This window comes from Saccharothrix mutabilis subsp. mutabilis (assembly GCF_039521145.1).
Classification (GTDB): Bacteria; Actinomycetota; Actinomycetes; order Mycobacteriales; family Pseudonocardiaceae; genus Actinosynnema; species Actinosynnema mutabilis.
In genome coordinates this window covers 798,230-852,161 of the sequence record NZ_BAAABU010000001.1, presented here as the reverse complement: position 1 = coordinate 852,161, position 53,932 = coordinate 798,230, and the positions used below count along the sequence as shown (strand labels likewise).

Sequence of the window (53,932 nt, the reverse complement as noted above, 5' to 3'; positions counted from 1 at the left end):
GGCATGGACGGTGGTGCGGGCGTTACTGTGCACGCGAGGACCTCCGTGCGTCGGAACGGGTGCGTCAGACACACCCACTCCGCCCGGAGGTCCTCCCGTTCTCAACCCGACACGCCGTCAACAACCTGCGTGGTTACTACAGCTAGAGCAGCCCGGCGTCCTGCGCGAGGATCGCCGCCTGCACCCGTGAGCGCAGGTCCAGCTTGGTCAGCACCCGCGACACGTGCGTCTTCACCGTCGTCTCGCCGATGTGCAGCTTTCGCCCGATCTGGTGGTTCGACAGGCCTTCGCCGAGGCACCGCAGCACCTCGACCTCCCGCTCGGTCAACGCGTCCAGCGCCGCCGGCCGGGACTTGGGCGGCGCCGCCGCGAACTCGGCGATCAGCCGCCGCGTCACGCTCGGCGCGAGCACGCCGTCCCCGGCCGCGACCTGCCGCACCGCGTCCACCAGCGCCGCCGCCTCGACCGACTTGAGCAGGAACCCGGCCGCACCCGCCCGCAACGCCCCGTGCACGTACTCGTCCAGGTCGAACGTGGTCAGCACCAGCACGTGGCACACCCCGGCCAGCCGGCGGGTCGCCTCGATGCCGTCCGTGCCGGGCATCCGGATGTCCATCAGCACCACGTCCGGCCGCAGCTCGCGCGCCATCCGCACGGCCGCGCCGCCGTCCGCCGCCTCGCCGACCACCTCGACGTCGTCGGCCCCGTTCAGGATCAGCACCAGGCCCGCGCGGATCGCCGCGTGGTCGTCGGCCACCAGCACCCGGATCACAGCGGCAGCTCCGCCCGCACGACCCACTGCGCCCCGTCCCGGCCCGCCGCGAACGTCCCGCCCACCGCGTGCGCGCGTTCGGCCATGCTCACCAATCCCGTCCCCGATCCGTCCCCGGCGGTGCGCACCGCGTTGCGCACCACCAGCACCAACCGCCTGACCTGCCGTTCCACCCGCACGGACGCGTCGGCCCCGTGCTTCAACGCGTTCGTCAGCGCCTCCTGCAGGATGCGGTAGGCGGCCAGGTCCACCGCCACCGGCAGCCCGTCCACGTCGTCCGCCTCGAACTCCACCGCCAGCCCGCCCGCGCGCGCCGACTCCACCAGCCGCGACGCGTCCGCCAGCCGCACGGTGACCGGCTCGTCCACCGGGTCGTCGGCGCGCAGCACGTCGATCATGGTGCGCATCTCCGCCAGCGACCGGAGGCTGTTCTCCCGGACCGACTTGAGCACCGTGCGCACGGTCGCCGAGTCCGCGGGCATGGACAGCACCGCCTCGGACTGGATCGCGATGGCCGACAGGTGCCCGGCGACCACGTCGTGCAGGTCACGGGCCATGCGGGTGCGCTCGGCGTTCACCGCGGCCCGTCGGTCCAGCTCGGCGATGCGGGCCAGCTGCCGGGCGCTCTCCCGGTGCTGCCGGACGTTGGTCGCCCACCACACCGGCACCACGACCAGCGAGAACATCTGCAAGCCCGCGTAGAGCGACTCGCGCCAGTCGGTGCTGAGCACCCCCACGGTCAACGTCAGGCCCAGCGTCGCCACCGCCACGATGCCGATCAACGCCCGGTGCAGCCGCCGCGGACCGTCCAGCGACACCACGAACAGCACGTCGATGAACACCATGACCACCGGGATGCCCAGGCCCCGGGTCAGGTCGAGCAGCACCGCGCCCAACGCCAGGGCCAGCCCCAGGCCCGGCAGCGCGCGGCGGAACAGCGTCCCCAGGCAGCCGACGGCCAGGACGGCCAGGCGCGCCCACAGGGGGGTCGGCTGGTCGTCGCCGCCGAAGACCAGGTCGAGGTCGAGCAGGTAGATGACCGTCCCGAGGGCGAAGAACCCGAGCGCGACCAGCACTTCTCGGCGTTTCGGGCGGATCTGCACCCCCGCATCACAACACACGTCCGGCGCGGGGTGCGTCCTACGAAGTGATGACCCGCGGTCGATCCGGTCGCCGACGCGGCGGACCCGCTCCCACCAGCACGCTTGTCGTCGTGGTTGATCCGTTGGTCATGGTGATCGTGGCGTGTGAGGTCGGGTTCTGGGTCGTGCTCGGCCTGGGGCTGTTCGCCCGGTACGTGCTGCGCATGCGCAGGGTGGGGGGCGTGCTGCTGGTGTGCACGCCGTTGGTGGACGTGGTGCTGCTCGTGGCGACCGTCCTCGACCTGGGGAACGGGGGCGAGGCGAAGTCGGCGCACGGGCTCGCGGCGATCTACCTGGGCGTGAGCGTGGCGTTCGGGCACAGCATGCTGCGGTGGGCCGACCAGCGGTTCGCCCACCGGTTCGCCGGTGGGCCGCCGCCCTGGCGACCGCCGAAAAGGGGGCGCGCGAGGGTGCGCTACGAGTGGCGCGAATGGGGCAAGTTCGCTCTCGCGTGGGCGGTCACCGGGGCGGTGATCGGGCTGTTGGTGCTGGTCGCGGGGGACCCTGAGCGCACTCAGGCGCTGTGGGGGCAGATGGGTGGCATGACCGTGGTGGGGTTGGTCTGGCTGGTCGGCTGGCCGGTCTACCACTCGGTCAAGGAGAGGGGGGAGTAGCGCGGGCCCGCCGCGGTGGTGTTCGTGGTGGTCGGCGCGCTGCTCGCGGTGTCCGGCGGGCGGGCCGAACGACGAGGCCGCCGAGGGGGCGGCGCGGGGCTTCTGCGACCATCGTGCGCTGTTGTTCCGCATTTAAGCAGGAGGTTCGCCGCGGTGAGCACCGCCAGTGGTCCGTTCCAGCCCGGAGACCGGGTGCAGTTGACCGACCCGAAGGGACGGCACTACACGATCGTGCTCGAACCGGGCAAGGAGTACCACACCCACCGCGGCGCGCTGTCGCACGACAAGCTGATCGGGCAGCCCGAGGGGTCCGTGGTGACGTCCGTGGGCGGCACGTCGTTCCTGGCGCTGCGGCCCCTGCTGGCCGACTACGTGCTGTCCATGCCGCGTGGCGCGCAGGTGATCTACCCGAAGGACGCCGCGCAGATCGTCATGTACGGCGACGTCTTCCCCGGCGCGCGGGTGCTGGAGGCCGGGGCCGGGTCGGGTGCGCTGACCTGCTCGTTGCTGCGGGCGGTGGGGGAGAAGGGCAGCGTGACCTCGTACGAGGTGCGCCAGGACCACGCCGACCACGCGGTGCGCAACGTGGAGCAGTTCTTCGGGGAGCGGCCTGGTAACTGGTCGTTGACCGTTGGTGACGTGGCGTCGCACGAGGGCGAGGTGGACCGGGTCGTCCTGGACATGCTCGCGCCGTGGGACGTGCTGCCGGCGGTCTCGCGGGCCTTGATCCCCGGTGGTGTCCTGGTGGTGTACGTGGCGACGACCACGCAGCTGTCGAAGGTGACCGAGGCCATCCGGGAGCAGCAGCACTGGACCGAGCCGCACGCGTGGGAGACGTTGGCGCGGCCGTGGCACGTGGTGGGGCTGGCGGTGCGGCCGGAGCACCGGATGATCGGGCACACGGCGTTCCTGCTGACCACCCGGCGGCTGGCGGACGGCGTCACGCCGCCCCGGCCGCAGCGGCGTCCTTCGAAGGGCTGACCTGCGGAAACGGCCCGTGCGCCTGGTGTGCGCACGGGCCGTTCGGGGTCGGTGGGTCTGGCCTGCGGCCCCCGGTTCGATCATCGCACGGGGGACCGACAGGGCGGGCGGGTCAGCCGCCGATGCCCTCCAGCTCCTTGAACATGCCGCAGACCTTCCAGTCGCCGTCTTCCTTCACCAGGTCGATCGTGTAGTCCTTGTCCTTGATGAAGTCCTTGTAGTCGTCCGGCACGCCCGAGTACGCGACCCGCGCCTTGGCCGTCGCCTTGTCGCCGTTCTCGGTCACCTCGCCGAGCGTGTGCTGGGCCTTCATGTTCTCCAGCTCGCTGCTGCCCGGCGTGTCGCCCTCGGACTCCTTGGCCTTCTTGCGCAGTTCGTCGAACTTCGTCACGTCGCCCTTGCAGAGCAGGCCGCGGACCGACTCGGCGTCGGCGTCGGAGTCGGAGTTCTTGTTCAGCAGGGCGACGTAGGACTCGGCGGTGTCCTTGGGCGAGCCGCCGCCCACGAGCGTGACCAGCAACACCGCCACGACGGCGACCACCACCACGCCGACACCCCCGAGGATCCACGGCAGGGGGCTCTTCTTGCGCGGCGCGCCGTAAGGATCACCGAAACCACCCGGTTGGCCGTAACCGGGCTGGCCGAACTGGCCTTGCTGACCGTACGGCTGCGGCCCGGGGCCCGGCGCGCCCGGCTGCCTGGGCGGCGGGAAACCACCCGGCGGCGGTCCGTAGGGCGGCTGCTGCCCACCTTGTGGGAAACCCTGCGGCGGTGGCGGGAACCCTCCCGGTTGCCCGCCGAACCCCTGCTGCGGACCGGGCTGACCTGGTTGTTGACCGAATCCGCCAGGCTGCGGACCGTACGGTCCCGGCTGCTGAGGGGGGACGGACATCACGTTCTCCTAGAACTTTGCGCTGGTGACGGGCGAGGATGCCCGGAACACGAAAGGTGACTCGAACTAGGACGCACGGTAGCGGGCGAGGGGTTCCGTCAGACACCGGTATGGAGCAGTTCATCCGGCCGAGCGGGCGGAATGTGTGATCAACCGACCGCCGGGAACCCGGTCGATGGCCGCTTTTGTCGGTGATCGCCGGTACCGTTGTCGTACGAACACGGGAGGAGGGTGCCGACATGCAGCACGGTCATCCCGGCAGCCAGCCCGATGAGGGTGGCGAGCTGAACAAGGGCAACAACTCTGGTGAGCTGACAGCGCAGATCAGGTTCCTGGAGGACGAGATCGCGTTGTTGCGCCGCAAGCTGACCGAATCCCCCCGGCACGTCCGCTTGCTGGAGCAACGGCTCGCCGAGGCAACCGAGCGCGTCAGCCAACTGACCGAGCGCAACACCAAGCTCATCGACACCCTTCGAGAAGCACGGAGCCAACTGCTCGCCCTGCGCGAGGAAGTGGACCGCCTGGCGCAGCCGCCGAGCGGTTACGGCGTTTTCCTGGCGCGGTTCGAGGACGGCACGGTCGACGTGTTCACCTCCGGCCGGCGCATGCGGGTCTCGGTGTCGCCCGCGGTCGAGACGGCGTCGCTGGTGCTGGGCCAGTCGGTCCGGCTCAACGAGGCGCTGACCGTCGTCGAGGGCGGCGGCTTCGAGCGGACCGGCGAGGTCTGCACGTTGCGCGAGGTGCTCGAAGCCGAGGAGGAGGCCTCCATCGGGCGCGCGCTGGTCGTCGGCCACGCCGACGAGGAGCGCGTGGTGTGGCTCGCGCAGCCGCTGATGGACTCGCCGCTCAAGGCAGGCGACTCGCTGCTGGTCGACTCCAAGGCGGGCTTCGCCTACGAGCGGGTGCCCAAGGCCGAGGTCGAGGACCTGGTGCTGGAGGAGGTGCCCGACGTCAAGTACGAGGACATCGGCGGCCTGTTCCGGCAGATCGAGCAGATCCGCGACGCGGTGGAGCTGCCGTTCCTGCACGCCGACCTGTTCCGCGAGTACAAGCTGCGCCCGCCCAAGGGCGTGCTGCTCTACGGCCCTCCCGGGTGCGGCAAGACCCTCATCGCCAAGGCCGTGGCCAACTCGCTGGCCAAGCAGGTCGCGGCGGCCCGCGGCGACGACCGGCGCGAGGCCAAGAGCTACTTCCTCAACATCAAGGGCCCGGAGCTGCTCAACAAGTTCGTCGGCGAGACCGAGCGGCACATCCGGCTGATCTTCCAGCGGGCGCGCGAGAAGGCGTCCGAGGGCACCCCGGTGATCGTGTTCTTCGACGAGATGGACTCGATCTTCCGCACCCGCGGCTCCGGCGTGTCCTCCGACGTGGAGACCACGATCGTCCCCCAGCTGCTCTCGGAGATCGACGGCGTCGAGGGCCTGGAGAACGTGATCGTGATCGGCGCGTCCAACCGCGAGGACATGATCGACCCGGCGATCCTGCGGCCGGGCCGGCTCGACGTCAAGATCAAGATCGAGCGTCCGGACGCCGAGGGCGCCAAGGACATCTTCAACAAGTACCTCACGCCCGACCTGCCGATCCACGCCGACGACCTGGCGGAGTTCGGCGGCGACCCGGTGGCCTGCATCGAGGGCATGGTGCAGCACACCGTCGAGCGGATGTACGAGGAGTCGGAGGAGAACCGGTTCCTGGAGGTGACCTACGCCAACGGCGACAAGGAGGTCCTGTACTTCCGGGACTTCAACTCCGGCGCGATGATCCAGAACATCGTCGACCGGGCCAAGAAGGCGGCCATCAAGTCGCTGCTGGACACCAAGCAGCCGGGTCTGTCGGTGCGGCACCTGCTCGACGCGATCGTGGACGAGTTCGCGGAGAACGAGGACCTGCCCAACACCACCAACCCGGACGACTGGGCCCGGATCTCCGGCAAGAAGGGGGAGCGGATCGTCTACATCCGCACCCTCGTCACCGGCAAGAACCAGGAGTCCGGCCGGGCGATCGACACGGCCACCAACACCGGCCAGTACCTGTAAGAGGCGCCCTCCCCGGGAAGCCCGTCCACCTCGGGTGGGCGGGCTTCCCGCATGTGCGCGCCCGACCTGGGGTAGTCGTTGACCATGAACTGGTGGGCAGGGGCGCTCTTGGCCGTGTACGCGGCGGCCGTGTTCTTCGTGGCGCGCGACGCCGGGCACTTCTCCGCGTTGTCGATCGTGGTCGTCGTCGTGCTGGCGGCGGGCGCGGTGGGCACGTGGACCGGGCGGCGCGCCGGCCGGTGGGCCGGTTTCGGCGCGAGCGCGCTGGCCGGCGGGGCGTTGCTGGTCTCCGCCGTGCGCGACGCCGAGCCGTCGGGCTTCTGGCTGGCCGCGATGGCGTTGCTCCCGGCCGCGCTGCTGACGCGGGCGCTGTTCGGGCGGCCGGCGGTCGAGCGGCCGGAGCGCCCGGACCGGCTGTGGCTGTGGTTCCTGGTCTTCGGCGCGCTCGGCGTGGCGGCCGGTGTGGTGCTCGCGGTGACGGCCCCGGTGTGGGCGGGGGTCGGCACGGCGGCGTTCGGCGCGGGGTTCCTGCTGTTCGGGGCGGTGCTCAGGCCGGCGCGCGAGCGTGGTGACGGCCGGGACTTCCCCGCGTCGTCGGCGCGGGTGGCGGCCCTGGCGGGGTCGTTGGCGGCGCTGGCGTTCGGCGCGGGTGTCCTGGCGGCGGTGTTCGCCTCGGGCCGGCAGTGGGGTGGCGTGGGCGCGTTCGGGCTGGCGGCGGTCGCGCTGGTGTGCGGCCTGGTGGTCGTGCTGGTCCGCGGCGGCAGCGGTGTCCGCGTGGGCGAGGACGGTCTGGAGCTGCGGCTGGGGCGGCGGCACGTCCTGCTGGACTGGTCGCGGGTGGTCTCGGTGGGCCTGGCGAGCGTCTCCGGCCAGCACTACCTGCTCGTGGAGCCCGCCGACCCGGCGATCAGCGAGCGCTTCGACGGGCTGCACCGCAAGTGGTTCGACCGCCGGTTCGTGGCGTTGCCGCTGCTCACCAACTCCGCGGACCCGGAGGCGGTGCACGCGGCGGTCAGCTCCCGCCTGCCGACACCAGACCGGACTCGTACGCCGCGATGACCAGCTGAGCGCGGTCCCGGGCCTGGAGCTTGTGCAGCAACCGGCCGATGTGGGTCTTCACCGTGCCCACCGACAGGTGCAGGGTCTGGGTGATCTCGGTGTTCGACAGGCCGCGCGCGATCAGCGCCAGCACCTCGCGCTCGCGGTCGGTGATGCCGTCCAGCCGCACGGGGCGGGACTCCGGCAGGCGCGCGAACTCCGCGATCAGCCGCCTGGTCACCGACGGCGACAGCAGCCCGTCACCCTCGGCCACCACCCGGATCGCGGACAGCAGCTCCGCCGGCGGCGTGTCCTTGAGCAGGAACCCGCTGGCCCCCGCGCGCAGCGCCGCGTAGACGTACTCGTCCAGGTCGAACGTGGTCAGGATGAGCACCCGCGACTCCGGCGAGGACGCCGAGACCTCGCGGGTGGCCGCGATGCCGTCCATGCCCGGCATCCGGACGTCCATCAGCACCACGTGCGGCCGGGTGCGGGTCACCACCTTCACCGCCTGCGCCCCGTCCCCGGCCTCGCCGACCACCCGCAGGTCCGGCGCGGAGTCCACCAGCACCCGGAAGCTGCCGCGCAGCAGCGCCTGGTCGTCCACCACCACGACGTCGATCACGCGAACGGCACCTCCGCCCGCACCTGGAACCCGCCACCGCCGCGCGGCCCCGCCGCGAACGTGCCCCCGTACACCGCCACCCGCTCCCGCATCCCGATCAGCCCGTGCCCGCCACCGCCTGCGAGCACCCGTTCCCCCGGCCCGTCGTCGGTCACGCTGATCCGCACCGACGACCCGCCGACCGCCACCTCGACCCGGCACCGCGCCGGCGCGGCGTGCTTGACCACGTTGGTCACCGACTCCTGCACGATCCGGTACACGGTCAGCCCCAGCGCGTCCGGCAGCGGACCGCCGGAGACCTCCAGCTCCACCGGCACGCCCGCGAGCCCCGCCCGTTCGACCAGGCCGGGCAGGTCCTCCAGGCCCGGCATGGGCGCCAGTTCGACCGCGGAGTCCTCCGACCGCAGCACGCCCAGCAGCCGCCGCATCTCCACCAGCGTGCCCCGGCTGGTGGTCTCGATGACCGCCAACGCCTCCCGCGCCTGCTCCGGCTGCGTCTCGGCCACGTGGTTGGCGATGCCGGCCTTCACCGTGATCAGCGACAGGCTGTGCGCGACCACGTCGTGCAGCTCGCGCGCGATGCGCAGCCGTTCGTCGGTGACCGCCTTGGCCGCCTGGTCGGCCGCGGCGCGCTCGGCGTAGGCGCGGCGCACCCGGGTCGAGTGCCCCAACGCCCACGCGCCCACGAGCAGCACCGCCACCACTGTCGCCAGACCCAGGTCGTCCGGCGACGGCTCGGCGTAGAGGATCGCGGCGACGCCCGGCAGCAGCACGTAAAGGAGCACCGCCACCGACCGGTTGCGCGGCGCGGTCGCGGCGGCCATGTAGAGGGCGAAGGCGGCGGCCGAGTACGGCTCCCGCGTCATGTGCAGGAACGTGGCCACGTTCAGCGCCGTCCCCACGACCACCACCACGGTCAACGGCCACTTCCGGCGCACCGCCAGCGGCAGCCCGACCAGCCCGGCGATCGCGTAACCCAGCCACCGCGGCCCGGTGACGTGCTGGACGAACTCCAGGTAGACCAGCGTCACCAGCACGCCCGCCAGCACGTCCAGCAGGTACAGGTAGACCGTGGGCAGCCAGGCGGGCAGACGTGATCGCACGAGCCGAAGGTAATCACGCGCGGCCCGCCGGACATCGGACCACGGTCCGACCCCGATCGCAGACCGCCGTCCGATCCGCCGGACCCCTCCGCCGGCGACGCTTGTCCCGTGATCGAAGTACGCGAACTCACCAAGCGCTACGGCGCCCACCGGGCCGTCGACGGGCTGAGCTTCCAGGTCGAACCCGGGTACGTGGCGGGCTTCCTCGGGCCCAACGGCGCGGGCAAGTCCACGACCATGCGCACGATCCTCGGCCTGGACCGCCCCACCAGCGGCGAGGCCCTGGTCGACGGCAAGCGCTACGCCGACATCCCCCGGCCCCTGCACCACGTCGGCGCGCTGCTCGACGCGAGCGCCGTGCACGGTGGCCGCAGCGTCTACAACCACCTGCGGGTGCTGGCGCGCAGCAACGGCATCGGCGTCGCGCGGGTCGTGGCGACGTTGGAGCGGGTCGGGCTCGCGGGCGTCGCGGGCCGGCGGGTCGGGACGCTGTCGCTGGGCATGAAGCAGCGCCTGGGCGTCGCGGCGGCCCTGCTCGGCGACCCGGCGGTGCTGCTGTTCGACGAACCGGTCAACGGCCTGGACCCGGAGGGCATCCGGTGGATCCGCCACCTGATGCGCGGGTTGGCGGCGGAGGGCCGCACGGTGCTGGTGTCCAGCCACCTGATGAGCGAGATGGCGTTGACCGCCGACCGGGTCGTGGTGATCGGGCGCGGCCGGCTGATCCTCGAAGCCTCGATGCGGGAGCTGACCGAGCGCTTCCAGCGCGACGTGCTGGTCCGCACCGGCGCGCCGGGCGAACTCGGGGCGGTCGTGGAACGGCTCGGCGGGACCGTCCGGCAGGAGGACGGCGCGCTGCTGGTGCACGGCATGAGCGCCTACGACATCGGCGAGGCCGCCGCCCACCGGCGCATCGCGGTGCACGAACTGACCCCGCGCAGCGCGTCCCTGGAGGACGCCTACCTGGAACTGACCGACGACAGCGTGGAGTACCGGACGGTGAACCGATGAGTGACGTGCTGGCGTCGGAGTTCCTCAAGCTGCGGACCGTCCGTTCGACGTTCTACCTGCTGTTGGTGCTGGTCCTCGCGTGGTTGGCGGGCGTGCTGGTGTCGTACCTGATGACCGCCGACTACGACAGCCAGCCGCCCGAGGTGCAGGTGAACTTCGGCGCGGCGGACCCCGGCATGGTGGTGCTGCCGTTCGGGCAGTTCGTGCTGGGCGCGGTGGGCGCGTTCGCGGTGACCACGGAGTACGGCAGCGGCATGATCCGGACCGCGCTGACCAGCGTGCCGCGCCGGGGGTCGCTGCTGCTGGCGAAGACCGCCGTCGTCGGCGGGGTGTCGGCGGTCGTGGGCGGGGTGGCGACGCTGCTGGGGTTCCTGTCCGGCGAGTGGATCACCGGCGACCGGCCCAAGCCGATCTCGGCCTACGACTCGTTCGGCGAGGCGTTGCCGACGCTGCTGGCCAACACCGCGTCGTTGACCATGATGGGCCTGTTCGGGCTGGGGCTCGGGTTCCTGCTGCGGTCCACGGCGGGTGTGCTGGTGACGTTGTGCGGGCTGCTGTTCGTGCTGCCGGGCATCACTTTGCTGCTGCCCGCGCCGTGGAACGACCGGTTGTACTCGGTGATGCCGACGGTCCTGGCTCCGCAGTTGGCGGGGGAGTTGCCGGGCGCGCCGTTGAGCCCGTGGGCGGCCGGGGTGGCGATGGTGGCTTACCTGGTGGTGGCGCTGGGCGGTGGGGCGGTGGTGCTGCTGCGCCGGGACGCTTGACGGGTGCGGAGCGGGGTCGTTATGGTCCGGATAGTTAGGAAACTTTCCTCACTAATTCCGCCGCCACGACCGCGGAGGAGGAACCGCATGGCACGACTCGGGACCGTCCTGGCCCTGGCGGCCACGCTGCTGCTGCCCGGCGCTCTCGTGGCACCCCAGGCGTCGGCGATGCCCGCCGGCTCACCGGCCGAGGTGAACGGTCAGCTCAGGGTGTGCGGCGTGAAGCTGTGCAACAAGCACGGGAAGCCGATCCAGCTGCGGGGCATGAGCACGCACGGCATCCAGTGGTACTCGCAATGCGTCAAGACCCAGTCGCTCGACGCGCTCGCGAACGACTGGAAGGCCGACGTGCTGCGCATCTCGATATACATCCAGGAAGGCGGGTACGAGACCAACCCGCGCAAGTTCACCGACATGGTGCACGGCTACATCGAGGAGGCCACCAAACGCGGCATGTACGCGCTGGTGGACTGGCACCAACTGACACCCGGCGACCCGAACCACAACACGTCGCGCGCGAAGACGTTCTTCAAGGAGATCGCCGCCCGGCACAAGAACAAGACCAACATCATCTACGACATCGCCAACGAGCCCAACGGCGTGTCGTGGTCGCGGGTGAAGTCCTACGCGGAACAGGTCATCCCGGTGATCCGCGCGGAGGACCCGGACAGCCTGGTGCTGGTCGGGACGCACGGCTGGTCCACCTTCGGCCTGTCGGACGGCAAGAACCCGCAGGAGGTCGTGAACAACAAGGTCAACGCGTCGAACGTGATGTACACGTTCCACTTCTACGCGGCCTCGCACGGCTCGGAGTACCTGAACACGCTGTCGAGGGTGGCCGACCAGGTGCCGGTGTTCGTGACGGAGTTCGGCACGCAGGAGGCGTCGGGCGACGGCGGCAACGACTTCACCCAGGCGCAGAGGTACCTGGACCTTCTGTCCGCTAAAAAGATTAGTTGGGTGAACTGGAATTTTTCCGACGATGAAAGGTCTGGGGCGGTGTTCAAGCCGGGCGCCTGCTCGGGCACGTCGTTCACGGGCACGAGCAAGCTGAAGCCCGCCGGGGTGTGGATCCGCGACCGCATCCGCACGGCGGACAACTTCCCGACCGGCTGAGGGCGGGGGTGACCGGCGGCCCGGGTGGGCCGCCGGTCACGGTGTCACGCCCAGGCCAGCCGCAGTCGTGGTCTCGCACGCCCGCTTCCGCGCCGCCCCGGCTCGCTGGCCGCCCGCCCGCCTGCTCGCCGCCTCCGCCCGCTCGCCGCCTCCGCCCGCCGGCAGCTCGGCTCAACCGCCGCAGCCCGGCCGGACCACCCCCCAGGCCCGCCCGCTGCCGCCCCGGCCACCACCGCACGAGCCGCCGGCCCACCGAGTCAGCGAGCCCGCCCACCGTCCACACCGGCCGCGAGCCTCCGATCACCCCGCCACCAGGCGCGTGACCAGCGGCCGGCCGGGACCGCCGGTTACGGTGTCCGGCGTGCCCGACTTCGCGCTCGGCCTAGCCGCCCTCGGACGTCCCGCCTACATCAACCTCGGCCGCGAGCACGCGCTCCCCGCCGAACGCGACGTCGACGCCATGCGCGCCGCCTGCCACGCGGTGCTCGACGCGGCCTACGCGGCGGGCGTCCGGCGCGTCGACGCGGCCCGCTCCTACGGCCGCGCGGAAGAGTTCCTGGCCCAGTGGCTCACCACGCGCGGACACCGGGACGTCCGGGTCTCCAGCAAATGGGGCTACGAGTACGTCGCCGACTGGCGGCGCGACGCCGACACGCACGAGGTCAAAGAGCACTCGCTCGAACGGTTCACCCGGCAGTGGGGTGAAACCGAGGCGTTGCTCGGCGCGCACGTCGGCCTCTACAAGGTGCACTCGCTGACCGACGACAGCCCGCTGTACGGCAACCCAGAGCTGCTTGCCGCCCTGGGCCGCCTGCGTGACTCGGGCGTGCGCCTGGGCTTCTCCACCTCCGGCCCGAAGCAGGCGGCCACCGTGCGTCGCGCGCTGGAGCTGGAGGTCGAGGGGCGGCGGTTGTTCGAGGCCGTCCAGTCCACCTGGAACGTGTTGGAGCCCTCGGTCGGGTCCGCGCTGGCGTGGGCGCACGAGTCGGGCGCGGAGGTGTTCGTCAAGGAAGGCATGGCCAACGGGCGGCTCGCCGTGGAACCGCCCGCCCGGATCCGGGAACTGGCCGCCAAGCACGACGTGGGTCCGGACGCGGTCGCCCTGGCCGCCGTGCGCGCCCAACCGTGGGTGGACGTGGTGCTGTCCGGCGCGGCCAGTGCGGACCAGCTGCACTCCAACCTGCGGGCCGCCGAGATCGACCTGGACCCGGAGGAGTTGTCCGACCTCGCCGAACCGGCCGAGCGGTACTGGGCTACGCGGGCGTCCCTGGCCTGGGAGTGAGCCGCACCGCGCCGGAGTCGAGGTCGATCGGGCCGCGCGGGGGCGCGCCGTCCTCCTCGTCGGCGCGCTTCATCAGCTCGGTCTGCCGCTCGTCCAGCTCGATGCGCTTGCTGCCGTGCATGATCTGGGTGAACTCGTCGAACGCCGCCCGCGACACGACCGGGTGACCCTTCCTGCGGCGCACGAACCGCCACACGCGCTCACCGGCCGCCAACGCCACCAGCAGCACGGCGAGGCCGGGAATCGACATCGCGAAGATCATGCCCAGCACGAGAACCACCCCAGGATCAGCGCCCGACCGTCCGGCACCACCGGCCAGTCGGGGTCGTCGGCCTTCGCCCGCACGTCGGCGACGTCCATCCACCCGCCCCACGCCACTTCCTCGGCCTGGAGCGTGAACGGGCCGTCGCTGCGCACCTCGTAAACGTGCGCGATGTAGCGAATGGTTCCGTCCACGAACGGCGTCTTGAAACGAAATTCCGGGCGCTCGTGGACACCCAGCTCTTCGGCCAACTCCCGCACGGCGCACTCGTCGGGCGTCTCGCCCGCCGAAACCACACCGCCGCACGTCGGGTCGTACAGGCCGGGGTAGACGTCCTTGGTGTCGGTGCGGCGATGCACGAACAGCCGTTCACCGTCCAGCGACCGCACGACGATCGCCGCGCACGCGTGCCACAGGCCCTCGGCGCGCATCCGCTCGCGGGTCGCCGACCCGACCGGTTCGCCGTTCTCGTCCACCACAAGCACGTGTTCCACACGAAGATCCTCCCCAGGTCGTACCGGAAGGTGCTACCCCGGACCGACGCCCGCCGACCCGCACCGTTCCTACCTTCGTGACCGTCGCGTCACGCCGCGAGGCCGCCGTCGGCTTGTCGCGTCGCCTTTCCCGACGATCGCGCTTTTCGATCGGCGGGAAACGCGGCGCGACGAGCCGACTCCCGGGCGGCCGAGCCGCGCGCCGGAGGCGCGCCATTGAACACAGGAGGAGTTGTGCCCACATCCCTGCGGCTCGCTGTCGCCGAGTTCCGCGCTCGGCCGGGGCGCGCCGTGCTGCCGGGTATCGCGCTGGTCGTCGGCGTCGCCTGCCTGCTGGCGTCCCTGATGCTCAGCGACGCCATGAACCGCGCCGTCAACGACGGGTCGCCGGTAGTGCCGCCCGACGTGGACCTGGTGGTCCGCACGGTGCCCTACGAGCGCGCGGTGCTCGACCAGTCGGTGGCGGACAAGGTGGCGGCGGTGCCGGGGGTGCGGCAGGTCCTGCCGGCCCGCGTGCTGGAGACGGACCTGCTGCTCCAGGACGGTCGGGCGAGCGAGCGGCGGACCCGGGCGGACGTCGAGGTGGACCGCGACGGGTTGCGCCGGGTGCCGATCCTGGACGGCCGTTCGCCCGCCCGCGACGGCGAGATCGCGATCGACCGCGTCACCGCCTACCAGCGCGGACTGCGACCGGGCGCGTCGGTGAAGATGGCCGACGCCGCCGGCAAGCCCGTCGACGTGGTGGTCCGGGGCATCACCAAGCGCGGCGCGACCGGTGACGAACCCCGGATCGTGGTCGGCGAGGGCCTCGCGGCGCGGCTCGGCGGTACGCCGGACTTCCTGTCGCTGCACGTCGTCGGAGGTGACGCGGCGGCGATCGCGCAGGCGTTGGGCGAGGGGTACCGGGTGGACCCGGCGGCGTCCGTGCGGGTCGAACCGCTCGACGACGAGCTGGCCGTGGTGTTCCTGCCGTTCAGCATCCTGGCCCTGGCGACCTCGGTGTTCGTGGCGTCGGCGACGTTCCGCGCGGTCTACGCGCAGCGGCAGCGGCACACCGCCCTGCTGCGCTGCCTGGGCGCCCACCGGGGACCCCTGGTCTGGGCGAACCTGTTGGAAGCGCTGCTGACCGGGGCCGTGGCGGGCGCGCTGGGCGCGGTGCTGGGCGGCACGGTGGCGTGGCTGCTGGCGCGGCTGTTCGACGCCACGGGGCTGTCCGCGCTGCTGGGCGCGGTGGAGTTGAGCCCGCCGCTGCTGCCGACGGTGGGGCAGCTGGTGCTGGGCGTGTCGGTGGCGGCCGTGCTCAGCGCGTTCGCCGCGGTCCGGCCGTCGCTGGCCGCCGCGCGGATCTCGCCGCTGGCCGCGTTGCGCACGTCCGAGGGGCAGACGCCGGACCGGGCCGTGGTGCGCCGCCGCCGGGTGTTCGGCGTGGTCCTGGTCGGGGCGGCGGCCGTGATGGCCGTGCTCGGCGTGCTGGCCAAGGGGTCCATGGCGGCGATCTTCCTGATCCTGTTCTCCGGCATCGCCGCCGTCGCGGGGCTGTTCGGGGTGCTCGGGCCGGTCGTGGTGCCCGGTCTGGGGCGGATCTTCGGGTCGGTGGCGAGCCGGTTCGGCGGCGCGCAGTGGAAGCTCGCGGCGGCCGAGGTGCGGCGGGTGCCGCAGCGGTCGGCGTCGGTGGCGATGCCGTTGCTGCTGGCCGCCGCGATGGTCACCTACTTCGCCGTCACGGTCGGCTCCGCGCAGCGCCTGGAGGACGAGTTCAGCAACGAGCCCCGGCCGGACGCGGTGGTCGTGGACTCCGGCGGACGGGCCCTGGACGCGCGCGCGGCGGCGGCGGTGAACCGGCCCGAGGTGGCGGGCAGCGTCGTCCTGCACACCGCCCGGGGGAGCCAGGTGGACGAGGAGGGCGAGGCGTTCCCGACCACGGTCGCGGGAGCCGACCCCGAGCAGGTGCGGGCGTTCCTGGGCGGTCGGGCCGACGACTTCCGGCCCGGGACGGTGCTGCTGGACGAGTTCACCGCGCGCGAACTCGGCGCGGTGGTCGGGCAGCCGGTCACCCTCGACGGCCTGCCCGGTGGCGCGCGCACGGCCACGGTCGTGGGCACCGTGCCCGGCACGCTGGTCGACCACGTGGACGCGATCATCGCCGACACGACCCTCGCGCCCGCCTCGCGCGTCCTGGTGAAGCTGCGCCCCGGCGCCGACCCTGCCGCGTTCCAGAGCGCCGTGCGGGCCGGTCTGAAGGACGCCCCGACCGTTCTCGTGAACACCAAAGCCGAAGCGAACGCGCAGAACCAGCACTACATGGATCTGGGAATCCTGATGCTGATGGTGTTGCTGGGACTTTCTGTGGCGGTCGCCGTGACCGGCATCGGCACCGCGCTCACGATCTCCGTGCAGGAGCGGCGCAAGGAGATGGCGCTGCGGCGGGCGCTGGGCGTGACCAGGGGCGGCCTCCAGGGCGGCGTGCTGGCCGAGGCGGTGCTGTTGGCGCTGGTCGGAGTGCTCGGCGGGGGCATCTTCGGACTGGTGTACGCGGAGCTGACGCTGTTGGCGTTCGGGGTGTTCGCCTGGCCCACCGCCTCGCTGGTCCCGCTGCTGGTCGGCGGCCTGGGCGTGGTCGTGCTGGCCGTGCTCGCGGCCTTCGGCCCGGCCCGCGGCGCGTCCCGGATCCGGCCGGCGGCCGGTCTGGCCGCAGGGTGAAACGCGACGCCGGCACACACGCAATGTCGGTGGCACGTCGTAGGCTGCGGGGTATGCGGCGGATCATGGGAACCGAAGTCGAGTACGGCATCGCGGTGCCGGGTGACGCGACCGCCAACCCGGTCCTGACCTCGACACAGGTGGTGCTGGCCTACGCGGCCGCCGCCGACGTGCCGCGGGCGCGCCGGGCGCGCTGGGACTACGAGGTGGAGTCGCCGCTGCGCGACGCGCGCGGTTTCGACCTCGGCGCGCCCGGCGGCCACCCCGGCGACAGCGACGTGGAGGACCTCGGGGCCGCCAACGTCATCCTCACCAACGGCGCCCGGCTCTACGTCGACCACGCCCACCCCGAGTACTCCGCGCCCGAGGTCACCAACGCGCGCGACGCGGTGATCTGGGACAAGGCGGGGGAGCGGGTGATGGAGGAGGCCGCCATGCGCGCCGCCACCGTCCCCGGCCAGCCCCGCCTGCAGCTCTACAAGAACAACGTCGACGGCAAGGGCGCCAGCTACGGCACCCACGAGAACTACCTGATGCAGCGCAGCACCCCGTTCACCGCCGTGATCGCGGGGCTCACGCCGTTCTTCGTGTCCCGCCAGGTCGTGGTGGGCTCCGGGCGGGTCGGCATCGGCCCGTCCGGCGAGGAGGCGGGCTTCCAGCTGTCCCAGCGCTCGGACTACATCGAGGTCGAGGTCGGCCTGGAGACCACGCTCAAGCGCGGCATCATCAACACCCGCGACGAGCCGCACGCCGACGCCGACAAGTACCGGCGGCTGCACGTCATCATCGGCGACGCGAACCTGGCCGAGTACTCCACCTACCTCAAGGTCGGCACCACCTCGCTGGTGCTGGACATGATCGAGGCCGGCCGCCGGTTCGACGACCTGCGGCTGCACGACCCGGTGCGGGCCGTGCACCAGATCAGCCACGACCCGACGCTCAAGACACGGGTGGAGCTGGCCGGCGGGCGCAAGTTCACCGGATTGGACCTGCAGTACGCCTACTTCGAGCGCGCCTCGGAGTTCATCGAGAAGGAGGGCGCCGGCGACCGCGAGGTGCTGCGCGTGTGGGGCGAGGTGCTCGACGCGCTGGCCCGCGACCCGCAGGAGTGCGCCGACCGGCTCGACTGGCCCGCCAAGCTGCGCCTGCTGGAGGGCTACCGGGCGCGCGACGGCCTGGCCTGGGGCTCGCCCCGGCTGCACCTGGTCGACCTGCAGTACTCCGACGTGCGGCTGGACAAGGGCCTCTACAACCGGCTGGTCGCCCGCGGCTCGATGAAACGCCTGGTCAGCGAGGAGGAGGTGCGTGCCGCGGTGCTCGCGCCGCCGGAGGACACCCGCGCCTACTTCCGCGGCCGGTGCCTGGAGCGCTACCCCACCTCGGTGGCGGCGGCGTCCTGGGACTCCGTGATCTTCGACCTCGGGCGCGAGTCACTGGTCCGGATCCCCACCCTCGAACCCCTGCGCGGCACGAAAGCACACGTCGGGGCGTTGTTGGAGGCGTCGGACACCGCCGAGCAGCTCGTGGAGGCGCTCACCCGCGGTTGATCGACAAACCCGAGTGGCAGGCTTCAAATGTCGGACCTGGTGGGTAATGTTGACCGCAAGGACCGGAGAAACGGGGAGGTCGACATGGCCCAGGAACAGGTCCAGAAGCAGGGCGGCGGCGACGGTGACGACGGCGCCGACGGCGCTGCCGCCGCCGGCCAGGAGCGTCGCGAGAAGCTCGGCGAGGACGTGGACGCCATCCTCGACGAGATCGACGACGTCCTGGAGGAGAACGCCGAGGACTTCGTCCGCGCGTACGTGCAAAAGGGCGGCGAGTAGCAGCCAACTGCGGATCTAGGAGAAAAACGCACCTATGGACCACAGCTCGACCGGGCACTACCCGGCCGCGTCGCTGCCCCCGGCCTACCTCCGGCCGGGGTCGTCGTCGTTCACCGACTTCCTGCGCGCCCAAGCCCCCGAACTGCTGCCGTCCGCGCGGCACTACCCGGAGGGCGCGGTCGTGCAGGCGCCGCACGGCACCACGATCGTGGCGCTGACGTTCAAGGGCGGCGTGGTGATCGCGGGCGACCGGCGCGCCACGATGGGCAACATGATCGCCCAGCGCGACATGAAGAAGGTCTTCGTCACCGACGACTACTCGGCGGTGGGCATCGCGGGCACGGCGGGCATCGCGGTCGAGATCGTCCGGCTCTTCGCGGTCGAGCTGCGGCACTACGAGAAGATCGAGGGCGTCTCGCTGTCGCTGGACGGCAAGGCCAACCGGCTCTCGGCGATGATCAAGGGCAACCTCGACGCGGCGCTGGCGGGCCTGGCGGTCGTGCCGCTGTTCGCGGGCTTCGACACCGACGCGCCCGACCCCGAGCGCGCCGGCCGGATCGTGTCCTACGACGTGACCGGCGGCCGGTACGAGGAGACCCAGGGCTACGCGGCCGTCGGGTCGGGCTCGGTGTTCGCGAAGTCGTCGCTGAAGAAGCTCTACGACCCGGACGCGGAGGCCCAGGCGGCCGTGCGCACCGCGGTCGAGTCGCTCTACGACGCGGCCGACGACGACTCGGGCACCGGCGGGCCGGACCTGATCCGGAAGATCTACCCGGTGATCGTGACGATCACGGGCGCCGAGGGCGCGGTGCAACTGTCCGAGGCGGAGACCGCCGCGCACGCCGAGGCCGTCATCGAGGGCCGCCGCTCCAGCCCCACCGGCTGAGCACCCCGTCCCATCCGCCGAGCTTGTAGGAGCCGCAGCAGTGACCCTGCCGTTGTACGCCTCACCCGAGCAGATCCTCCGGGACCGCTCGGAGTACGCCCGGAAAGGCATCGCCCGTGGCCGCAGCGTGGTCGTGCTGCGCTACGCCGACGGCGTCCTGTTCGTGGCGGAGAACCCGTCCGCGACCCTCCACAAGGTCTCCGAGATCTACGACCGGATCGGCTTCGCGGCCGTGGGCCGGTACAGCGAGTTCGAGAACCTGCGCCAGGCGGGGATCCGCTTCGCCGACATCCGCGGTTACCAGAACGACCCGCGCGACGTGACGGGCCGGTCGCTGGCGAACGTGTACGCGCAGACCCTCGGCTCGGTGTTCAGCGAGCAGATCAAGCCGCTGGAGGTGGAGATCTGCGTGGCCGAGGTCGGCACGGAGCCGGACGAGGACACCCTGTACCGCCTGACCTACGACGGTTCGATCGTGGAGGAGCCGCAGTACGTCGTGATGGGCGGCCAGGCCGAGGCGACCGGCAACGCCCTGAAGGACGCCTACGCGGAGAACCTGCCGCTGGCCGAGGCCGTGCAGGTGGCGGTGAAGGCCCTGAGCACGGGCAGCACCAGCACCGGCAACGGCAAGCCGGACCTGCTCGACCAGCCGAAACTGGAGGTGGCGGTCCTGGAACGCAACCGCCCCCGCCGAGCCTTCCGCCGCATCAAGGGCGCGGCCCTGACCCCACTCCTCCCGTCGGAGGCGACCCCGGCCGCTCCCGCCAAGGGTGGGGGCAAGAAGAAGCCGGTGACCGACGTGCAGTTGCCGCCGAACGGCGACGAGAAGTAGCGCGCGTGGTTCGAGCGAGCCCCGGTGAAGGCCCCCGATCTTCGGGGGCCTTCACCGTCTCCCGGACGAATCACCCGAAGGAGTGATGGTTCTGTAACGGTGTTTCGGACGACTCGCGCGTCGCAGTGACAAAGGAGCGCGGCGCGGCTGCCCCATCGAGCCACGGCCACGACGACGCTGGGCCTGAGCCACCTCCGGACCCGAGCCACCTCCGGACCCGAGCCACCTCCGAGACCGAGACGACCTCCGGGACCGAGCCAGCTCGGGGTTCGAACCGACGAACCTCGCCACCGCCGCCGCCTTAACCTTGCCCGACTCAAGCCCCGCCCACCCGGCCAAGCCGCCGACCCGCTGAAGCCGCCGACCCGCTGAACCCGCCGACCCGCTGAAGCCGCCGACCCGCTGAAGCCGCCGACCCGCTGAAGCCGCCGACCCGCTGAAGCCGCCGCGCCGCCCGCCAGCACCATCGCGCCGCCCGCCGCCGCCTGCCGCCCGCCCGAGCGCTCACGCCGCTCGCGACGCCGCCGCAGCGAAGCCTTCGCGCCCGCCGAGCCGAGCATCCGCCCAGAGCCGCCGGACCGCCCAGAGCCGCCGTGCTGCGCCGAGTTGCCGGGCTGCGCCGAGCCGCCGTGGTCACGCCCGGGTCGCCGCCGGCGAGCGTCGCGCCGAGACGTTCGGCCCGAATCCCGACCCGCCGACCCGTGCCCACGCGCACGGACGGGAGGTCCGGCGCCGCAGCCGGACCTCCCGTATGCGGGTCGTGGGTCAGGCGGTTGCCTGGGACAGCAGTTCGCCGGTGCGTTCCCGTACCGACGGCGTGTCCAGGCCCCGGACCACGACCGTGGTCCGTCGGCGGAGGACGTCGTCGACCTCGGTGGCCCACTCGTAGCGGCTCGCGTGGGCCACCTGGGCCCAGATGTCCGGGCCGTCCGGGTGGACGCGGTCCAGGAGGGTCGGGTCTTCCAGGGCCAGTGCCAGGACCTCGTGGCTGACGGTTCCGTAGTGCGTGGCCAGGTGTTTGACCACGTCGTCGGGCAGGGTCGGGAGTTCGCGTTCCAGCACGGCGCCCACGCGGTCGGGGAGGGCGGCGCCCGGGAGGGCCGACGGGACGCCGTCGAAGGCGTGGCTCAGGTCGCGGCCCAGGGCCTCGCCCACGCGGGCCAGGACGGAGCCGCCGATGCGGCGGAACGTCGTCCACTTCCCGCCGGCCACGCTGATCATGCCGCCGCGGCCGGCGGTGATGACCGTTTCGCGCTTGGCGTGGCTGGTGTCGCCCGCCCCGCCCGGCAGCACCCGCAGACCGGCGAAGGTGTACGCCAGCTTCGAGCGGTCCAGGGCCTCGGAGCGGATGCCGGTGGACGCCTCGCCCAGGATCTGGCTGATGTCCTGCTCCGAGCACGCCACGTCGGCCGGGTCGCCCTCGTACGCCTCGTCCGTGGTGCCCAACAGCAACTGACCCTCCCACGGGATCGCGAACGACACGCGCACGTCGTCCACCGGGATGGTCATGGCCGCACGCCACGGCGTGTCGGTCTTCAGCACCAGGTGCGCGCCCTTGGACAGGCGGATGCTCGGCGCGGCCGTCGGGTCCTCCATGCGGCGCAGTTTGTCCAGCCACGGGCCGGTCGCGTTGACGACCACCGTCGCGTCCACGCCGAAGGACGAGCCGTCGAGGCGGTCGCGCAGTTCCACGCCGGAGACGAGCGAGCCGCGTTTGCGCAGGCCCACCACCTCGACGTGGTTCAGCAGGACGGCACCCGCCTCGGCCGCCGCACGCGCCGCGGTGATGGCCACGCGGCTGTCGTTCATCTGGTGGTCGTAGTACAGGGCCGCGCCGCGCAGCCCCTCGGTCCGGAGCTGCGGGACGTACTCCTGCGCCCGCCGCGCCGACAGGACCTTGCCCATGCCGTCGCCGAACCCGGACAGCGCCGAGTACAGCATCACCCCCGCGCCCAGGACGGGCCGCGAGTGCGGCCCGCCCCGGTACACCGGCACCAGGAACGGCAGCGGCCGGACCAGGTGCGGCGCGAGCCGGTCACCCAGCGCGCGTCGTTCGGCGTGGTTCTCGCGCACCATCGGCACCGCGCTCGGCCCCATGGCCAGGTAGCGCAACCCGCCGTGCACGAGCTTGGACGACGCGCTGGAGGTGGCGCCGGCGAAGTCACCGGCCTCCACCAGCGCCACCCGCAGGCCCGACCGGGCCGCCGCCCACGTCGTGGCGATGCCCAGGGCACCACCACCGATCACGACCAGGTCGAAGGCGCCGTGTCCCAGCGCCTCGCGTGCCCTGGCCCGTTGCTCACTCATCGTTGTCGTCCTCGTCAATCCAGCCGACGGTCCGCTCGACCGCCTTCTTCCACTTGCGGTATCCCTTGTCCCTGGTCTTCGGGTCCATGGACGGCAGCCACTCGGCGGCCTTGTGCCAGTTCTCCCGCAGCGACTCGGTGTCCGACCAGTAGCCGACCGCCAGGCCGGCCGCGTAGGCGGCGCCCAGGCAGGTGGTCTCGGCGATGATCGGCCGCACCACGGGCACGTCCAGGACGTCGGCCAGGAAACCCATGAGCAGGTTGTTGGCGGTCATGCCGCCGTCGACCTTCAGCGTCGTCAACTCCACGCCGGAGTCGGCGTTCATCGCGTCCACGACCTCGCGGGTCTGCCACGCGGTGGCCTCCAGCACGGCGCGCGCGATGTGGCCCTTGTCGATGTAGCCGGTCAGGCCGGCGATGACGCCGCGCGCGTCGGAGCGCCAGTGCGGCGCGAACAGGCCGGAGAACGCGGGCACGAAGTACGCGCCGCCGTTGTCCTCGACCGACCGGGCCAGCGTCTCGATCTCGGGGGCGGAGGAGATCAGGCCCATCTTGTCGCGGAACCACTGCACCAGCGCGCCGGTCACCGCGATCGCGCCCTCCAGCGCGTAGGACGCGGGCTGGTCGCCGATCTTGTAGCCGACCGTGGTGAGCAGGCCGTTCTGCGACAGGATCGGCTTGTCACCGGTGTTGACCAGCAGGAAGCTGCCGGTGCCGTAGGTGCACTTGCCCTCGCCGGGCGCGTAGCAGGTCTGGCCGAACAGCGCCGCCTGCTGGTCGCCCAGCGCGGAGGCCACCGGGACGCCCTCCAGGGTGCCGGTCGCGTGGCCGTAGACCTCGGCGGAGGAGCGGATCTCGGGCAGCATCGCGCGCGGCACGCCGATCGCGTCGACCAGTTCGTCGTCCCAGTCGAGCGTTTGGAGGTTCATCAGCATGGTGCGGCTGGCGTTGGTCACGTCGGTGACGTGCCGGCCGGTGAGCTTCCAGATCAGCCAGGTGTCGATGGTGCCGAACAGCACCTCGCCCCGCTCGGCGCGCTCGCGCAGGCCGTCGACGTGGTCGAGCAGCCAGCGGACCTTCGGGCCGGAGAAGTAGGTGGCCAGCGGCAGGCCGCACTTGTCGCGGAACCGGTTCTGCTCGCCCAGTTCCTTGACCAGCTGGTCGGTGCGGGTGTCCTGCCAGACGATCGCGTTGTGCACCGGCACGCCGGTGGCCTTGTCCCACACGACGGTGGTCTCGCGCTGGTTGGTGATGCCGACCGCGGCGAGGTCGTGGACGGTCAGCGACGCCTTCTGGAGGGCGCCGTGCACCACGTCGAGCACGTTGGCCCAGATCTCCTCGGCGTCGTGCTCGACCCAGCCGGGCTTGGGGAAGATCTGCCGGTGCTCCTTCTGCGCCACGGAGACGATGCCGCCGCCGTGGTCGAAGACGATGCACCGGGAGGACGTGGTGCCCTGGTCGATTGCTGCCACGAAAGACTTGGCGGAGTTGCTGCTCACGGGGTTGCTCCTCAGAAGACGGCGATGTCGACCAGACCGGCAAATGCTCCACCGATCAGCGGACCAACGACGGGGATCCAGGCGTATCCCCAGTCCGATCCACCCTTTCCGGGGATCGGCAGGACGGCGTGCGCGATGCGGGGACCGAGGTCGCGCGCGGGGTTGATGGCGTACCCGGTGGGGCCGCCGAGGGACATGCCGATGCCGACCACGAGCAGCGCGACGATCAGCGCGCCGGTGCCCGAGGTGGACAGGCCCTTGGTCTGGCCGGTGGCCAGGATGACGAAGACCAGCACGAACGTCGCGATGATCTCGGTGAGCAGGTTCTGCGCGGTGTTGCGGATCTCGGGGCCGGTGGAGAAGATCCCGAGCACCTCGCCCTCGTTGGCGCGGAACTGGCCGAGGTAGGCCAGGTAGCACAGGACGGCGCCGACGAACGCGCCGAGGAACTGGGCGATGAGGTAGAGCGGGACGGTGGCCCAGTCGCCCGAGTGGATCGCGAGGCCCAGCGTGACGGCCGGGTTGAGGTGCGCGCCGGACAGGGGCGCGGTCGCGTAGGCCGCCGCCAGCACGGCGAAGCCCCAGCCGAACGTGATCACCACCCAGCCGGCCCCGTTGGACTTCGACCTCGCCAACACCACACCCGCCACCACGCCGTTGCCCAGCAGCAACAGCAGGGCGGTGCCCAGGAACTCCCCGATGAAGATCGACTGGTTGGTCATCCGCGCGCCCTCTCTGGCCTGAATGCCGTTCGACAATGTCGTACGGTGCGCGTGAATCCTGTGCCGACGCTCACAAGATGTCAACCCTCCGGAAACGACCGATTTACCAGGGGATGGCGCCCAGCTCGCGCGAGATGGACCGCGCGGCCTCCCGGACGAAGGAGACGAGCTCGGTGCGCGGCTGCCGGTCGGCGTCGCACAGCCGCTCGATCGGGCCGGAGATCCCCACCGCGCCGACGGTCACCGCCCGCCGGTCGCGGATGGGCGCCGCGAGCGACACCTCACCCTCGACCAGCTCCTCCACGTCGCACGCCCAGCCACGCTGCCTGACCTGCTCCAACGCGTCGCTGAGCCGGTCGAGGTCGGTGATCGTGGCCTTGGTGAACGCCTTCAGCGGCTCGTCGTCCACATGGCCCACGGGGTCGTTGGCGAGCAGCACCTTGCCCATCGCGCAGGCGTGCGCGGGCAGCAGGGCGCCGACTTCGAGGACCTGCCGGGAGTTGTCCGGGCGGAAGACGTGGTGCACGACCAGCACCTGGCCCTCGTGCAACGTGCCGATGCGGACGCTCTCCATGCTGCGGGCGGCCAGCGAGTCCGACCAGTTCAGCGCGCGGGTGCGCAGCTCGTTGCCGTCGAGGTAGCTGGAGCCGATGTGGAACAGCGCCGCGCCGAGCTGGTACTTGCCCGTGTCGGGGCTCTGCTCGACGAACCCGACCAGCTGCAACGTGCGCAGGATGCCGTGCACGGTGGGTTTGGGCAGCTCAAGGGCGCGGGCGAGTTCGCCGACCCCCATCCGACGCGCGCCACTGGCGAGCAGCCGCAGCACCGCGGCTGCCCGTTCGATGGACTGGATCGGACCGGGCACGAGATCACTGTAGCCCCAACCCGTTCGACCATGTCGAATTGGCGCGCGTCACAGGTCGAGCGCCCAGGTCTCCTCGACCACGTCCGCGCCCCACTTGCGGACCGGCCTCTCCGCGACCGGCGTGAAGCCCGCGCGCCGGTAGATGCCCTGCGCCACCGCCACGTCGGACACCGTCTCCAGCACGATCCGCCGGTACCCGGCGCGGCGGGCGAAGCGGACGCACTCCTCGACCAGGCGCTTGCCGATGCCCAAGCCCCGGGCCTGCGGTTCGACCAGCAGCAGGCGCAGTTGGGCGGTGTCCTCGGACGCCCGCACGCAGAAGATCGACCCGGCCGGCTCGCCGTCCACCTCGGCGATCCACGCCGCCTCGCGGTGCGGGTCGTGGTGCTCGGCGTAGTCGGCGACGACCCGCGCGACCAGCGCCTCGAACGTCCAGTCGTAGCCGTGCTCCTCCGCGTACCGGACCCCGTGCCGGTGCACGACCCAGCCCAGGTCGCCGGGCCGCGGCGGGCGCAGCAGGTACGCGCGGTCGGCCCCGGTGAGCAGGCGCCGGATGCGTCGCATCGCCCCGACCAGGGCCGTGCGGTCGGCGGGCGGGACGCGGTCGAGCAGCGCGCCGATCTCGGCGTTCGAACGGGCGTCGAGGTCGGTCAGCACGGCCCGGCCCGCGTCGGTCAGGCCCACGACCTGGCGGCGGGCGTCGCCGGGGGAGGCCGCGCGGGTGATCAGGCCCTCGCGGTCGAACCGGGCCAGGATGCGGCTCAGGTAGCCCGCGTCCAGGCCCAGCCCGGTGCGCAGCGCGGCCGTCTCGGCGGTGCCGGTGGACAGCTCGAACAGCACCCGGACCTCGGTCAGCGAGTACGGCGAGTCGAGGTAGGCGTTGTCGAGGATGCCGATCACGCCGGTGTAGAAGCGGTTGAACGCCCGAACGTCCGCGACCGTCATCCTTGACTCCCTCAACAGAACCGTTGACCGAGTCAAACGATAGCGGTCACGACCGGTAGACGGCCAGCGCCGCCGGGCGGGCGCGGAACTGGAACGTCGAACCGGTGGGCCCGACCTCGCCGTCCGTGGCGATCGCCACCGAGCCGTCCAGCACCCGCACGTCCAGCCAGCGCGTCTCCAGGTGCTTGTAGGTGCGGCTCTGGTTGAGCGACCCCAGCAGCGCCCCGAGGAAGAACCGCGCCCGCGAGAACCGGGTGTCCGCGCGGATGTACCGCACGTCCATCAACCCCCGGTCCAGCGCCGGGCGCATGGTCGGCGCGAACCCCTTCGGCCGGTACGGGCCGTTGCCCACGAACAACATCCACACCAGGTGCCGCTCGCCGTTGAGCTCCACGCGCAGCGGCCGGGACGTGCGCAGCACCTTGAACAGCGCGATCGCCGCCGCCGGCCACTTGCCCCAGCGGTCCTGGAGCTTGTCGCGCAGCCGCACCATGTCCGGGTAGCCGCCCAGCGACGCCGTGTTGACGAACCAGCGCGGACCCTCGCCGTCCACGGTCACCGCCGCCAGGTCGACCAGCACGCCGTCCCCGGCGGCCACGGCCCGCGCCGCGTCCTCCAGTCCGGTCGCGCCCACGTCGCGGGCGAAGTGGTTCAGCGTCCCGGCCGGGATCAGCACCAGCGGCAGCCGGTTGGCCGCCGCCACGGCCGCCACCGCCGCGACCGTCCCGTCCCCGCCCGCGACACCCAAGGCGCGCGGGCCGTAGTCGGCCACCACCGTGTCCAGCTCGTCCACCTCCACCACGCGGGCCTTGGGCCAGGTCCGCGCGATGTCCTCCGACGGGTCGCCGCCGAAGCCCGACGCCGGGTTGACCACCACGACCAGGCCCTCGCCGTCGATGAGCTGCTCCAGGGCGTGGTGCTCGCGCGCCGACGCCGCCTCGGTCTGCCCGATCGGCCACCAGCGCCTGGTCAGCAGGGCCGCGCCGGCGCCGATCAGGGCGCCCGCCGCCACGTCGGACGGCCAGTGCACCCCGGTGTGCACCCGCGAGTACGCCACCGCCGCCGCGACCGGCGCGACCACCGCGCCCAGCGCGGGCGACTCCATCGCGACCGCCGTGGTGAACGCCGCCGCCGACGCCGCGTGCCCGGACGGGAACGACGACGACGTGGGCCGCTTGGTCAGCCGGCGGTGCACCGGCAGCAGCTCGGCCGCCGGTCGGCGGCGCGGCAGCAGGCGCTTGGCGACCAGGCTCGCGCTGAAGCTCGCCCCCGCGATCGAGGCCACCCCACGCAGCCCCGCCCGCCGCGGCCGGCCCTTGCGCAGCGCGAGCACGCCGGCCACGCAGAGCCACAGGACGCTGTGGTTGGCGGCCTTCGAGAGTTTTTTCATCCCCCGATCGAGGGGGGACGGCCGCAGCCGCCCGCTGTGCCTCATCAGGGCCTCGTCCAGGCGGTTCACTCGTCGGAGCACACGAGAACGTTATCCGCGCAAACCGCGCGCCGCCCGATTGGATCACTGAGGAAACGGCTGAATGCGCCTACTGTTGAGGGATGCAGCGGCGGATCTTCGGCATTGAGACTGAGTTCGGGGTGACCTGCACCTTCCACGGGCAGCGCAGGCTGTCCCCGGATGAGGTCGCGCGGTATCTGTTCCGCCGGGTCGTCTCGTGGGGGCGTTCCTCGAACGTGTTCCTGCGCAACGGCTCTCGGCTCTACCTGGACGTGGGGTCGCACCCCGAGTACGCGACAGCGGAGTGCGACGACCTCGCCCAGCTGGTGACGCACGACAAGGCCGGCGAACGAATCCTCGAAGACCTGCTCGTCGACGCCGAGCGCAGGCTCGCCGACGAGGGCATCGGGGGCGACATCTTCCTGTTCAAGAACAACACCGACTCGGCCGGCAACTCCTACGGCTGCCACGAGAACTACCTGGTCGCCCGGGCCGGGGAGTTCTCGCGCATCGCCGACGTGCTGCTGCCGTTCCTGGTGACCAGGCAGCTCATCTGCGGCGCGGGCAAGGTGCTCCAGACCCCGCGCGGCGCCGTGTACTGCCTGTCCCAGCGCGCCGAGCACATCTGGGAGGGGGTGTCCAGTGCCACCACCCGGTCCCGACCGATCATCAACACCCGCGACGAGCCGCACGCCGACGCCGAGCGGTACCGCCGCCTGCACGTGATCGTCGGCGACTCGAACATGTCCGAGGTGACCACGCTGCTCAAGGTGGGCAGCGCGAACCTGGTCCTGGAGATGATCGAGCAGGGCGTGCAGTTCCGCGACTTCAGCCTGGACAACCCGATCCGCGCCATCCGCGAGATCAGCCACGACCTGACCGGGCGGCGCACGGTGCGCCTGGCGGGCGGCAAGGAGGCCTCGGCGCTGGACATCCAGCGCGAGTACTACGAGCGGGCCGTCGAGCACGTGGCCAAGCGGGCGCCGGACCCGATGGCCGAGCGCGTGCTGGAGCTGTGGGGTCGCACGCTGGACGCGGTCGAGGCGGAGGACCTGTCCAAGATCGACCGCGAGATCGACTGGGCCATCAAGTACCGCTTGATGGAGCGCTACCAGGCCAAGCACGACATGGACCTGTCCAACCCGCGCATCGCCCAGCTCGACCTCGCCTACCACGACATCCGGCGCGGCCGGGGCATCTTCGACCTGCTCCAGCGCAAGGGGCAGGTGGACCGGGTGACCGACGACGGCGAGATCGAGGCCGCCAAGGACACCCCGCCGCAGACGACGCGGGCCAAGCTGCGCGGTGACTTCATCGCCGCCGCGCAGGCCGCGGGCCGCGACTTCACCGTCGACTGGGTGCACCTCAAGCTCAACGACCAGGCGCAGCGGACCGTGCTGTGCAAGGACCCGTTCCGCGCGGTGGACGAGCGGGTGGAGCGGCTGATCTCCTCCCTCTAGCCCTAGCGGACCCGGAAGGCTCTTCGTGAGGCTCACACCTCATGAAGAGCCTTCTGCTTGTCGCCGCCGTGGCGGCGTCGCTGCTGGTGGCCCCGGTCGCTTCGGCTTCGTCGGGGTGGGAGTCGCGGCCGACCGGGGTGGACGCGCGGTTGCGCGGCCTGTCGGCGGTGTCGCCCCGGGTGGCGTGGGTCAGCGGCAGCGCGGGGACCGTGCTGCGGACGGTCGACGGTGGTGCCACCTGGGCGTCGGTGGGTCCGCCGGGAACCTCGGACCTGCAGTTCCGGGACGTGCAGGCGTTCGACGCGCGGCACGCCGTGGTGCTGTCGATCGGGCCGGGGGAGTCCTCGCGGATCTACCGGACGGTCGATGGCGGGGCCTCCTGGACCGAGACGTTCCGCAACACCGACCCGGCGGCGTTCTACGACTGCGTGGCGTTCTTCGACCGGTGGCGCGGGCTGGCGATGAGCGACCCGGTGGACGGGCGGTTCCGGGTGCAGCGGACGTTCGACGGCGGTCGGACGTGGTCGCAGGTGCCCGCGTCGAACTTCCCGCCGGCCCTGGCCGGGGAGGCGGGGTTCGCGGCGAGCGGGCAGTGCGTGGCGACCTCGGGCGGCCGGGACGCGTGGATCGCGACCGGCGGCGGGGCGTCGGCGCGGGTGCTGCACTCGTCGGACGGCGGGTGGCGGTGGACGGTGGCCGACACGCCGCTGCTCAGCTCGCCGTCGGCGGGGGTGTTCGCGGTGGCGTTCCGGGACCCGCGGCACGGGCTCGCGATCGGCGGCGACTACGCGAACCCGACGGGCGCGGTGGCGAACCTGGCTCGTTCGCGGGATGGCGGGCGGACGTGGTCGAGCGTGAGTGGGCCGGTCGGGTACCGGTCGGGGCTGGCGTGGCACGGGTCGTCGGTGATCGCGGTGGGGCCGACCGGGAGCGATGTGAGCCGGGATGGCGGGCGGACCTGGCGGAAGTTCGACGACGGCGGCTTCGACACCGTGGACTGCGCGGGCGTGTGCTGGGCGGCCGGTGAGAAGGGCCGGGTAGGGGTGCTGACCAGGGGATGATCCGGTGACCGCGGTGGCTGTCTTAGGGACGGCCCATTGACAAAAATATGCTGAACGTTCAAACTCGTTTTTGCGATGAGAGACGTCCTGTACCTGGAAGAGATCGAGCAGGCCGAGGCGCTGCTCAAGCCGCAGCGGGTCGAGGTGCTGCGGCTGTTGGCCGAGCCGAAGTCGTGCACCGAGGTGGCCGCCGTGCTGGACCAGACGCCGCAGCGGGTGCACTACCACGTCAAACGGCTGGTCGAGGCGGGGCTGGTGACGCAGGTGTCGGAGCGGAAGGTCCGCGGGGTCCACGAAGGGCTCTACCAGGCCGCCGCCCGCGCCTACTGGCTGTCGCCGGCGCTGGTCGGGCGGCTCGGGCTGCGGCGGACCCGGGACGAGCTCAGCCTGGGGTACCTGGTCGACCTCGCCGAGCAGGTGCAGGCCGACGTCGCCGCGCTCGACCGGTCGCGGCCGGAGCTGCCGTCGCTGGGCGTGTCCGGGGAGATCCGGGTGCGGCCCGAGCAGCGGGGGGAGTTCTTCGCCGAGCTGAAGACGACCCTGCAGGACCTGTTCAGCCGCTACGGCGGCGCGGAGGGCGACGCCTTCCGGCTGGCCGTGGCCTGCTACCCGACCCATTTCGAGGAGAACGAAGATGAGTGAGACCGTCACCCTGCGCGCCCGCGTCGACGTCCCGGCCGAGCGCGTGCACCGGGCCCTGACCTCCGCCGACGAGCTGCGCGTGTGGCTGGCCGAGCACGCCGAGGTGGACCTGCCCGGCCGGTACGCGTTCTGGGGGCGGTCCACCCCCGAGGGGGACGCGCCGCGCCAGACCCTGGAGCACGTGGACGACAAGTCCCTGCGCTTCACCTGGCACGTCGGCGGCCAGGACACCACCGTGGAGTTCACGTTGGCCGCCGACGGGACCGGGACCGTCGTCACGGTGTCGCAGAGCCACTTCCCCGGCTGGGCCGAGGCGGTGCAGGAGACCGGCGTGCTGGGCTGGCTCTACACCTACTGGGCGCTGAACCTGGCCAACCTCGCCGAGCACCTCGAAGGCCGCGAGCTGACCCCCAAGGCCGACTTCACCACCACCGACATGCGCGCCGCGGTCGAGATCGCCGCCTCGAAGGAGGCCGTCTACCGGGCATTGGTGGACGCGGAGGAGTACTCCAAGTGGTTCGGCGCGAAGATCGACATCGAGGCGTGGGTCGGCGGCCGGGTCGCCATGGGCGGCCTGGAGAACAACCCCCAGCCGGGCAAGGTGCTCGACCTCGCCGAGAACGAGCGGATGACCGTCGACTGGGGCGACGACGTCGTCAGCACGTGGGAGCTGGCCGAGTCCGGCGGCAGGACCACGCTGACGTTCGTGCAGAGCGGGTTCGTCGACGGGCGCGCCCCGTACGGGGCGTGGCTGGGCTGGCTGTCCGGGGTGGCGGAGCTGCGCCGCTACCTGGAGCTGCCCGACTGGCGGCCGATCTGGCTGCAGCCCGAGGTGCCCGGCCTGCCCGAGGGGATGCTCACCGGCGAGTGAGCCGGCGGGTGGGCGGCGTGCTCACGGGCGGGTGAGGCGGATCAGCTTGCGCTCGACGGCGGTCGTCACGGCCGCCGTCCTGGTCTCCACGCCGAGCTTGTCGAAGATCCGCACCAGGTGCGTCTTCACCGTCGCCTCGCTGATGAACAGGGCCTTGGCGATCTCCCGGTTGGACAGGCCGCGCGCCAGGTGCACCAGGATCTCCACCTCCCGCCTGCTCAACGCCGGCGCCGGGTCGCGGACCGTGCGCATCAGGCGCCGGGCGATGTCGGGCGACAGCACGGTCTCGCCCCGCGCGGCCCGGCGGACGGCGTCGGCGAGCTGGTCCGGCGGGGCGTCCTTGAGCAGGTAGCCGGTGGCGCCCGCCTCGACCGCGCGGACCACGTCGGCGTCGGAGTCGTACGTGGTCAGCACGACCACCTCGGGCGGTTCGGGCAGCGCGCGGATGCGCCTGGTGGCCTCGACGCCGTCGATGCCCGCCCCGAGCTGGAGGTCCATCAGCACCACGTCCGGCTCCAGCGCGGCGGCGTCGCGGACCGCGTCCTCCCCGGTCGCGGCCCGCGCCACCACCTCGAAGTCGCGCTCCAGCAACCCGGCCAGCCCGAACCGGACCACCGGGTGGTCGTCCACCACCAGCACCCGCAACCTCATCGCGACCCCGTCGTGCCCGTCGTCCTCGTCGGCACCGTGACCGCCAGCGCCGTGCCCTCGCCCGGCGCGCTCTCCACCGACAGCGTGCCGCCCAGCTCGGCGATCCGCCCGCGGATGGAGGCCAGACCGTAACCCCGGCCCTCGCGCGGGGTCGTCGTCGCCGGGTCGAAACCCCGGCCGTCGTCGCGCACGTCCAGCGCCACGGCGTCGTCCAGGTAGGACAGGGTCACCACGACGGTCGAGGCGTCCGCGTGCTCCCGGACGTTGGCCAGCGCGCCCTGCGCCACCCGCAGCAGCGCCACCTCGGTCTGCACGGTCAGCGGGTACGGCTCGCCGTGCACCTCGACCCGGTCGCACAGCCCGCGCAGCGCGTCCGCCAGCGACCGGCCCCGCAACGGCGACAGGTCCCGCACGAACCGCCGCGCCTCGGCCAGGTTCTCCCGCGCCACGTCCGCTGCGCGCCGCGTGTCGCCCAGCTCCAGCAGCAGGTTGATGCTGGACAGGCCCTGGGCCAGGGTGTCGTGGATCTCCCGCGCCAGCCGCTGCCGCTCCTGCAGCACCCCGGCCTCGTGGATGAGCCGGCGGCGGTCGAAGAACACCGCGGCCGTGATCACCGCGACCCCCACCGGGCCCAGGACCAGGCTCGGCTCCACCACGTCGGCCAGCCTGACCTGCGCCAACACCACCGCCACGGTCAGCACGCCCGCGATCGGCACGGCCAGGCGGGGCCGCAGCTGCCGCAGGCACTGGAAGAACAGCGGGATCGCGCACCACCCGAAGCTCGGCGCGAGCCACACCAGCACCAGCCACGTCGCCAACACCACGGCCAGCCACCGCGTCCACCGCACCCCCGCCGGGTAGGCCGCGCCCAGCGCCACGGCCACGCCCAGCACGACGGGGTCGACGCCGTGGTACGCGACGTACCGCGCCGCCGACGCCGCCAACAGCACGTAGAACCCCGCGTGCATCGCCCGGTGCAGCCACACGCCGCCGACGGTAGGCCGGCGCGCCGCGTCGCGGGTCAACCGATGGGTTGAACCGCGGTTCAACCGGAACCACCAGGTCACCGGTCCGCCTGCCGGGGAGGGTTGGGGACGACTTCGAGCGAGGGAGAACCGATGAGGAAGACGACGGTGGCCGTGCTGGTGGCGTTGAGCATCGCCGGCGCGGGCGGCTACGCGATCGCCGAGCAGGGCGGCCAGGGGCAGCGGCAGGCGGGCAAGGGCGGCGTGGACGTCGTGCGGACCACCAAGGCCGTGACGGTCGACGCGGCCGTGAAGGCGGCGCAGGCGGCCCTGGACGCGGCCGAGGCCGAGGGCCACCGGGTGACGGTCGCGGTCGTGGACCGCGGCGGTGACCTGGTGGTGCTGCTGCACGGCGACGGCGCGGGCCCGCAGACCGAGGAGTCGGCCAGGCGCAAGGCGTTCACGTCGGCGTCCTTCGGCGCGCCGACCTCCGAGCTGGCCGGCCGGGTGACCGGCGCGGGCGCGACCCTGCGCGACATGCCGGGCACGCTGTTCCTGGCCGGCGGCGTGCCCGTGCGGGCCGAGGGCGCGGTCATCGCGGGCATCGGCGTGGGCGGCGCGCCCAGCGGCGACCTGGACGAGAAGTTCGCCAAGGCGGGCCTGGCGGCGATCGGGCTGTGAGGGGTTGATCGACCGGCGCGCGGGGTAGGGGACCGGGTGTGTTCCCGGACTTCACGCTGACGACGATCGACACGGGCGGGGCGGAGCTGCGGGTGCGACACGGCGGCTCCGGCCCGCCCGTCCTGCTGCTGCACGGCCACCCGCGCACCCACACGACGTGGCGGCACGTCGCCCCGCTGCTGGCCGAGCACCACACCGTGGTGTGCCCGGACCTGCGCGGATACGGCCGCTCGTCCAAGCCGCCCACCACGCCCGACCACGAGCCGTACTCCAAGCGGGCGATGGCGGCGGACATGGCCGTGCTGATGCGCGAACTGGGGCACGAGCGGTTCGCCGTGGTCGGGCACGACCGGGGCGGGTACGTCGCCACCCGGCTCGCCCTGGACCACCCCGACCGGGTCACCCACCTGGCCGCGCTGGACGTCGTCCCCATCGGCTCGGCCCTGGCCCGCTGCGGACCCGAGTTCGCCCGCAGCTGGTGGCACTGGTTCTTCCTGGCCCAGCCCGAGGTGCCCGAACGGGTCATCAACGCCGACCCGGACGCCTGGTACCGCACCCGGGGGAAGGACCTCGACGAGGACACCCTGGCCGCGATGCGCGACCCGGCGACCGTCCACTGCATGGTCGAGGACTACCGGGCCGGGCTGGGCGTCGACCGCGAGCACGACGACGCCGACCTGGCCGCGGGCGTCAAGATCGAGTGCCCCGTGCTGGTGCTGTGGGCCGAGGGCGACGACCTGCCCGAGCTGTACGGCGACGTGCTGGAGGTCTGGCGCGACTGGACGCCCGAACCGCGCGGCCGGGGGTTGGCGTCCGGGCACCACCTCGCCGAGGACGTCCCGGCGGAGCTGGCGGCGGAGCTGCGGGACTTCTTCACAAGCGGCTGAATGGACCATTCACCGGACTTGGGGTGGGTCAGTGCGTCACCGGGCGTTCGGACGGGGTTAGGGTTCACCGGTGGCCATCGCACGTGCCGAACGGCTCGTCAACCTGGTGCTGTGTCTGCTCTCCACCCGGCAGTACCTGACCGCCGAGCGCATCCGCGCCATCGTCCCCGGCTATTCCGACGCCGCGACGGACGAGGCGTTCTTCCGCATGTTCGAACGCGACAAGACCGAGCTGCGGGACCTGGGCGTGCCCCTGGAGATCGGGCGCAGCGCCGAGTTCGACAACACCGACGGGTACCGCATCGCCCGCCGCGACTACGAGCTGGGCGACGTGGACCTGGAGCCCGACGAGGCGGCGGCGGTGGCGCTGGCCGCCCGGCTGTGGGACTCGCCGCAGCTCACCGGCGCGGCCCACGGCGCGCTGATCAAGCTGCGCGCGGCCGGCGTGGACGTCGACCACGAGGTGCACACCGCTGTCGAACCCAAGGTGCGCACCACCGAGCCCGCCTTCCCGCCGCTGCTGGCCGCCGTGCAGGAGGGCCGCGTGGTGGAGTTCGACTACCGCAAGCTCACCCCCGTCGAGGTGCGCACCCGCACCGTCGAGCCGTGGGGCGTGGTGGCCTGGCGGGGCCGCTGGTACCTGGTCGGCCACGACCGCGACCGGCGCGCGCCGCGCTGCTTCCGGCTGTCCCGGATCGTCGGCGACGTGCGGGCGGTGGGCAAGCCCGGCGTGGTGGACCGGCCCGCGGAGGTGGACCTGCTCAGCTTCGTCAAGCGCAGCGAGCCGTCCACGCAGGCCGTGGCCACCGCGAAGCTGTGGGTGGCGCGGGGCCGGGCGCAGGGCGTGCGCCGGCGCGCTCGGGTCGTGGGGGAGCGGGAGCTGGACGGCGTGGCCGGTGACGTGCTGGAGATCGACCTGAGGTTCCCCGACTCGGCGGCGGCCTGGATCGCCGGGTTCGGCGCGGACGTGCTGGTCCTGGAACCCGAGGTGCTGGCCAAGACGGTGCGGGAGAAGCTCGTCGGCGCGCTGCGCGGTGCGGGGGTCCGGGCGTGAACGCCTCCGCCGACCGGCTGCCCCGGCTGCTGGCCCTCGTGCCCTACCTGCTCGCCCGGCCCGGCATCCCCATCGAGGAGGCCGCCGCGGACTTCCAGGTCACCCCGCGCCAGCTGCGCAAGGACCTCGAACTGCTGTGGATGTGCGGCCTGCCCGGCTACGGGCCCGGCGACCTGATCGACCTGTCCTTCGAGGGCGAGACGGTCACCGTCACCTTCGACGCGGGCATGAGCCGCCCGCTGCGGCTGACCGCCGCCGAGGCCACCGCGCTGCTGGTGGCGCTGCGCGCGCTGGCCGAGACGCCCGGCGTGGTGGACAAGGACGCCGTGCAGCGGGCCGTGGCCAAGATCGAGGCCGCGGTCGGGCAGGCCCAGCCCGCCGGGGTCGCCGTGGGGCTCGCGATGCGGGAAGCCCCGGAGACCGCCGTCGTGCGCGACGCGGTGTCCGACGGCGTCCGCCGCGGGCGTGCCCTGCGACTGCGCTACTACACGCCGTCACGCGACGAGGTCACCGACCGGGTCGTGGACCCGATGCGGATGCTGCTGGTCGAGGGCCGCAGCTACCTGGAGGCGTGGTGCCGGCTCGCCGACGACGTGCGGCTGTTCCGGCTCGACCGCGTCGACGGCGTGCAGGTCCTGGACGAGCCCGCGTCCCCGCCGCCGCACGCCACGCCCACCGACACCTCGGAGGGGTTGTTCCGCCCGGACCCGTCGCAGCGCACCGCCGTGCTGGTGCTCGAACCCGACGCCCGGTGGGTCGCCGAGTACTACCCGGTGGACTCGCTCACCGAGCTGGAGGACGGCCGCGCGCGGGTGCTCATGCGCTACGCCGACACCGCGTGGATGGTCCGCCTGCTGCTCGGTCTGGGCGGCGAGGTGCACGTCGAGCGGCCCGCCGACCTGGTCGAGGCGGTCGTCCGCCAGGCCGACGCCGCGTTGCGCCGGGCGGATCACCTCCCGGCAACCTAGGCCCTATACGGTGGTGCGGTGCCGTACTTGCCGAGCCTGGTGTTGATCCTGGTCGGAATGGTCTTTTTGATCGTTCTCGTGGCCAAACTGGTCGGATCCTTGCGTCGCTTCCGCGCCGCAAGCACTCTGGTGGGCGACAGGGTCGGCGACGGCGTCGGTCTGCTGCGGGCGCGGTTCGCCGCGCTCGGGGTGGCCTTCGCCGAACGGCGTCCGGATCGGGCCCGTCAGGGCAACCCCCGCGTACCATCGACGGACCGGGGCAGACAGGAGGACCACCGTGGGTAACCTCGGAGCTACTGAGCTGATCATCATCGCCGTGGTGATCATCCTGCTGTTCGGGGCGAAGAAGCTGCCCGACATGGCGCGCTCGCTGGGCCGCTCGGCCAAGATCCTCAAGGCCGAGACCAAGGGCCTGCGCGACGACGACCAGCCGCAGGACACCCCGCCGCAGCAGGCCGCCCCGCAGCAGCTGCCGCCCGCGCAGCCGCAGCAGGTCGCGCAGCAGCCGGTCGCGCAGCCGCAGCAGGTCGCCCAGCCGGCGCAGCCGCAGGTCGCGCAGCCGATCGAGCAGAGCCCGCAGAACCTCCAGAACAAGCAGAACTAGCCAGAAGGACGGTCCGCACGGTGGGGGCAAGTCCGTCCCGGTGGGCGCAGCTCCGGGAGCGCCGCAAGTTGAGGAGCCGTCGGGCCAACCCCGACGGCACGATGTCGTTGAAGGACCACCTCTACGACCTCCGGCACCGCCTCGGCTTGGCACTGCTGTTCATCGCGCTCGGCGCGATCTTCGGCTTCTTCTGGTGGGGCTGGAACATCTTCGGGCTGCCCAGCCTGGGCCAGGTCGTCATCTCGCCGTACTGCGGCATCCCGGTGACCGACCGGTTCACCCAGAACGGCAACTGCCAGCTGTTGCAGACCAAGCCGTTCGAGGCCTTCATGATCCAGCTGAAGGTCGGCGCGGCGGCGGGCATGGCGATCACCGCCCCGCTGTGGCTGTACCAGGTGTGGCGGTTCATCGCGCCCGGCCTGTACGCCAAGGAGCGCAGGTTCGCGCTGGTGTTCGTGTTCTGCGCCTCGGTGCTGTTCGCGCTCGGCGCGGTGCTGGCGTTCTACGTGGTGCCGCAGGGCCTGTCGGTGCTGGTGGGCTTCGGCGACAGCCAGTTCCTCACGGCGCTGTCCGGCGGGGACTACATCGACTTCGTGCTGGCGCTGCTGCTGATCTTCGGCGTGAGCTTCGAGCTGCCGCTGATCGTGGTGATGCTCAACCAGGTCGGCGTGCTGACCTACGACAAGCTTCGGCGGTGGCGGCGCGGCATCACCTTCGGGCTGTTCATCTTCGCCGCGATCGCGACCCCCGGCACGGACCCGGTGTCGATGATCGCGCTGGCGGTGGCGTTGACGCTGCTGTTCGAACTGGCCATCCAGATCGCGCGCATCCACGACAAGCGCGCCGCGCGCAAGCGCAAGGCCGAAGGCTGGGACGACCTGGCCGACGACGAAGCGTCACCGTTCGACTACACGCCGTCGGCGGTGGACGGTTCCGAGGCACCCGCGGAGTCGGTGGCGCCCAAGGAACCGCACCGCGTGCGTTACGACGACGCCACATGACCCGGGCCGCGTTGCTGGTCTGCCCGGCTTCGGGCAAGGGCCGGGCCGCCCGGATGGCGGGCACGGTGGCCGCGCGGTTGCGCACGGCCGTGGATTCGCTGGACCTGCACGTCGCCTCGTCGGCCGAGGGCACGTCGGCGCTGGCGCGCCGGGCCGTCGAGGACGGCGTGGACGTGCTCGTGGTGCTGGGCGGCGATGGCGGCGCGCACCTGGGCGTCCAGGCGTGCGCCGGGACGTCCACGGCGTTGGCCGTGGTGCCCGCCGGAACCGGGAACGACCTGGCCACGGCGCTGGGGACGTTGTCGGTGGACGACGTGGTCGGCGCCCTGTGCGACGGGTCGCGGCGGGCGCTGGACCTCGGGCGGGTGGGTAACGGGACGTGGTTCGCGACCGTGTTGTGCGCCGGATTCGATTCGGCGGTCAACGAGCGGGCCAATGGCATGCGGTGGCCGGCCGGGCCTCGGCGGTACGACTTGGCGATCTTGGCCGAGTTGGCGGCCCTGCGGCCCGAGCCGCTGGTGGTGGAGACCGAGGACAGCACGCTGGAACTGGACGCGCTGCTGGTCGCGGTGGGCAACACCACCAGCTACGGCGGCGGGATCCCGGTGTGCCCGGACGCCGACCCGGCGGACGGGTTGTTCGACGTGACGGTGGTGACCGCGGCCCCTCGGCGCACGTTGCTGCGGATGCTGCCGACGCTGCGGACCGGGCGGCACGTCGAGCACCCGGCGGTGCGGACGCTGCGGGCGAAGTCGGTGCGGGTGGCCGGTCCCGGGTGGGTCGGCTACGCGGACGGCGAGCGCGTGCACGGGCTGCCGTTGGAGGTTTCCTGCAGGTCAGGGGCGTTGACGGCGGTGGGCCGGTAGGTCGGTGACGTGGCCGGGGCAAAGAACGGAGCTTTTGTCGGTGCCATGTGACAGCCTTGAGGGGTGTCACGCACTTCGCGGTCTCCGGCCGACGCCTACGCGGACTTCCGCCGGCGGTCTTCCCGGCCCAAGCTGACCGACTTCCTCTCGGTCCTCTCCTTCGAGCTCGACCCGTTCCAGCAGCGCGCGTGCGAGGCGCTGGAGGACGGGCACGGTGTGCTGGTCTGCGCGCCCACCGGGGCGGGCAAGACGGTCGTCGGCGAGTTCGCCGTGCACCTGGCCCTCTCCGAGGGCAGCAAGTGCTTCTACACGACGCCGATCAAGGCGCTGTCCAACCAGAAGTACGCCGACCTGGTGGCCCGCTACGGGGCGAAGAACGTCGGGCTGCTGACGGGTGACACGTCGGTCAACGGCGGCGCGCCCGTGGTCGTGATGACCACCGAGGTGCTGCGCAACATGCTCTACGCCGGCTCCTCCACGCTGGAGAGCCTCGCGTACGTCGTCATGGACGAGGTGCACTACCTGGCCGACCGGTTCCGCGGGCCGGTGTGGGAGGAGGTCATCCTCCACCTGCCCGAGTCGGTGCGGCTGGTGAGCCTGTCCGCGACGGTGAGCAACGCCGAGGAGTTCGGCGAGTGGCTGGTCGAGGTGCGTGGCGACACCACCGTCGTGGTGGACGAGCACCGGCCGGTGCCGCTGTGGCAGCACATGCTCGCGGGCGGCCGGATGATGGACCTGTTCGCCGGCGAGGGGCCCGACGGGCACGCCCGGATCAACCCGCAGCTGCTGCGCCACACCGAGGACCTGGCGCGCTTCCACGTGCCGTGGAGCCGGGGCCGCAACGGCAAGGACAAGGGCGGTCGGCCGCCGCGGTCCTCCGGGTTCAAGCCGCCGGCGCGGGTGGACATCGTGCAGCGGCTGGACGGGGCCGGGCTGCTGCCGGCGATCGACTTCGTGTTCAGCCGGGCCGGGTGCGACGCGGCGGTGGCGCAGTGCGTGCGGGCCGGGCTGCGGTTGAACACCGAGGCGGAGATCGAGCAGATCCGCGCGGTCATCGAGGACAAGACCAAGGACCTGCCGCAGGGCGACCTGATGGTCCTGGGGTACTGGGAGTGGCGCGAGGCGCTGGAGCGGGGCATCGCGAGCCACCACGCGGGGCTGCTGCCGGCGTTCAAGGAGACCGTGGAGGAGCTGTTCGTCCGCGGGCTGGTCAAGGTCGTGTTCGCGACCGAGACGCTGGCGCTGGGCATCAACATGCCGGCGCGCACGGTCGTGCTGGAGAAGCTGGTCAAGTACAACGGCGAGGCGCACGTCGACCTGACGCCGGGCGAGTACACGCAGCTCACCGGCCGTGCGGGGCGGCGCGGCATCGACGTCGAGGGCCACGCCGTGGTGGTGTGGCAGCCCGGCGTGGACCCCAAGGCCGTCGCGGGCCTGGCCTCGACGCGGACCTACCCGCTGCGGTCGTCGTTCCGGCCCGGCTACAACATGGCCGTCAACCTGGTGCACCAGCTCGGCGCGGCGGCGGCGCGGGAGATCCTGGAGCAGTCGTTCGCGCAGTTCCAGGCCGACCGGTCGGTGGTGGGGCTCGCGCGGCGCATCGAGCGCAACCGGGAGGCGCTGGGCGGCTACGCCGAGGCGATGAGCTGCCACCTGGGCGACTTCACCGAGTACGCGGGGCTGCGGCGGCGGGTGGCCGACCGGGAGAAGGCGCTGGCGCGGCAGAACACCTCGGCGCGGCGGGCGGAGGCGGCGGCGTCGCTGGAGCGGCTGCGCAAGGGCGACGTGATCGCGGTGCCGTCGGGGCGGCGCTCCGGGCTGGCGGTGGTGATCGACCCGGGTCTGGAGCCGTTGGGCGAGGCGCGTCCGCTGGTGCTCACCGAGGACCGGTGGGCGGGGCGGCTGTCGGCGGCGGACTTCCCGTCGCCGGTGGAGGTGCTGGGCCGGATGCGGCTGCCCAAGCAGGTGGACACGCGGTCGCCGCGCTCGCGCCGGGACCTCGCGTCGTCGTTGCGCAACACCGGGATCGTGCCGCCGTCGTTCCGCAAGAAGCGGTCCGGGGCCGACGAGGACGCCGAGCTGGCGACGTTGCGGCGGGCGCTGCGGGCCCACCCCTGCCACGGCTGCGAGAAGCGCGAGGACCACGCCCGGTGGGGCGAGCGGTACCACCGGCTGCTGGCCGAGACCGAGCAGCTGGAGCGCAAGGTCGCGGCGACCACGCACTCGCTGGCGCGGCAGTTCGACCGCATCCGGGGGCTGCTGCGCGAGCGGGGTTACCTGCACGCGGAGGAGTCCGGGCCGGGTGAGGAGGTCACCGAGCACGGCAAGCGGCTGACCCGCCTCTACAGCGAGTCCGACCTGCTGGCGGCGGAGTGCCTGCGGCACGGCGTCTGGCGGGACCTGGAGGCGCCGGAGCTGGCCGCCGTGGTGTCGGCGCTGGTCTACGAGGCGCGGCGGGACGGTCCGCTGGAGACGCGGCTGCCGCCGGGCCCGGTGACCGACGCGCTGACCGCGACCGCGCGGCTGTGGGCGGAGCTGGAGGACGACGAGCGCCGCCACAAGCTGGACCGGACGCGGCAGCCCGACCCCGGGTTCGCGTGGCCGGTGTACCGGTGGGCGCGCGGCGAGTCGCTGGAGAAGGTGCTCAGCGCGGCCGAGGCGTCGGGCACGGAGCTGGGCGCGGGCGACTTCGTGCGCTGGTGCCGGCAGGTGATCGACTTCCTGGACCAGATCCGCGACGTGGTCGGCGGCGACGACCCGGTGGGCGGTACGGCCAAACGGGCGGTGGAGGCGTTGCGCCGCGGGGTGGTGGCGATGGCCACGGTCTGAGAAAGCTTCGCGGGGTGGCTGGGTGCGCCCGGCCGCTCTGTGGTTTGATCGCGCCCGCAAGGCATGAACACCGTTTTTCCTCTACCGACCGTCGGAGGCCGAGCATGACCAGTCCGTACGGACCGTCCGGAGGGAACGACCCGCAGCAGCAGTGGGGCCAGCAGCCCTACGGTGGCGGCGGGTACCCCGGCACGCCGTCGGGTGGTTTCCCCGCTCAGCAGCCCGGTTACGGGCAGCCGGACCCGTCGCAGCAGCAGCCGCAGTGGGGGCAGCAGCCGCCGCAGCAGCAGCAGTACACGCAGCAGTACCCCGGCGGTTACGACCCGACCCAGCAGCAGCCGCAGAACCCCTACGGGCAGCCGGACCCGTCGCAGCAGCAGTGGGGCCAGCAGCCGGGCCAGTTCGGGCAGTACGGGCAGCAGCAGAACCCGTACGGCCAGCCCGGTTACGGCACGCCGCCGGCGAAGAAGTCCAGCGCGGTGCTGTGGGTGATCGTCGCCGTGGTCGTCCTGGCCGTGGGCGCGGTGCTCGTCCTCGGTTTCGTGACGCCCGGCTGGTTCAAGAAGAAGATCTTCGACAACACGGCCGTGCAGAACGGGATCGTGCAGATCCTCAAGGACGACTACAAGATCTCCGACGTGGAGAGCGCGACCTGCACCGGGGAGAACCCGGTGGAGCCGAACCGCTCGTTCACCTGCAAGGTGAAGATCGGCGGCAAGGACAAGGAAGTCAAGATCACGGTGAAGACCGCGGACGGCGAGTACGAGGTCGGCCAGCCCACGGGCTGAGCGAGCTTTGTCCGACGAGGCCACCCCGGGACTTCCCCCGCGGGTGGCCTCGCCCTTTGCGCGCTGTGAAACTCGATGGCGGTTCCCGGTCCCGGGAGGCACGATCGGGCGCGTGACCGACATCGACGTCCGCGTGCTCACCGACGAAGCGCAGTACCGCGCCGCCCACACCGTGTTCCGGGGTTCCCTGCACCACGCCCCCGCGCCCGACGAGCGGTGGGAGGCGATCAAGGGCTCCTACGAGCCGGGGCGGACGATCGGCGCGTACGCGGGGGACGAGCTGGTCGGCGGCGTGCAGTCGTTCCCGTCGGCGCTGGCGGTGCCCGGTGGCGCGGTGGTGCCGATGGCGGCGGTGTCGCGGGTCGGCGTGCGGGCGGACTGGACGCGGCGCGGCGTGCTGACCGCGATGCAGCGGGCGCAGCTGCGGGCGTTGCGCGAGGGCGGGGACGTGGTGGCGACGCTGCGCGCCTCCGAGGGCTCGATCTACGAGCGCTTCGGCTACGGGGTCGCCACCCGGTACCGGGAGGTGCGCATCCGCAAGCGCGAGGCCGCGCCGCGCGTGCCGATCGTGGGCCGGGTGCGGCTGGTGCCGCTGGACGAGGCGCTGCCGCTGGTGCGGGAGCTGTTCGAGCGCCTGTCGCCGGGGCGGCCGGGCACGATCGCGCGGTGGCCGGGCTGGTGGGACGTCAGCGTGGCGCGGTCGGAGGACAAGGACCGCCTGCGGGTCGCGGTGTGCTCGGGCGAGGACGGCGACGACGGGTACGTCGTCTACAAGGTCGAGCGCGGCTCGTGGGAGCGGGGCGTGGAGAAGCCGACCGTGCTGGAGGTCCAGGACTTCTGGGCGGCGAACCCGCGGGCGTGGGCGGACCTGTGGGGGTTCACGCTGCGGGTGGACCTGGTGGGTGAGGTGGTCGCGTTCGGCCGTCCGCTGGACGAGCCGCTGGAGTGGCTGATGACCGACCGGCGCGCGGTGGTCGTGGAGGACGTGGCGGACGAGACGTGGCTGCGGCTGGTCGACGTGGAGGCGGCGTTGGCGGCGCGCGGGTACGGGGTCGCCGAGCCCGTGGTGGTCGGGGTGCGGGACCGGTTCCTGCCGGAGAACGAAGGCGCGTACCGGGTCACCGCTTCGGGTGCCTCCCGGACCAACTCCGAGCCGGACTTCGTCGTCGATGTGGATGTGCTGGGCGCGGCCTACCTCGGTGACGTGTCGTTCTCGGCGTTGGCGATGACCGGCCGCTTCTCGGGTGGCCCCCCGGAAGCGGTCCGGAGCGCGGACAAGCTGTTCGCCGTTGCTGAATCGCCCTGGTCGGGGACGTTCTTCTAGAGGCGGTTCGTCGGGAGCGTTTTTCTAGGAGCGCCGGCGTTCCAAGGCGTTGAGGAGCCTGGGCAGGGAGCTGCCCAGGCCCCAGCGGCGGGACAGCTCCTCGACGCGGTCCGGGTCGGCGGGGGCCGCGGGGACGACGTCCGGGCGGTCCTGGAGGACCTTCGCGTCGGTGGCCACGTTGACCACGGTCGGCGCGACGGCCAGGTAGTCCTGGGCGGCCAGCAGGGCGGTGCGGGCGCGGGTGGTGAGCTTGCGGTCGCGCGGGTCGTGGACGGCGTCGAGCACCGCCCGCAGCGAGCCGAACTCCTTGACCAGCTTGGCGGCCGTCTTCTCGCCGATGCCCGCGACGCCGGGCAGCCCGTCGGACGGGTCGCCGCGCAGCACGGCCATGCCCGCGTAGGCGGGGCCGGCGTCGGTCTCGGGCAGCCCGTACTTGGCGGCCAGCTCCACCGGTCCGAGCAGCTCGGCCTTGGCCCAGCCGCGACCCAGGTACAGCACGCGCACGGGGACCGGTTCGTCGCGCACCACCTGGAACAGGTCGCGGTCGCCGGTGATGACCTCCACCGGGTCGGTCTCCTCGCGCGCGGCGAGCGTGCCGATGACGTCGTCGGCCTCGTAGCCCACCGCCTCGGCGGTCGCGATGCCCACCGCGTCGAGCACGTCGAGGATGATCGGCACCTGCGGGGTGAGCGTGTCCGGGACGTCCTCCTCGCCCTCCACACCGCCCTCCAGGACGCGGTGCGCCTTGTAGGAGGGCAGGGCGGCGACGCGGAACTCCGGGCGCCAGTCGGCGTCCAGGCACGCGACCAGGCGGGTCGCGCCCCGGTCGGTGATCACCTTGGTGATGGTGTCGATGAACCCGCGCACCGCGTTGACCGGTGTGCCGTCGGGCGCGGTCATCGACTCGGGCAGCGCGTAGAACGCCCGGAAGTAGAGGCTGGCGGAGTCCAAGAGGACCAGTCGGCTGGACACGGCGGTCAGCATGCCAGAAGGGACCGACAAAAGGTTTTGATCAGCTTGGCCGGCGTGGCCGGGCGTGGTTCGACACCGGCCGGGGTGGTTCGGGACTCGCTCGGGTGGATCAGGACTAGGCTGCGCAAGCATGTCGACCCATGTTGGACCCATTGACGTGGACGCCCTCCGCGCGCGACTGGACAAGGCCGCCACCGCGGCGTCCGTCGCCGGCGTGGACGCCCTGCTGATCTCCCCCGGCTCGGACCTGCGCTACCTGATCGGCGCGGGCGGGTCGTCGTTCGAGCGCCTCACGTGCCTGGTGCTGCCGGTCGGCGGCACGCCGGTGCTGGTCGTGCCGAAGCTGGAGCAGCCCGGGTACGCGGGCATCCCGACCGACCGGCTCGGGGTCGACGTGGTGACGTGGGTGGACGGCGAGGACCCGTACGCGCTGGTGCGGGCGGCGTTGCGCGGTACGCGGGTCGCGGTGTCGGACATGATGCCCGCCCTGCACACGCTGGGGCTGCGCGACGCGATCGGCGGCGAGCAGGTGCTGGCCGGGCCGGTGCTGCGGGAGCTGCGGATGCGCAAGGACGCGTCGGAGGTGGCGGCGCTGCGCACGGCGGGCGCGGCGATCGACCGCGTCCACGCCCGGATGGGTGAGTGGCTGCGGGTGGGGCGCACCGAGGCCGAGGTGGGCGCGGACATCGCCGCCGCGATCGTGGCCGAGGGGCACGTGCAGGCCGACTTCGTCATCGTGGGCTCGGGCCCGAACGGCGCGTCGCCGCACCACAGCCTGTCCGACCGGGTGATCGAGGCCGGGGACGTGGTCGTGGTGGACATCGGCGGCCCGATCGCCGAGGGCTACTGCTCCGACTCCACCCGCAACTACGTGCTGGGCGAGCCGCGTGACGCCGACGTGTGGGAGACCTACGCGGTGCTCCAGGCGGCGCAGAAGGCCGCGGTCGAGGCGGTTCGGCCGGGCGTGACGTGCGCGGCGGTGGACGCGGCGGCCCGGGATGTGATCGCCGAGGCGGGGTTCGGCGAGTTCTTCGTCCACCGGACCGGGCACGGGATCGGCCTGGACGTGCACGAGGAGCCCTACATCGTGGGCGGCAACGACCTGGTGCTGGAGCCGGGCATGGCGTTCAGCGTGGAGCCGGGCATCTACCTGCCGGGCCGGTGGGGCGCGCGGATCGAGGACATCGTCGTCGTCACCGAGGACGGCGTGGAGAGCGTGAACAACCGACCGCATGAACTGGTGGTGCTGCCGGCGTGACCAACCTGGAGCCGATAGACCGGGCGATCCTGCGTGAACTGGCGGCCGACGGCCGGTGCAGCTTCACCGACCTGGCCGAACGGGTGGGCCTGAGCGTGTCGGCCGTGCACCAGCGGGTGCGCCGCCTCGAACAGCGGGGGGTGGTGCGCGGCTACGCGGCCCGCCTGGACGGCGACGAGATCGGGCTGCCGCTGACGGCGTTCATCTCGTTGACGCCCATCGACCCGGCGGCTCCGGACGACTACCCGAAGCGGTTGGAGCACTTGCCGCAGATCGAGGCTTGTTACTCGGTCGCGGGGGACGCCTCCTACGTGCTTCGGGTGCGGGTGGCCTCGCCTACGGCTTTGGAGGAGTTGTTGCGGCAGATCCGGGAGGTGGCCAACGTGTCCACTCGGACTACCGTTGTGCTGTCCACTCCTTATGAGGATCGGCCTCCGGCGGTTTGAGCGTTTAGCTTTGAGCGAAAGCGTAAGAGCGAAGAAGCGAAAAGCGAAGCGAAGAGCGAAAAGCGGCGCTCGCCGCGCGGCAGGCCCCGGGGGTGGAAGGGCGTCGGTTCGTTCCCCGTACGGCCTGCCGGAGGCAACCACCCTTGGGGGTTCTTGGCAACCGGTGAAGCGTGGTTGCCAAGAACCCCCAAGCGTGGTTGGGCTGCGCCCAGGCCGTACGGGGAACGAACCGAGGCCCTTCCTGTGCTTGGCAGCCCGTTGGCGTCTTGGGGGAGGGTGGTGGGTAGGTGGATGCCCGGGGCTATTGCGGCGGCGGTTAGGGCTAGGGCGGTTAGGCGTAGTGCCAGTGTGGCGGTGATCAGGGCGTAGGGAGGCCCACGCCCAGGGTTGCCAGCCAGGTGGGTGGTTCGGCGGGTTCCGAGGATTCCAGGACTGACATGGTCAGCCTGGTGGGTGGCAATTGGGACTTCTACTCAGTCCAGGGCGTCCCAGGGCACTGCGTCGAGGGCGGCTCGGACGCGGGCCAGGGCGGTTTCGTCGATGTCGTAGGTGACGGTGTCGATGGCGGTCACCGGGGTCACGCCGATGGAGTTGCAGAGGAACGCGCCCTGGAATTCGGGCAGGTCGGCGAGTCGGATCACGGCCCGGGTGGAGGGCAGGGCTTGTTCCAGCAACTGCATGGAGATGCCGTGCAGCCAGGCCGCGTCCGGCCAGACGATGTCGCCGGAGCGGGTGAAGAAGGCGATGTTGGCGATCGCGCCCTCGATGACGCGGCCGTCGTGGGTGGTCAGGAGGGCGTCGTCGTAGCCGGCCGCCTTGGCCCGGTTGCCGTGCAGGAGTTGGCCGAAGCCGCCGATGTGCTTCACGTGGGGCAGGGGGCGTTGGTAGTCGACCGACAGCAGGCGCTGGGGCGTGGTCGGGCGTGGGGCCGGTGGGCGGGCCACGACCATGAGTTCCGGGTTCTCCGGGCCGAAGACGATCACGCGGACGGCTGCGTCCTGCTCGTCGCCCAGGATGTTCCTGATGAGGGTCGGGATCGCTGTGGTGTCCAGAGTCGTGTTGTAGAGCTCCTGGTGTTGGGTGTTCAGGCGGCTGAGGTGCAGGTCCAGGCCCTGGACGCGGCGGGCTCGGACCTGCATCGCGGTGAAGTGGCCGTAGTTGGCCAGCAGGCCCGCGGCCAACTGGTCGGTGGTCGGTGGTTCGCCGTCGATCCGGATCCTCAGCACGGGGTGACGGTAGTCGTCCGCACGACCGCCACCAGCACGGCGGGTTCCGGTCCGTGCTGGTGCAGGGCCCGCAGGCCCAGGCCGTCGAGCACCAGGACGGCCCCGCGGCCGAACGCCCGCCGGGTGCCGCCGGCGCCTTCCAGCTCCACCTCGCCGGCGGTCACGACCACCAGGGCGCCGCGCCACTCGTCCGGGTCGAACGGGCGGGTGCCGGCGACCGTGACCACCCGCGAGCGGAACATCAGAGGGTCGCCGGCAGGTCGAACCAGGCGAACACCGCGGACGGGAACGTGGTGACCTCGGTGATCACGCCGTCCTCGACCCGCAGCACGTCCAGGGCCACCGGCTCGTAGACGTCCCGGCCGGGGCGCTTGGCGTACCCGGCCACGGCCGGCTGCCGGTTCGCCCACACCGGGAGGGCACGCCACTCGCCGAACGCCTCCGGGCCGACCATGATCGGCGTCCACAGCTCGATGAGCGTGTCCCGGCCGCGGTACAGCTCCGGCTGCGGCGGCATCGACCACACGGCGTCCTCGCGCAGCACCGCCGCCAGCGCCGCCGGGTCGCAGCTCTCGGTGGCCTCCACGAACCGCCGCAGCACGGCCTTCTCCCGGGCCGACGCCTCGGTGCTCCACTCCGCGCGCCGCTCGGGCAGGTGCTTGCGCAGCGTGCCGCGGGCGCGTTGCAGGGCGCTGTTCACCGCGGGCACGGTGTCGTCCAGCAGGGCGGCGGTCTCGGTGGCGGGCCAGCCCAGGACGTCGCGCAGCACGAGCACCGCGCGTTGCTTGGCGGGCAGGTGTTGCAGCGCGACCAGGTACGCCAGCTCGATCGTCTCGCGTGCGACGGCCTCCGCGTCCGGGCCCGCGGCCTGGTCGAGCAGGGCGTCGGGGTAGGGCTGGATCCACGGCACCTCCACCGCCGGGGTGTCGGTGGGCGTGGGTGCGGGGCGGCGGGCGATCGCGTCGAGGCACGCGTTCGTCGCGATCCGGTACAGCCACGCCCGGAACGACGAGCGCCCCTCGAACGTGTCCCGGCCGCGCCACGCCCGCAGGAACGTCTCCTGCACCAGGTCCTCCGCCTCGTCGAACGAGCCGAGCAGCCGGTAGCAGTGCACCCTCAGTTCGTGCCGGTGCTTCTCGACCCCGCGGGTGAAGTCGACGTCAACCGTCATCGTCGAGACCTCGCTCATCGCCGTCCTCCTGGGTTGTACGGTGACGTGCCGGGACGCACGCCGCACCACGTATGACCGGACCGGTCGCGCAAACTCATCGGAGGAGCATGGGGACGGGGTTCCGGGCGGCGTTCGCGGTGCCCGAGTTCCGGGTGCTGTGGTGCGCGGCGGCCCTGTCGACCGTCGGCGACCAGTTGGCCCGCGTGGCGCTGTCGGTGCTGGTGTTCCAACGCACCGGGTCGGCCGCGTGGACCGCCCTGACCTACGCGTTGACCATGCTGCCCGCTCTCGTGTCGGGCGTGCTGCTGTCGGGCCTGGCCGACCGGTTCCCGCGCCGGACGGTGATGGTCGCCGCCGACCTGGTGCGCGCGGTACTGCTGGCCGTGATGGCCGTGCCCGGCGTGCCGTTGCCGCTGGTCGCGGCCCTGCTGGTGGTGGCGCAGCTGGCCGAGCCGCCGTTCGCCGCCGCCCAGGGGGCGCTGCTGCCGACCGTGCTGGGCGACCGGTACGAGGCGGGCCAGTCGGTGCACCTGATCACCCACCAGGCGGGGCTGCTGCTCGGGTTCGCCGGCGGCGGTGTGGTGGTGGCGTGGCTGGGGACGTCCGGGGCGCTGGCCGCCGACGCCCTGACCTTCGCGGCGTCGGCCCTGCTGCTGCGGCTGGGGCTGCGGGCGCGTCCGGCGGCGGGGGCGGTGGCGCGGACCGGGGTGCGCATCCGGACCGGCGCGGTGCTGGTGTGGCGGGACCGGCGGCTGCGGGTGCTGGTGGCGCTGGGGTGGCTGGCGCTGTTCACGGTGGTGCCCGAGGGACTGGCCGCGCCGTTCTCGGCGGAGGTCGGGGTGGGCGCGGCGGGCGTGGGCCTGCTGCTGGCGGCGGACCCGGCCGGGATGGTGCTGGGCACGGTGCTGCTGCGGTTCCTGCCGACGGCTCGGCGGGTGCGGGTGTTGGGGCTGTTGGCGGTGGCGACGGCGTTGCCGCTGGTGGCGTACTGGTTCGAGCCCGGCTTGGTCGGGGCGGTGGCTTTGTTGGCGTTGAGCGGGGTGTTCAGCGCTTACCAGGTGACGGCCGGCGCGACGTTCGTGCGGCTGGTGCCCGACGCCCAGCGTGGGCAGGCTCTCGGGTTCGCCCGGAGCGGGCTGGTGGCGGCGCAGGGCGTGGGGGTCGCCGGTGGGGGTGTGGTGGCGGGGACTCTGGGGTCCGCGGGTGGTGCGATCGCCCTGGCCGGTGGCGTGGGTGTGATCGCCGCGCTGGTGGTCGCGGCTGCCTGGGCGCGGGTATCCCGTGGTGCGCTGCCCGGCGACGGCTGAGCCCGTGTGGCGGGATCGGGCGTTTGTGCTGCTGTGGTCCGGGCAGTCGGTGTCGTTGGTCGGCTCGCAGGTCACGGCGTTGGCCCTGCCGCTGGTCGCCGCCCTGACGCTGGGGGCGACCGCCTGGGAGATGGGCGTTCTCGCTGCCTGTGCCCGCGCGCCCTACCTGGTCCTTGGCCTGCCGGCGGGGGTGTGGGTCGATCGTCTGCCCCGGCGGTTCCTGCTGGTTGCCTGTGCGCTTGGTCAGGCGGCTGCCCTGGGCGTCGTCCCGCTGGCCGACGGCCTCGGTGTGCTGTCTGTTCCGCTGCTGTGCCTGGTCGCGGTGGTGGCGGGGGCGTTCGCGGTGGTGGGGGACATCGGCACGTTGGCCCTGGTGCCGCTGGTCGTGCCGGCGGACCGGTTGACCCGGGCGCAGGGGGCGTTCGAGACCAGCCAGTCCACCGCCCAGGTCGCCGGGCCCGCCCTCGCCGGGTGGCTGGTCGCGGTGTTCGGCGCGCCTGCCGCCCTGTTGGCCGACGCGCTGAGTTTCGTGGTGTCCGGCGCGACGCTCGCCGCGATCCGGGTTCGCGGGGTCGTCGAGCGGCGTGGGGGAGTGTTCGCCGGGGTGCGGCTGGTGTTCGGGCAGCCGCTGTTGCGACGGGTCACGCTGTGCACCGCGACGCTGATGTTCTGGGTGAGTGCCTTTCTGGCGTTGCTTCCGCTCCACCTGGCGCGGGAAGGGCTGTCGCCGGGGCGCATCGGCGTGGTGCTGGCCGTGGGGGCGGTGGGAGGGATCGTCGGGGCGCTGGTGGCTCCACGATTGGGTGAAAATGCGATGCCCGTCGTGGTCGCCGTGGCCGGGATCGGGGCCGCCGGTGTGGTGGTGCACCCGTTGAGCATCGCCTTGATGTGGTTCGGCGTGCAGATCTACCACGTGCTCCAGGTGCCGGTCCGGTACCGGCTCACGCCGGCCCCGCTGCACGGTCGGGTGAACGCCGCGATTCGCACGACGGTGTGGGGTTCGGCTCCGGTGGGTGCGCTGGTCGGAGGCGTGGTGGCGGAGTCCGCCGGGCTCGGGACGGCACTGGTCGTCAGCGGCGCCGGGGCCGGGGTGGCGTGCCTGTGGCTGGTTCGGCGGTGAGCGGGGCCGCGGCGAACGCGGCACCCGCACCCGTCGCCGTCGACTTCACCAGATCTTGTCGCGCATGACCCCACCTCCCTCACGAGCGCGGCGCTGTAGCGGGCAGGGGGCGTCACCAGATCTTGTCGCGCACCGCGGTCACCTCCTGTGGGTCGTGTCACCCCGCTAGCGGCTGACATCGGCGCAGGTCACAATTACTGTGACGGTCCGTTCGGGCGCGTTCACAGTCCGAGTTAGACGGTCGCGAGGAACCATGGGCACAGTGCGGTCAGCGTCGTCGGGCGATCGACGCTGGTCACTATGGTCCCTGCCACGGCAGGCCCTGGTGTACGTGCTGTCGGTGGATCTGCTCGCGCTGGTCGCGATCGCGGCGACCACGGCGTGGCCGGTCCCGGCGGGCGCGTGGCCGGTGTTCGGCGTGCTGGCCGGGTGTGCCGCGCTGCACCTGCACTGCTCGCGCTGGATCGAGCGCATCCGGCGGGACCACAGCCACCTGCCGCACGTCGACCTGTGCAGCATCTGGATGCTGGCCGGCGCCCTGGTGCTGCCGCCCTCGCTCGCGGTGGCGCTGGTCGTGCTCATGTACGCGCACCGCTGGTGGGTGGTGGGGCGCTGGGACGCGTCCCGGCCACCGCACCGGAACGTGTTCACCACCTCCATGATGGTCCTCGCCACGCTGGCGGCGGGCACGGTGGCGGGCGCGACGGGGCTGCGCGAGCACCTGGCCGGGGGACGGCCGTCCGGCTGGCTGGACCTGGTCGGGCTGGTCGGCGCGGGCACGGCGCAGTGGCTGGTCAACACCGCCCTGGTGGCGATCGTGATCCTGTTGACCGTCCGGCCGCGGTCCGTGCGCGACGCCGTGGGCAGCGCTTCGGACAACCTGCTGGAGGCCGGACAGCTCGCGATGGGCGTGTTCGTGGCGCTGGCGGTGGCGTGGTGGCCGGGCTTCGCGCTGCCGATGGTCGTGGCCGCCGTCGCCCTGCACCGCACCGTCCTGATCCACCAGCTGGAGCTGGCCGCGCGCACCGACGCCAAGACGGGGTTGCTCAACGCGGAGGCCTGGCACCTCCAGGCGTCGCTGGAACTGGACCGGACGCGCCGCCGGCCGGCCGGGGCGACGGTCGGGCTGTTCATGATCGACGTGGACCACTTCAAGGACATCAACGACACGCACGGTCACCAGATCGGTGACGCCGTGCTGCGGCGGATCGCGGTGGCGTTGAACGGGGCCGTGCGGCGGGGCGACGCCGTCGGGCGGTTCGGGGGCGAGGAGTTCGCCGTGCTGCTGCCCGGGGTGGAGCCGGGCGAGGCGGAGGCGATCGCGGAGCGGATCCGGCGGCAGGTGCACCAGGTGGTGGCCGACGACGCCGAGGGCGGCCGGGTGGACGGGCTGACGGTGAGCATCGGCATCGCGGTGTGGCCGTCGGTCGCGGAGGACACGCTGGAGGGCCTGCTCGCCGCCGCCGACGCGGCGCTCTACGAGGCCAAGCGCCTGGGCCGCGACCAGGTCCAGGTGGCCGGTCGCCACCGCAGGGTGCCGTGGATGCCGGCGGCGCGCTCGGAGCACCCCGGCGACTGAGCCGGGCCGGGCATCTCGCGGCCGTGCGGTGTGATCCA

Annotated in this window: 52 protein-coding genes; 33 read left to right on the top strand and 19 right to left on the bottom strand. The window is 72.4% G+C overall.

Going from position 1 to position 53,932, the window contains the following annotated elements:
- Nucleotides 1–142: 142 nt before the first annotated feature.
- Both ABD126_RS03745 and ABD126_RS03740 read right to left on the bottom strand, forming a co-directional pair.
- Nucleotides 143–772 carry a response regulator gene (locus ABD126_RS03745; RefSeq protein WP_343932164.1) on the bottom strand — a complete coding sequence of 210 codons (630 nt, stop codon included), beginning with the start codon at nt 770–772 and terminating at the stop codon, nt 143–145.
- Entirely contained in the window at nt 769–1,875 is a 1,107-nt protein-coding gene (locus tag ABD126_RS03740; RefSeq protein ID WP_343932163.1) for a sensor histidine kinase, read from the bottom strand. The genes ABD126_RS03745 and ABD126_RS03740 overlap by 4 nt, the downstream gene beginning before the upstream one ends.
- Nucleotides 1,876–1,985: 110 nt before the next feature.
- On the opposite strand from ABD126_RS03740, the gene ABD126_RS03735 reads away from it, so the two are divergent.
- Together ABD126_RS03735 and ABD126_RS03730 are read left to right on the top strand one after the other, a co-directional pair.
- A complete protein-coding gene (locus ABD126_RS03735; RefSeq protein ID WP_343932162.1) occupies nt 1,986–2,528 on the top strand; it encodes a hypothetical protein in 543 nt (180 codons plus the stop codon).
- A gap of 153 nt (nt 2,529–2,681) precedes the next feature.
- On the top strand, nt 2,682–3,509 hold the full coding sequence (locus tag ABD126_RS03730) for a tRNA (adenine-N1)-methyltransferase (protein WP_343932161.1): 828 nt from the start codon (nt 2,682–2,684) through the stop codon (nt 3,507–3,509).
- A gap of 112 nt (nt 3,510–3,621) precedes the next feature.
- On the opposite strand, the gene ABD126_RS38935 is transcribed toward ABD126_RS03730, so the two are convergent.
- A complete protein-coding gene (locus tag ABD126_RS38935) occupies nt 3,622–4,401 on the bottom strand; it encodes an Rv0361 family membrane protein (RefSeq protein ID WP_486374850.1) in 780 nt (259 codons plus the stop codon).
- Nucleotides 4,402–4,640: 239 nt separating this feature from the next.
- Here ABD126_RS38935 and arc point away from each other — a divergent pair, with 239 nt between their 5' ends.
- Nucleotides 4,641–6,437 carry a proteasome ATPase gene (gene arc / locus ABD126_RS03720; protein ID WP_343932159.1) on the top strand — a complete coding sequence of 599 codons (1,797 nt, stop codon included), beginning with the start codon at nt 4,641–4,643 and terminating at the stop codon, nt 6,435–6,437.
- Between the two features lie 84 nt (nt 6,438–6,521).
- Nucleotides 6,522–7,496: a hypothetical protein gene (locus ABD126_RS03715; RefSeq protein ID WP_343932158.1), complete on the top strand. Its 975-nt coding sequence runs from the start codon at nt 6,522–6,524 to the stop codon at nt 7,494–7,496.
- Here the strand turns inward: ABD126_RS03715 and ABD126_RS03710 are convergent.
- Complete coding sequence (locus ABD126_RS03710; protein WP_343932157.1) at nt 7,450–8,100, bottom strand: response regulator; 651 nt, start codon at nt 8,098–8,100, stop codon at nt 7,450–7,452. The two genes, ABD126_RS03715 and ABD126_RS03710, sit on opposite strands and share 47 nt — an antisense overlap.
- Complete coding sequence (locus ABD126_RS03705; protein ID WP_343932156.1) at nt 8,097–9,203, bottom strand: sensor histidine kinase; 1,107 nt, start codon at nt 9,201–9,203, stop codon at nt 8,097–8,099. Before ABD126_RS03705 ends, ABD126_RS03710 begins: the two co-directional genes overlap by 4 nt.
- A 108-nt stretch (nt 9,204–9,311) precedes the next feature.
- Between ABD126_RS03705 and ABD126_RS03700 the strand changes: the two genes are divergently transcribed.
- The 4 genes from ABD126_RS03700 to ABD126_RS03685 all read left to right on the top strand — a co-directional run bounded on the left by ABD126_RS03700 (nt 9,312) and on the right by ABD126_RS03685 (nt 13,376).
- Entirely contained in the window at nt 9,312–10,214 is a 903-nt protein-coding gene (locus ABD126_RS03700; protein ID WP_343932155.1) for an ABC transporter ATP-binding protein, read from the top strand.
- Nucleotides 10,211–10,978 (top strand): ABC transporter permease, encoded by a 768-nt coding sequence (locus tag ABD126_RS03695; protein WP_343932154.1) that lies wholly within the window; start codon nt 10,211–10,213, stop codon nt 10,976–10,978. The genes ABD126_RS03700 and ABD126_RS03695 overlap by 4 nt, the downstream gene beginning before the upstream one ends.
- 87 nt (nt 10,979–11,065) lie before the next feature.
- Nucleotides 11,066–12,094 carry a glycoside hydrolase family 5 protein gene (locus tag ABD126_RS03690; protein WP_343932153.1) on the top strand — a complete coding sequence of 343 codons (1,029 nt, stop codon included), beginning with the start codon at nt 11,066–11,068 and terminating at the stop codon, nt 12,092–12,094.
- Nucleotides 12,095–12,455: 361 nt separating this feature from the next.
- On the top strand, nt 12,456–13,376 hold the full coding sequence (locus tag ABD126_RS03685; RefSeq protein WP_343932152.1) for an aldo/keto reductase: 921 nt from the start codon (nt 12,456–12,458) through the stop codon (nt 13,374–13,376).
- Here ABD126_RS03685 and ABD126_RS03680 read toward each other — a convergent pair.
- On the bottom strand, nt 13,348–13,626 hold the full coding sequence (locus ABD126_RS03680) for a DUF6191 domain-containing protein (RefSeq protein ID WP_343932150.1): 279 nt from the start codon (nt 13,624–13,626) through the stop codon (nt 13,348–13,350). The genes ABD126_RS03685 and ABD126_RS03680 overlap by 29 nt on opposite strands.
- A gap of 8 nt (nt 13,627–13,634) precedes the next feature.
- On the bottom strand, nt 13,635–14,132 hold the full coding sequence (locus tag ABD126_RS03675; RefSeq protein ID WP_343932149.1) for an NUDIX hydrolase: 498 nt from the start codon (nt 14,130–14,132) through the stop codon (nt 13,635–13,637).
- A gap of 234 nt (nt 14,133–14,366) precedes the next feature.
- Between ABD126_RS03675 and ABD126_RS03670 the strand changes: the two genes are divergently transcribed.
- The 5 genes from ABD126_RS03670 (at nt 14,367) to prcA (ending at nt 20,376) form a co-directional block, all read left to right on the top strand.
- A complete protein-coding gene (locus tag ABD126_RS03670) occupies nt 14,367–16,832 on the top strand; it encodes an FtsX-like permease family protein (protein ID WP_343932148.1) in 2,466 nt (821 codons plus the stop codon).
- Between the two features lie 53 nt (nt 16,833–16,885).
- Nucleotides 16,886–18,379 carry a depupylase/deamidase Dop gene (gene dop / locus ABD126_RS03665; protein ID WP_343932146.1) on the top strand — a complete coding sequence of 498 codons (1,494 nt, stop codon included), beginning with the start codon at nt 16,886–16,888 and terminating at the stop codon, nt 18,377–18,379.
- Nucleotides 18,380–18,463: 84 nt separating this feature from the next.
- Nucleotides 18,464–18,658 carry a ubiquitin-like protein Pup gene (locus ABD126_RS03660; protein WP_121219177.1) on the top strand — a complete coding sequence of 65 codons (195 nt, stop codon included), beginning with the start codon at nt 18,464–18,466 and terminating at the stop codon, nt 18,656–18,658.
- 34 nt (nt 18,659–18,692) lie between these two features.
- Nucleotides 18,693–19,544 carry a proteasome subunit beta gene (gene prcB, locus ABD126_RS03655; protein ID WP_343932145.1) on the top strand — a complete coding sequence of 284 codons (852 nt, stop codon included), beginning with the start codon at nt 18,693–18,695 and terminating at the stop codon, nt 19,542–19,544.
- Nucleotides 19,545–19,584: 40 nt separating this feature from the next.
- A complete protein-coding gene (prcA, locus tag ABD126_RS03650; protein ID WP_343932143.1) occupies nt 19,585–20,376 on the top strand; it encodes a proteasome subunit alpha in 792 nt (263 codons plus the stop codon).
- A 765-nt stretch (nt 20,377–21,141) separates the two neighbouring features.
- On the opposite strand, the gene ABD126_RS03645 is transcribed toward prcA, so the two are convergent.
- The 6 genes from ABD126_RS03645 to ABD126_RS03620 all read right to left on the bottom strand — a co-directional run bounded on the left by ABD126_RS03645 (nt 21,142) and on the right by ABD126_RS03620 (nt 28,184).
- Nucleotides 21,142–22,683, bottom strand: coding sequence for a glycerol-3-phosphate dehydrogenase/oxidase (locus ABD126_RS03645; protein ID WP_343932142.1), 1,542 nt, complete (start codon nt 22,681–22,683; stop codon nt 21,142–21,144).
- Nucleotides 22,676–24,181, bottom strand: a complete 1,506-nt coding sequence (gene glpK / locus ABD126_RS03640) for a glycerol kinase GlpK (protein WP_343932141.1) — start codon at nt 24,179–24,181, stop codon at nt 22,676–22,678. Before glpK ends, ABD126_RS03645 begins: the two co-directional genes overlap by 8 nt.
- Nucleotides 24,182–24,192: 11 nt before the next feature.
- On the bottom strand, nt 24,193–24,903 hold the full coding sequence (locus ABD126_RS03635; protein ID WP_343932139.1) for an MIP/aquaporin family protein: 711 nt from the start codon (nt 24,901–24,903) through the stop codon (nt 24,193–24,195).
- A 103-nt stretch (nt 24,904–25,006) separates the two neighbouring features.
- A complete protein-coding gene (locus ABD126_RS03630; protein WP_343932138.1) occupies nt 25,007–25,768 on the bottom strand; it encodes an IclR family transcriptional regulator in 762 nt (253 codons plus the stop codon).
- A gap of 48 nt (nt 25,769–25,816) precedes the next feature.
- Nucleotides 25,817–26,713 (bottom strand): bifunctional helix-turn-helix transcriptional regulator/GNAT family N-acetyltransferase, encoded by an 897-nt coding sequence (locus ABD126_RS03625; protein ID WP_343932137.1) that lies wholly within the window; start codon nt 26,711–26,713, stop codon nt 25,817–25,819.
- Between the two features lie 46 nt (nt 26,714–26,759).
- A complete protein-coding gene (locus ABD126_RS03620; RefSeq protein WP_425542722.1) occupies nt 26,760–28,184 on the bottom strand; it encodes a bifunctional phosphatase PAP2/diacylglycerol kinase family protein in 1,425 nt (474 codons plus the stop codon).
- An 80-nt stretch (nt 28,185–28,264) separates the two neighbouring features.
- Here ABD126_RS03620 and pafA point away from each other — a divergent pair, with 80 nt between their 5' ends.
- From pafA to ABD126_RS03600, 4 genes are all read left to right on the top strand, one after another.
- On the top strand, nt 28,265–29,623 hold the full coding sequence (gene pafA, locus ABD126_RS03615) for a Pup--protein ligase (RefSeq protein WP_121219152.1): 1,359 nt from the start codon (nt 28,265–28,267) through the stop codon (nt 29,621–29,623).
- 41 nt (nt 29,624–29,664) lie between these two features.
- Complete coding sequence (locus ABD126_RS03610; RefSeq protein ID WP_343932136.1) at nt 29,665–30,684, top strand: WD40/YVTN/BNR-like repeat-containing protein; 1,020 nt, start codon at nt 29,665–29,667, stop codon at nt 30,682–30,684.
- A 75-nt stretch (nt 30,685–30,759) separates the two neighbouring features.
- Nucleotides 30,760–31,326, top strand: coding sequence for an ArsR/SmtB family transcription factor (locus tag ABD126_RS03605; RefSeq protein WP_343932135.1), 567 nt, complete (start codon nt 30,760–30,762; stop codon nt 31,324–31,326).
- Entirely contained in the window at nt 31,319–32,197 is an 879-nt protein-coding gene (locus tag ABD126_RS03600) for an SRPBCC domain-containing protein (protein WP_343932134.1), read from the top strand. The genes ABD126_RS03605 and ABD126_RS03600 overlap by 8 nt, the downstream gene beginning before the upstream one ends.
- 21 nt (nt 32,198–32,218) lie before the next feature.
- Here the strand turns inward: ABD126_RS03600 and ABD126_RS03595 are convergent, their stop codons facing one another.
- Together ABD126_RS03595 and ABD126_RS03590 are read right to left on the bottom strand one after the other, a co-directional pair.
- Complete coding sequence (locus ABD126_RS03595; RefSeq protein ID WP_343932133.1) at nt 32,219–32,848, bottom strand: response regulator; 630 nt, start codon at nt 32,846–32,848, stop codon at nt 32,219–32,221.
- On the bottom strand, nt 32,845–33,834 hold the full coding sequence (locus tag ABD126_RS03590) for a sensor histidine kinase (protein WP_343932132.1): 990 nt from the start codon (nt 33,832–33,834) through the stop codon (nt 32,845–32,847). The genes ABD126_RS03595 and ABD126_RS03590 overlap by 4 nt, the downstream gene beginning before the upstream one ends.
- 132 nt (nt 33,835–33,966) lie before the next feature.
- On the opposite strand from ABD126_RS03590, the gene ABD126_RS03585 reads away from it, so the two are divergent.
- From ABD126_RS03585 to ABD126_RS03535, 11 genes are all read left to right on the top strand, one after another.
- Nucleotides 33,967–34,494: a GlcG/HbpS family heme-binding protein gene (locus ABD126_RS03585; RefSeq protein ID WP_343932131.1), complete on the top strand. Its 528-nt coding sequence runs from the start codon at nt 33,967–33,969 to the stop codon at nt 34,492–34,494.
- A 38-nt stretch (nt 34,495–34,532) separates the two neighbouring features.
- Complete coding sequence (locus tag ABD126_RS03580) at nt 34,533–35,381, top strand: alpha/beta fold hydrolase (RefSeq protein ID WP_343932130.1); 849 nt, start codon at nt 34,533–34,535, stop codon at nt 35,379–35,381.
- Nucleotides 35,382–35,451: 70 nt separating this feature from the next.
- Nucleotides 35,452–36,435 (top strand): helix-turn-helix transcriptional regulator, encoded by a 984-nt coding sequence (locus ABD126_RS03575; RefSeq protein ID WP_343932129.1) that lies wholly within the window; start codon nt 35,452–35,454, stop codon nt 36,433–36,435.
- Nucleotides 36,432–37,403, top strand: a complete 972-nt coding sequence (locus ABD126_RS03570; protein ID WP_343932128.1) for a helix-turn-helix transcriptional regulator — start codon at nt 36,432–36,434, stop codon at nt 37,401–37,403. The genes ABD126_RS03575 and ABD126_RS03570 overlap by 4 nt, the downstream gene beginning before the upstream one ends.
- 18 nt (nt 37,404–37,421) lie before the next feature.
- Nucleotides 37,422–37,688, top strand: a complete 267-nt coding sequence (locus tag ABD126_RS03565) for a bacteriophage holin (RefSeq protein ID WP_343932127.1) — start codon at nt 37,422–37,424, stop codon at nt 37,686–37,688.
- Nucleotides 37,681–38,007 (top strand): Sec-independent protein translocase subunit TatA, encoded by a 327-nt coding sequence (gene tatA / locus ABD126_RS03560; protein ID WP_343932126.1) that lies wholly within the window; start codon nt 37,681–37,683, stop codon nt 38,005–38,007. Before ABD126_RS03565 ends, tatA begins: the two co-directional genes overlap by 8 nt.
- Nucleotides 38,008–38,027: 20 nt before the next feature.
- Nucleotides 38,028–39,008, top strand: coding sequence for a twin-arginine translocase subunit TatC (tatC, locus tag ABD126_RS03555; protein ID WP_425542720.1), 981 nt, complete (start codon nt 38,028–38,030; stop codon nt 39,006–39,008).
- Nucleotides 39,005–39,874: a diacylglycerol/lipid kinase family protein gene (locus tag ABD126_RS03550; protein WP_343932125.1), complete on the top strand. Its 870-nt coding sequence runs from the start codon at nt 39,005–39,007 to the stop codon at nt 39,872–39,874. The genes tatC and ABD126_RS03550 overlap by 4 nt, the downstream gene beginning before the upstream one ends.
- A 63-nt stretch (nt 39,875–39,937) precedes the next feature.
- Complete coding sequence (locus ABD126_RS03545) at nt 39,938–42,703, top strand: DEAD/DEAH box helicase (protein WP_343932124.1); 2,766 nt, start codon at nt 39,938–39,940, stop codon at nt 42,701–42,703.
- A 104-nt stretch (nt 42,704–42,807) separates the two neighbouring features.
- On the top strand, nt 42,808–43,491 hold the full coding sequence (locus ABD126_RS03540; protein WP_343932123.1) for a DUF4333 domain-containing protein: 684 nt from the start codon (nt 42,808–42,810) through the stop codon (nt 43,489–43,491).
- Nucleotides 43,492–43,603: 112 nt separating this feature from the next.
- Nucleotides 43,604–44,815 (top strand): GNAT family N-acetyltransferase, encoded by a 1,212-nt coding sequence (locus ABD126_RS03535; protein ID WP_343932122.1) that lies wholly within the window; start codon nt 43,604–43,606, stop codon nt 44,813–44,815.
- A 24-nt stretch (nt 44,816–44,839) separates the two neighbouring features.
- On the opposite strand, the gene ABD126_RS03530 is transcribed toward ABD126_RS03535, so the two are convergent.
- Nucleotides 44,840–45,799, bottom strand: coding sequence for a 5'-3' exonuclease (locus tag ABD126_RS03530; protein ID WP_425542719.1), 960 nt, complete (start codon nt 45,797–45,799; stop codon nt 44,840–44,842).
- A 118-nt stretch (nt 45,800–45,917) separates the two neighbouring features.
- On the opposite strand from ABD126_RS03530, the gene ABD126_RS03525 reads away from it, so the two are divergent.
- On the top strand, nt 45,918–47,045 hold the full coding sequence (locus ABD126_RS03525; RefSeq protein WP_343932120.1) for a M24 family metallopeptidase: 1,128 nt from the start codon (nt 45,918–45,920) through the stop codon (nt 47,043–47,045).
- Entirely contained in the window at nt 47,042–47,491 is a 450-nt protein-coding gene (locus ABD126_RS03520) for an Lrp/AsnC family transcriptional regulator (RefSeq protein WP_309110674.1), read from the top strand. The genes ABD126_RS03525 and ABD126_RS03520 overlap by 4 nt, the downstream gene beginning before the upstream one ends.
- Before the next feature lie 473 nt (nt 47,492–47,964).
- Here the strand turns inward: ABD126_RS03520 and ABD126_RS03515 are convergent, their stop codons facing one another.
- Genes ABD126_RS03515 through ABD126_RS03505 form a run of 3 tightly spaced genes read right to left on the bottom strand, consistent with a single transcriptional unit; the run spans nt 47,965 to nt 49,954 of the window.
- A complete protein-coding gene (locus tag ABD126_RS03515; RefSeq protein ID WP_343932119.1) occupies nt 47,965–48,717 on the bottom strand; it encodes an aminotransferase class IV in 753 nt (250 codons plus the stop codon).
- Entirely contained in the window at nt 48,711–48,959 is a 249-nt protein-coding gene (locus tag ABD126_RS03510) for a hypothetical protein (protein ID WP_343932118.1), read from the bottom strand. The genes ABD126_RS03515 and ABD126_RS03510 overlap by 7 nt, the downstream gene beginning before the upstream one ends.
- Nucleotides 48,959–49,954 carry an RNA polymerase subunit sigma-70 gene (locus tag ABD126_RS03505; RefSeq protein WP_343932117.1) on the bottom strand — a complete coding sequence of 332 codons (996 nt, stop codon included), beginning with the start codon at nt 49,952–49,954 and terminating at the stop codon, nt 48,959–48,961. Before ABD126_RS03505 ends, ABD126_RS03510 begins: the two co-directional genes overlap by 1 nt.
- Nucleotides 49,955–49,995: 41 nt before the next feature.
- On the opposite strand from ABD126_RS03505, the gene ABD126_RS03500 reads away from it, so the two are divergent.
- From ABD126_RS03500 to ABD126_RS03490, 3 genes are all read left to right on the top strand, one after another.
- Nucleotides 49,996–51,195: an MFS transporter gene (locus tag ABD126_RS03500; RefSeq protein WP_343932116.1), complete on the top strand. Its 1,200-nt coding sequence runs from the start codon at nt 49,996–49,998 to the stop codon at nt 51,193–51,195.
- Nucleotides 51,170–52,315 carry an MFS transporter gene (locus ABD126_RS03495; RefSeq protein ID WP_343932115.1) on the top strand — a complete coding sequence of 382 codons (1,146 nt, stop codon included), beginning with the start codon at nt 51,170–51,172 and terminating at the stop codon, nt 52,313–52,315. Before ABD126_RS03500 ends, ABD126_RS03495 begins: the two co-directional genes overlap by 26 nt.
- Nucleotides 52,316–52,646: 331 nt before the next feature.
- Nucleotides 52,647–53,894: a GGDEF domain-containing protein gene (locus ABD126_RS03490; RefSeq protein WP_343932114.1), complete on the top strand. Its 1,248-nt coding sequence runs from the start codon at nt 52,647–52,649 to the stop codon at nt 53,892–53,894.
- Nucleotides 53,895–53,932 lie beyond the last annotated feature (38 nt).

Coding starts and splice junctions, on each gene's coding strand:
- ABD126_RS38935 (WP_486374850.1), bottom strand. CDS start 4,401: ATGTCCGTCCCCCCTCAGCAGCCGGGACCGTACGGTCCGCAGCCTGGC.
- arc (WP_343932159.1), top strand. CDS start 4,641: ATGCAGCACGGTCATCCCGGCAGCCAGCCCGATGAGGGTGGCGAGCTG.
- ABD126_RS03715 (WP_343932158.1), top strand. CDS start 6,522: ATGAACTGGTGGGCAGGGGCGCTCTTGGCCGTGTACGCGGCGGCCGTG.
- ABD126_RS03695 (WP_343932154.1), top strand. CDS start 10,211: ATGAGTGACGTGCTGGCGTCGGAGTTCCTCAAGCTGCGGACCGTCCGT.
- ABD126_RS03690 (WP_343932153.1), top strand. CDS start 11,066: ATGGCACGACTCGGGACCGTCCTGGCCCTGGCGGCCACGCTGCTGCTG.
- ABD126_RS03680 (WP_343932150.1), bottom strand. CDS start 13,626: ATGTCGATTCCCGGCCTCGCCGTGCTGCTGGTGGCGTTGGCGGCCGGT.
- dop (WP_343932146.1), top strand. CDS start 16,886: ATGCGGCGGATCATGGGAACCGAAGTCGAGTACGGCATCGCGGTGCCG.
- ABD126_RS03660 (WP_121219177.1), top strand. CDS start 18,464: ATGGCCCAGGAACAGGTCCAGAAGCAGGGCGGCGGCGACGGTGACGAC.
- prcB (WP_343932145.1), top strand. CDS start 18,693: ATGGACCACAGCTCGACCGGGCACTACCCGGCCGCGTCGCTGCCCCCG.
- ABD126_RS03645 (WP_343932142.1), bottom strand. CDS start 22,683: ATGAGTGAGCAACGGGCCAGGGCACGCGAGGCGCTGGGACACGGCGCC.
- ABD126_RS03635 (WP_343932139.1), bottom strand. CDS start 24,903: ATGACCAACCAGTCGATCTTCATCGGGGAGTTCCTGGGCACCGCCCTG.
- ABD126_RS03625 (WP_343932137.1), bottom strand. CDS start 26,713: ATGACGGTCGCGGACGTTCGGGCGTTCAACCGCTTCTACACCGGCGTG.
- pafA (WP_121219152.1), top strand. CDS start 28,265: ATGCAGCGGCGGATCTTCGGCATTGAGACTGAGTTCGGGGTGACCTGC.
- ABD126_RS03610 (WP_343932136.1), top strand. CDS start 29,665: ATGAAGAGCCTTCTGCTTGTCGCCGCCGTGGCGGCGTCGCTGCTGGTG.
- ABD126_RS03605 (WP_343932135.1), top strand. CDS start 30,760: ATGAGAGACGTCCTGTACCTGGAAGAGATCGAGCAGGCCGAGGCGCTG.
- ABD126_RS03600 (WP_343932134.1), top strand. CDS start 31,319: ATGAGTGAGACCGTCACCCTGCGCGCCCGCGTCGACGTCCCGGCCGAG.
- ABD126_RS03595 (WP_343932133.1), bottom strand. CDS start 32,848: ATGAGGTTGCGGGTGCTGGTGGTGGACGACCACCCGGTGGTCCGGTTC.
- ABD126_RS03585 (WP_343932131.1), top strand. CDS start 33,967: ATGAGGAAGACGACGGTGGCCGTGCTGGTGGCGTTGAGCATCGCCGGC.
- ABD126_RS03550 (WP_343932125.1), top strand. CDS start 39,005: ATGACCCGGGCCGCGTTGCTGGTCTGCCCGGCTTCGGGCAAGGGCCGG.
- ABD126_RS03540 (WP_343932123.1), top strand. CDS start 42,808: ATGACCAGTCCGTACGGACCGTCCGGAGGGAACGACCCGCAGCAGCAG.
- ABD126_RS03530 (WP_425542719.1), bottom strand. CDS start 45,799: ATGCTGACCGCCGTGTCCAGCCGACTGGTCCTCTTGGACTCCGCCAGC.
- ABD126_RS03525 (WP_343932120.1), top strand. CDS start 45,918: ATGTCGACCCATGTTGGACCCATTGACGTGGACGCCCTCCGCGCGCGA.
- ABD126_RS03510 (WP_343932118.1), bottom strand. CDS start 48,959: ATGTTCCGCTCGCGGGTGGTCACGGTCGCCGGCACCCGCCCGTTCGAC.
- ABD126_RS03500 (WP_343932116.1), top strand. CDS start 49,996: ATGGGGACGGGGTTCCGGGCGGCGTTCGCGGTGCCCGAGTTCCGGGTG.